Origin of the sequence: Altericroceibacterium xinjiangense (assembly GCF_003958635.1) — a bacterium.
Taxonomy (GTDB): domain Bacteria; phylum Pseudomonadota; class Alphaproteobacteria; order Sphingomonadales; family Sphingomonadaceae; genus Altericroceibacterium_A; species Altericroceibacterium_A xinjiangense.
This window is the reverse complement of the sequence record NZ_RSEK01000010.1, coordinates 1-57012: the sequence shown is the minus strand read 5'-3', so window position 1 is coordinate 57012 and position 57012 is coordinate 1. Positions and strand designations below refer to the sequence as shown.

The 57012-nt window shown below is 63.7% G+C and carries 54 protein-coding genes and 2 tRNA genes (1 of these 56 only partly in view); 32 read left to right on the top strand and 24 right to left on the bottom strand.

What is annotated here, in order from left to right:
- The 14 genes from ELY13_RS11845 to ELY13_RS11780 form a co-directional block, all read left to right on the top strand.
- Nucleotides 1-1378 carry the final stretch of a TonB-dependent receptor domain-containing protein gene (locus tag ELY13_RS11845; protein ID WP_241233684.1) on the top strand. Its footprint begins 1865 nt before the window's first position, so 1378 of the gene's 3243 nt are visible here — the last part of the coding sequence; its start codon lies beyond the left edge, outside the window; its stop codon occupies nucleotides 1376-1378.
- Nucleotides 1379-1485: 107 nt separating this feature from the next.
- On the top strand, nucleotides 1486-2046 hold the full coding sequence (locus tag ELY13_RS11840) for a hypothetical protein (RefSeq protein ID WP_126174134.1): 561 nt from the start codon (nucleotides 1486-1488) through the stop codon (nucleotides 2044-2046).
- 88 nt (nucleotides 2047-2134) lie between these two features.
- Nucleotides 2135-4081: an outer membrane protein assembly factor BamB family protein gene (locus tag ELY13_RS11835; RefSeq protein WP_164549786.1), complete on the top strand. Its 1947-nt coding sequence runs from the start codon at nucleotides 2135-2137 to the stop codon at nucleotides 4079-4081.
- Between the two features lie 120 nt (nucleotides 4082-4201).
- Nucleotides 4202-5176, top strand: a complete 975-nt coding sequence (locus tag ELY13_RS11830) for a hypothetical protein (protein ID WP_126174132.1) — start codon at nucleotides 4202-4204, stop codon at nucleotides 5174-5176.
- 308 nt (nucleotides 5177-5484) lie between these two features.
- Nucleotides 5485-6156: a TetR/AcrR family transcriptional regulator gene (locus tag ELY13_RS11825; protein ID WP_126174131.1), complete on the top strand. Its 672-nt coding sequence runs from the start codon at nucleotides 5485-5487 to the stop codon at nucleotides 6154-6156.
- 888 nt (nucleotides 6157-7044) lie between these two features.
- Nucleotides 7045-7911, top strand: a complete 867-nt coding sequence (locus ELY13_RS11820; RefSeq protein WP_164549784.1) for an SMP-30/gluconolactonase/LRE family protein — start codon at nucleotides 7045-7047, stop codon at nucleotides 7909-7911.
- Nucleotides 7904-8122: an MFS transporter gene (locus tag ELY13_RS11815; protein WP_126174129.1), complete on the top strand. Its 219-nt coding sequence runs from the start codon at nucleotides 7904-7906 to the stop codon at nucleotides 8120-8122. Before ELY13_RS11820 ends, ELY13_RS11815 begins: the two co-directional genes overlap by 8 nt.
- 187 nt (nucleotides 8123-8309) lie before the next feature.
- Nucleotides 8310-9176 carry a CmcJ/NvfI family oxidoreductase gene (locus tag ELY13_RS11810; protein ID WP_126174128.1) on the top strand — a complete coding sequence of 289 codons (867 nt, stop codon included), beginning with the start codon at nucleotides 8310-8312 and terminating at the stop codon, nucleotides 9174-9176.
- Between the two features lie 298 nt (nucleotides 9177-9474).
- Entirely contained in the window at nucleotides 9475-11463 is a 1989-nt protein-coding gene (locus tag ELY13_RS11805; protein WP_241233676.1) for a BCCT family transporter, read from the top strand.
- 9 nt (nucleotides 11464-11472) lie between these two features.
- Nucleotides 11473-11985, top strand: a complete 513-nt coding sequence (locus ELY13_RS11800) for a hypothetical protein (RefSeq protein WP_126174127.1) — start codon at nucleotides 11473-11475, stop codon at nucleotides 11983-11985.
- Nucleotides 11985-12209 carry a hypothetical protein gene (locus tag ELY13_RS11795; protein ID WP_126174126.1) on the top strand — a complete coding sequence of 75 codons (225 nt, stop codon included), beginning with the start codon at nucleotides 11985-11987 and terminating at the stop codon, nucleotides 12207-12209. The genes ELY13_RS11800 and ELY13_RS11795 overlap by 1 nt, the downstream gene beginning before the upstream one ends.
- A 328-nt stretch (nucleotides 12210-12537) precedes the next feature.
- Entirely contained in the window at nucleotides 12538-12813 is a 276-nt protein-coding gene (locus ELY13_RS11790) for a hypothetical protein (RefSeq protein WP_126174125.1), read from the top strand.
- A gap of 160 nt (nucleotides 12814-12973) precedes the next feature.
- On the top strand, nucleotides 12974-13183 hold the full coding sequence (locus tag ELY13_RS11785; RefSeq protein ID WP_126174124.1) for a hypothetical protein: 210 nt from the start codon (nucleotides 12974-12976) through the stop codon (nucleotides 13181-13183).
- 193 nt (nucleotides 13184-13376) lie between these two features.
- Nucleotides 13377-13877, top strand: coding sequence for a hemerythrin domain-containing protein (locus ELY13_RS11780; RefSeq protein ID WP_126174123.1), 501 nt, complete (start codon nucleotides 13377-13379; stop codon nucleotides 13875-13877).
- Between the two features lie 536 nt (nucleotides 13878-14413).
- Here ELY13_RS11780 and ELY13_RS11775 read toward each other — a convergent pair.
- Complete coding sequence (locus tag ELY13_RS11775) at nucleotides 14414-15280, bottom strand: LysR family transcriptional regulator (protein ID WP_126174122.1); 867 nt, start codon at nucleotides 15278-15280, stop codon at nucleotides 14414-14416.
- 143 nt (nucleotides 15281-15423) lie between these two features.
- Here ELY13_RS11775 and ELY13_RS11770 point away from each other — a divergent pair, with 143 nt between their 5' ends.
- From ELY13_RS11770 to ELY13_RS11755, 4 genes are read left to right on the top strand one after another with little or no spacing between them, the layout of a single operon-like run.
- On the top strand, nucleotides 15424-17319 hold the full coding sequence (locus tag ELY13_RS11770; RefSeq protein WP_126174121.1) for a DUF3604 domain-containing protein: 1896 nt from the start codon (nucleotides 15424-15426) through the stop codon (nucleotides 17317-17319).
- The gene (locus tag ELY13_RS11765; RefSeq protein ID WP_126174120.1) at nucleotides 17271-19196 is read left to right on the top strand and encodes a DUF3604 domain-containing protein; all 1926 of its coding nucleotides are present in this window, start codon (nucleotides 17271-17273) and stop codon (nucleotides 19194-19196) included. The genes ELY13_RS11770 and ELY13_RS11765 overlap by 49 nt, the downstream gene beginning before the upstream one ends.
- Nucleotides 19193-20056 carry a peptidyl-prolyl cis-trans isomerase gene (locus ELY13_RS11760; RefSeq protein ID WP_126174119.1) on the top strand — a complete coding sequence of 288 codons (864 nt, stop codon included), beginning with the start codon at nucleotides 19193-19195 and terminating at the stop codon, nucleotides 20054-20056. The genes ELY13_RS11765 and ELY13_RS11760 overlap by 4 nt, the downstream gene beginning before the upstream one ends.
- The gene (locus tag ELY13_RS11755; protein ID WP_241233683.1) at nucleotides 20056-21039 is read left to right on the top strand and encodes a HupE/UreJ family protein; all 984 of its coding nucleotides are present in this window, start codon (nucleotides 20056-20058) and stop codon (nucleotides 21037-21039) included. Before ELY13_RS11760 ends, ELY13_RS11755 begins: the two co-directional genes overlap by 1 nt.
- Before the next feature lie 181 nt (nucleotides 21040-21220).
- On the opposite strand, the gene ELY13_RS11750 is transcribed toward ELY13_RS11755, so the two are convergent.
- On the bottom strand, nucleotides 21221-22228 hold the full coding sequence (locus ELY13_RS11750; RefSeq protein ID WP_241233675.1) for a sensor histidine kinase: 1008 nt from the start codon (nucleotides 22226-22228) through the stop codon (nucleotides 21221-21223).
- A gap of 141 nt (nucleotides 22229-22369) precedes the next feature.
- Nucleotides 22370-23125, bottom strand: a complete 756-nt coding sequence (locus ELY13_RS11745; protein WP_241233674.1) for a Crp/Fnr family transcriptional regulator — start codon at nucleotides 23123-23125, stop codon at nucleotides 22370-22372.
- A gap of 602 nt (nucleotides 23126-23727) precedes the next feature.
- On the opposite strand from ELY13_RS11745, the gene ELY13_RS11740 reads away from it, so the two are divergent.
- Together ELY13_RS11740 and ELY13_RS11735 are read left to right on the top strand one after the other, a co-directional pair.
- Complete coding sequence (locus ELY13_RS11740; protein WP_164549783.1) at nucleotides 23728-25461, top strand: PAS domain S-box protein; 1734 nt, start codon at nucleotides 23728-23730, stop codon at nucleotides 25459-25461.
- Nucleotides 25458-25820, top strand: coding sequence for a response regulator (locus ELY13_RS11735; RefSeq protein WP_126174115.1), 363 nt, complete (start codon nucleotides 25458-25460; stop codon nucleotides 25818-25820). Before ELY13_RS11740 ends, ELY13_RS11735 begins: the two co-directional genes overlap by 4 nt.
- A gap of 24 nt (nucleotides 25821-25844) precedes the next feature.
- Here the strand turns inward: ELY13_RS11735 and asd are convergent, their stop codons facing one another.
- The 4 genes from asd to recJ form a co-directional block, all read right to left on the bottom strand.
- Nucleotides 25845-26717: an archaetidylserine decarboxylase gene (gene asd, locus ELY13_RS11730; RefSeq protein WP_126174114.1), complete on the bottom strand. Its 873-nt coding sequence runs from the start codon at nucleotides 26715-26717 to the stop codon at nucleotides 25845-25847.
- 356 nt (nucleotides 26718-27073) lie between these two features.
- Nucleotides 27074-27149: transfer RNA gene (locus tag ELY13_RS11725), tRNA-Glu, on the bottom strand.
- Between the two features lie 26 nt (nucleotides 27150-27175).
- Nucleotides 27176-27251 (bottom strand) — tRNA-Glu (locus ELY13_RS11720).
- A gap of 67 nt (nucleotides 27252-27318) precedes the next feature.
- Nucleotides 27319-29100, bottom strand: a complete 1782-nt coding sequence (gene recJ / locus ELY13_RS11715; RefSeq protein ID WP_126174113.1) for a single-stranded-DNA-specific exonuclease RecJ — start codon at nucleotides 29098-29100, stop codon at nucleotides 27319-27321.
- A 104-nt stretch (nucleotides 29101-29204) separates the two neighbouring features.
- Between recJ and ELY13_RS11710 the strand changes: the two genes are divergently transcribed.
- The gene (locus ELY13_RS11710; protein ID WP_126174112.1) at nucleotides 29205-29750 is read left to right on the top strand and encodes an MOSC domain-containing protein; all 546 of its coding nucleotides are present in this window, start codon (nucleotides 29205-29207) and stop codon (nucleotides 29748-29750) included.
- Here the strand turns inward: ELY13_RS11710 and leuA are convergent.
- From leuA to miaA, 6 genes are all read right to left on the bottom strand, one after another.
- The gene (gene leuA, locus ELY13_RS11705; RefSeq protein ID WP_126174111.1) at nucleotides 29747-31435 is read right to left on the bottom strand and encodes a 2-isopropylmalate synthase; all 1689 of its coding nucleotides are present in this window, start codon (nucleotides 31433-31435) and stop codon (nucleotides 29747-29749) included. The two genes, ELY13_RS11710 and leuA, sit on opposite strands and share 4 nt — an antisense overlap.
- Before the next feature lie 247 nt (nucleotides 31436-31682).
- Complete coding sequence (locus ELY13_RS11700; RefSeq protein ID WP_126174110.1) at nucleotides 31683-32327, bottom strand: YceI family protein; 645 nt, start codon at nucleotides 32325-32327, stop codon at nucleotides 31683-31685.
- 177 nt (nucleotides 32328-32504) lie between these two features.
- Nucleotides 32505-33524, bottom strand: coding sequence for a ketol-acid reductoisomerase (ilvC, locus tag ELY13_RS11695; protein ID WP_126174109.1), 1020 nt, complete (start codon nucleotides 33522-33524; stop codon nucleotides 32505-32507).
- 131 nt (nucleotides 33525-33655) lie between these two features.
- A complete protein-coding gene (gene ilvN / locus ELY13_RS11690) occupies nucleotides 33656-34171 on the bottom strand; it encodes an acetolactate synthase small subunit (protein WP_126174108.1) in 516 nt (171 codons plus the stop codon).
- Nucleotides 34171-35919, bottom strand: a complete 1749-nt coding sequence (ilvB, locus tag ELY13_RS11685) for a biosynthetic-type acetolactate synthase large subunit (protein WP_126174107.1) — start codon at nucleotides 35917-35919, stop codon at nucleotides 34171-34173. Before ilvB ends, ilvN begins: the two co-directional genes overlap by 1 nt.
- A 162-nt stretch (nucleotides 35920-36081) precedes the next feature.
- Nucleotides 36082-37044, bottom strand: a complete 963-nt coding sequence (miaA, locus tag ELY13_RS11680) for a tRNA (adenosine(37)-N6)-dimethylallyltransferase MiaA (RefSeq protein WP_126174106.1) — start codon at nucleotides 37042-37044, stop codon at nucleotides 36082-36084.
- On the opposite strand from miaA, the gene serB reads away from it, so the two are divergent.
- A complete protein-coding gene (gene serB, locus ELY13_RS11675; protein ID WP_126174105.1) occupies nucleotides 37037-37921 on the top strand; it encodes a phosphoserine phosphatase SerB in 885 nt (294 codons plus the stop codon). The two genes, miaA and serB, sit on opposite strands and share 8 nt — an antisense overlap.
- Before the next feature lie 45 nt (nucleotides 37922-37966).
- Here serB and purL read toward each other — a convergent pair whose 3' ends face one another.
- Nucleotides 37967-40180 (bottom strand): phosphoribosylformylglycinamidine synthase subunit PurL, encoded by a 2214-nt coding sequence (gene purL / locus ELY13_RS11670; protein ID WP_126174104.1) that lies wholly within the window; start codon nucleotides 40178-40180, stop codon nucleotides 37967-37969.
- A 76-nt stretch (nucleotides 40181-40256) separates the two neighbouring features.
- Here purL and ELY13_RS11665 point away from each other — a divergent pair, with 76 nt between their 5' ends.
- From ELY13_RS11665 to tgt, 9 genes are all read left to right on the top strand, one after another.
- Complete coding sequence (locus ELY13_RS11665) at nucleotides 40257-40505, top strand: exodeoxyribonuclease VII small subunit (RefSeq protein ID WP_126174103.1); 249 nt, start codon at nucleotides 40257-40259, stop codon at nucleotides 40503-40505.
- Nucleotides 40495-41415 (top strand): polyprenyl synthetase family protein, encoded by a 921-nt coding sequence (locus tag ELY13_RS11660; protein WP_420897425.1) that lies wholly within the window; start codon nucleotides 40495-40497, stop codon nucleotides 41413-41415. Before ELY13_RS11665 ends, ELY13_RS11660 begins: the two co-directional genes overlap by 11 nt.
- A complete protein-coding gene (gene coaD, locus ELY13_RS11655) occupies nucleotides 41416-41934 on the top strand; it encodes a pantetheine-phosphate adenylyltransferase (protein ID WP_126174102.1) in 519 nt (172 codons plus the stop codon).
- 176 nt (nucleotides 41935-42110) lie between these two features.
- The gene (locus tag ELY13_RS11650; protein WP_126174101.1) at nucleotides 42111-42809 is read left to right on the top strand and encodes a peptidylprolyl isomerase; all 699 of its coding nucleotides are present in this window, start codon (nucleotides 42111-42113) and stop codon (nucleotides 42807-42809) included.
- A 54-nt stretch (nucleotides 42810-42863) separates the two neighbouring features.
- Nucleotides 42864-43892: a tRNA preQ1(34) S-adenosylmethionine ribosyltransferase-isomerase QueA gene (queA, locus tag ELY13_RS11645; protein ID WP_126174100.1), complete on the top strand. Its 1029-nt coding sequence runs from the start codon at nucleotides 42864-42866 to the stop codon at nucleotides 43890-43892.
- 302 nt (nucleotides 43893-44194) lie between these two features.
- Nucleotides 44195-45139: an ABC transporter ATP-binding protein gene (locus tag ELY13_RS11640; protein ID WP_241233673.1), complete on the top strand. Its 945-nt coding sequence runs from the start codon at nucleotides 44195-44197 to the stop codon at nucleotides 45137-45139.
- Nucleotides 45136-45900, top strand: coding sequence for an ABC transporter permease (locus ELY13_RS11635; RefSeq protein ID WP_126174098.1), 765 nt, complete (start codon nucleotides 45136-45138; stop codon nucleotides 45898-45900). Before ELY13_RS11640 ends, ELY13_RS11635 begins: the two co-directional genes overlap by 4 nt.
- 240 nt (nucleotides 45901-46140) lie before the next feature.
- The gene (locus ELY13_RS11630) at nucleotides 46141-47073 is read left to right on the top strand and encodes a DUF481 domain-containing protein (protein WP_241233672.1); all 933 of its coding nucleotides are present in this window, start codon (nucleotides 46141-46143) and stop codon (nucleotides 47071-47073) included.
- 3 nt (nucleotides 47074-47076) lie between these two features.
- The gene (gene tgt / locus ELY13_RS11625) at nucleotides 47077-48201 is read left to right on the top strand and encodes a tRNA guanosine(34) transglycosylase Tgt (RefSeq protein ID WP_126174097.1); all 1125 of its coding nucleotides are present in this window, start codon (nucleotides 47077-47079) and stop codon (nucleotides 48199-48201) included.
- On the opposite strand, the gene ELY13_RS11620 is transcribed toward tgt, so the two are convergent.
- The 8 genes from ELY13_RS11620 to rpiB form a co-directional block, all read right to left on the bottom strand.
- Nucleotides 48186-48350, bottom strand: a complete 165-nt coding sequence (locus tag ELY13_RS11620; RefSeq protein WP_241233671.1) for a hypothetical protein — start codon at nucleotides 48348-48350, stop codon at nucleotides 48186-48188. The two genes, tgt and ELY13_RS11620, sit on opposite strands and share 16 nt — an antisense overlap.
- 133 nt (nucleotides 48351-48483) lie before the next feature.
- On the bottom strand, nucleotides 48484-49098 hold the full coding sequence (gene rpsD / locus ELY13_RS11615) for a 30S ribosomal protein S4 (protein WP_126174095.1): 615 nt from the start codon (nucleotides 49096-49098) through the stop codon (nucleotides 48484-48486).
- Between the two features lie 174 nt (nucleotides 49099-49272).
- Nucleotides 49273-49536 carry a hypothetical protein gene (locus ELY13_RS11610; protein WP_126174094.1) on the bottom strand — a complete coding sequence of 88 codons (264 nt, stop codon included), beginning with the start codon at nucleotides 49534-49536 and terminating at the stop codon, nucleotides 49273-49275.
- Nucleotides 49537-49645: 109 nt separating this feature from the next.
- Complete coding sequence (locus ELY13_RS11605) at nucleotides 49646-50374, bottom strand: RNA methyltransferase (RefSeq protein WP_126174093.1); 729 nt, start codon at nucleotides 50372-50374, stop codon at nucleotides 49646-49648.
- Entirely contained in the window at nucleotides 50358-50834 is a 477-nt protein-coding gene (gene nrdR, locus ELY13_RS11600; RefSeq protein ID WP_126174092.1) for a transcriptional regulator NrdR, read from the bottom strand. Before nrdR ends, ELY13_RS11605 begins: the two co-directional genes overlap by 17 nt.
- A gap of 3 nt (nucleotides 50835-50837) precedes the next feature.
- A complete protein-coding gene (locus ELY13_RS11595) occupies nucleotides 50838-51044 on the bottom strand; it encodes a hypothetical protein (RefSeq protein ID WP_126174091.1) in 207 nt (68 codons plus the stop codon).
- A gap of 3 nt (nucleotides 51045-51047) precedes the next feature.
- A complete protein-coding gene (gene glyA, locus ELY13_RS11590) occupies nucleotides 51048-52376 on the bottom strand; it encodes a serine hydroxymethyltransferase (RefSeq protein ID WP_277600656.1) in 1329 nt (442 codons plus the stop codon).
- The gene (gene rpiB, locus ELY13_RS11585; protein ID WP_126174090.1) at nucleotides 52377-52823 is read right to left on the bottom strand and encodes a ribose 5-phosphate isomerase B; all 447 of its coding nucleotides are present in this window, start codon (nucleotides 52821-52823) and stop codon (nucleotides 52377-52379) included.
- A 214-nt stretch (nucleotides 52824-53037) separates the two neighbouring features.
- On the opposite strand from rpiB, the gene ELY13_RS11580 reads away from it, so the two are divergent.
- Complete coding sequence (locus ELY13_RS11580; protein ID WP_126174089.1) at nucleotides 53038-53448, top strand: nuclear transport factor 2 family protein; 411 nt, start codon at nucleotides 53038-53040, stop codon at nucleotides 53446-53448.
- A 57-nt stretch (nucleotides 53449-53505) separates the two neighbouring features.
- On the opposite strand, the gene ELY13_RS11575 is transcribed toward ELY13_RS11580, so the two are convergent.
- Both ELY13_RS11575 and rpoD read right to left on the bottom strand, forming a co-directional pair.
- Nucleotides 53506-54978, bottom strand: coding sequence for a PAS domain-containing protein (locus tag ELY13_RS11575; protein WP_277600658.1), 1473 nt, complete (start codon nucleotides 54976-54978; stop codon nucleotides 53506-53508).
- 167 nt (nucleotides 54979-55145) lie between these two features.
- Nucleotides 55146-57012 (bottom strand): RNA polymerase sigma factor RpoD (gene rpoD / locus ELY13_RS11570; RefSeq protein WP_126174087.1); only part of this gene is annotated, 1867 nt, incomplete at its 5' end.

The window sequence follows — 57012 nt, the reverse complement described above, 5'->3', positions numbered from 1 at the left end:
CGAGACGATCACCACCTTTCCGCAGGCCAGCTCGCAAGGTTCCACGGCTGTGCAGGAGGCTTACGGGGAGCTGCTTATCCCGGTGCTCTCCGACCTGCCTTTCGCCCGGGTGCTGAACCTGGAACTGGGTTATCGCCTCTCGGACTACGACTCGGTCGGCACGATCGGGACCTACAAGATCAATGGCGAATGGGCGCCAACTTACTGGCTGCGGTTCCGCGGCGGCTATCAAAGCGCTAGCCGGGCACCGAACCTGGGCGAGTTGTTCACCGCGCGCACGAACTCGCTTCTGTTTGCGGGCGATGGCGACCCCTGTTCGCTTGAGAACGACACTTCGCCACTGATCTACGGCAACTACTCGGCCAATCCGGAGCTGAACCCGGAATACGCGGACGAAGTGCAGTCTCTTTGCCGACAGCTGATGGGGGCGGACGGCGCCGCCGACTATTACCGCACCGGCCGGGACGACTTCCTTCTGGACGGGCAGTTTTTTACCGGGCTTCTGGCCGGGGCGAGCGAACTGCAGGAAGAGACGGCGAAGACCTATACGATCGGGGCGGTTCTCTCAGACTTCTCGGCCCATCCATGGCTCACCCGCTTCCGTCTCTCGGTGGATTACTACAACATCAAGCTCAGCGATGGCATCTCGCAGCAAGGGATCGATTCCGTTTTCCGCCAGTGCTTTACGCCGGAATTCAACCCAAGCTTCGAACTGAACGCCGCCTGCCGCCGGATCGAACGCGATCAGGTGGACGGAACCCAGCAAGTCGTGGTGGTCAACTATGACAACCTTGGAGCCGTGGAGACGGCGGGCATTGACGTTCAGCTCGATTGGGGCCTGAACTTTCGCGATGCCGGGATCGGCATTCCGGGCACCCTGGCCATCAACGCAAACCTCAACTGGCTGGACAGGTTCGCGACCACTCCGGATCAGGTCACGATACCGCTGACCGATTATGTCGGTACGCTTGGTCCGACAGGCGCGAACGCCGTGGGCACCCAGTCCGGCTCCTACCGGTGGAAGTTGTTCACCCGGATCAACTATACCCTCGGCCCCGCGACGATCGGTCTTCAATGGCAGCACAAGCCCGCGATCGACTCCGTCTCGGCTGCTACCGATGAAACGAACAACGTTGCCGGCGCGCCGGCTTATGATCTGTTCAACCTGACAGGGCGGTATCAGATCATGGAGACGGTTTCGTTCCGGTTCGGCATCGACAATCTGCTCGACCAGGATCCGCCCTATCTCGGCTATTTTGTCGATGATGTAGTCGGAGACGGGACCCCTCGGTTCGGCCGGGCCGCGAACCCGTACGATCCCAGCCAGTACGATGTCCTGGGACGGCGGTTCTATGTCGGTGCAACGGTCAGCTTCTGACCTCCCGCAGGGCCGATACCGCGATCGGTCCTGATGGGCAGCGGCGGCGGACCTGCTCCCAAACTCACCAGGTTCGCCGCCGCTATTCCCCACGAGGAAACATTCACATGAACGCCAGCCGACCACTCGTCCTTAGCGTGCTGATCGCCGTCGGCATCGGCATGGCTCCGCCCGCGCAGGCGCAAACCGACTACGAAGCTGTCGTCAGGATCATACGGGAATGCAGGAAGATCGGTGACGTGCTTGCCCGGGCGGCCTGTTATGACAATGCAGTTGAGGCTGAACGCCTGATTTCCTCCGTTTCGCAGGAGAAGCAGCGGGTTCCAGCCGCGGCAGCCGATCCGGTTCAGGCTGCAAGCTCCGGTGCTCCTGTGCCCGCACCGGCAGCGCCCAATTTTCGCGCCGACAGATCGCCTCGGGACGCGCCGACGCCTCAACTCTCGGCCGACAAGGTCAGCGTGCGTGTGTCCGACACCCAGCGGGTGGAGCCGGGGGTCTATGTCTTGACGATGCAGGACGGGACGCGGTGGCGCTTCGTGGAGGGTGCGCCGCTATCTTACGATCCGCCGCGCGCAGGCTCGAACGTCGAACTGCGCCGCGCTGCGCTTGGAAGTGTCCAGATGCGTTACGCCGGCCAGCGGCCGATCCGGGTCACGCAACTGCAGTAGCCCGATCGAGGCGCGATTATCGAAGGTGCCGGATGAACGGGAGTCCGGCTGCTCCAGGCTTGAACACGATGGTGGGAATAGGATGCGAATGAAAAAGGCTGTTTTCCTGGGGAGCGTACTTGCGATGGCTGTTGCGGTGCCGCTGCGTGCTCAGATTGATGATGGCAGCGACTGGCCCCGTTACGCGCGCGACCTGGGCGGGACGCGGTATTCGCCCCTTGCCGATATTTCGCCTGTAAACGTGAAGGATCTCCAGAAAGCCTGGTCGTATCGATTGCGTCCCGACGGCGGTGCTTCCCTGCTTTCCGGGACGGTGCCGGTGGTGATCGACAACGTCATGTATCTGCCGCTCGGCAATGCGGTCGTCGCGCTTGAGGCGGACAGTGGCCGCGAAATCTGGCGGCACGAACCGGCGCCCGGCGGGCTGATACGGCGCGGGGTCACCTACTGGGCTGGCGATGCCGGGCACGAACCACGGATATTCTACTCCAGAGGGAGCGGCCTCGTCGCGCTGTCTGCAAAGACCGGACAACTCGATACCGCCTTCGGCACAGGAGGACAGATCGAGTTCGAAGGCACGCCATACGGGTATCCGCCTTCCGTGTTCGGGGACGTGCTTGTGGTCGGCGCGAGCAATGCCGAGATGCCGCGCGGCCCAAGCGGCAACTCGCGCGCGTTCGACGCCCGCACGGGCAAGAAGCTGTGGGAGTTCAACACTGTCCCGCAGCCGGGGGAGGTCGGGCACGAAACCTGGCTGAACGACGGGTGGCGTGACCGGTCGGGCACCAACATGTGGATCTGGTACATGACCGGCGATCCGGAAGCCGGCCTCATCTACATGACCATCGGCAGCCCTTCGCCGAATTACTACGGCGGCGACCGGCCCGGTAACAATCTTTTCGGCAACTCGATCGTGGCTGTCGATGCGAAGACCGGGGAGTACCGGTGGCACTTCCAGACGATCCATCACGACTTGTGGGACTGGGATCTTCCGGCCCCACCAGTGCTGTTCGATGTCACGGTCGACGGGCAGCGCATTCCGGCACTTGCCGAAACCGGGAAGCCGGGCCTGATGTACATCCTGAACCGCCGGACAGGTGAGCCGATCCACGGGGTCAACGAACATCTTGTCGCGTTGGCCGATGTGCCGGGGGAATACTATTCACCCACCCAGCCGATCCCCGTCCGCCCGGAGCCGCTCTCGCGCATGCACTGGAGCCCGGAAGACGTCGTGACGGCAGAGGATACCACGCCCGAACACGCGCAGGCCTGCCGCGACCTTCTCGCCTCGTACGGCGGAACGTTCTTCAATTCCGGCCCATTCACGCCGTTCTTCCTGCATGAGGAAGGCGATCCTCCGCGAGCGTCCATAAATCTGCCGCACAACGGGGGCTCCAACTGGGGCGGCAGCGCTGCGGATCCGACAAAGGGCGTCGTGTTCGTCAACACGTCGGAAAGCGGGAGCATCGGCTGGATCGAAAAGCGCGATCCCAAAGGGAACTACGGTCGCGGCACCGCGGATTCCACGCAGATGTATGATCGCGGCAGTCTGGAAGGGCCGGGGGCTTACTCCTCCTTCACGGCCAAATACACGGACAGCGAAGGCAATTCGGTAAGCCTGCCCTGCATCCGGCCGCCGTGGGGGCGGCTTCATGCGGTGGACGGCAACACGGGCGAGATACTGTGGTCCAGCAAGCTGGGCACCACGCCGCAGCTGCCGGAAGGGAAGCGCGACACGGGTTCCAGCAACACGTTTGGCGGTCCCATGGTCACCGCAGGCGGTCTGGTGTTCATCGGCGCGACGTCCGACGGCATCTTTCGCGCGTTCGATGCGGATAGCGGCGAACTGGTGTGGAGCCAGCAGCTCGACTACGCCGCCATGTCCATCCCGGTCAGTTATCGCGGGAGTGACGGGCGGCAGTATGTGGCCATCGTCGCGTCCGGTTCATCGTTCGGCGCGCCAGCGCCTCGAGGGGAAGACGGACGCCCCCTGAACGATCAATCGCTCATCGCCTTCGCGCTTCCGGATCGGTGAACCGACCAGTGATGGCCGCGACGTATCAGCAAAAAAGAACCGGGGAGAGGAACATTGAGTGCACGCAGACATCTGGGCGCGCTGATTTGGTCGGTCGGACTGGCGCTTGCCGCATTTGGAGTGGCACCTTCTCGGGCACAGAATGCGGACCTGGCGGTCCTGCCCCCGGTGCCCGACGAATATGTGCCCAAGAAGACAGAATGGGGCGATCCGGACTTGCGAGGTACCTGGCCAATCGACCACCTGAACGGTTTGCCCCTGCAGCGCACTGCAGAACAGGGCAACCGCGTGTTCCTGACGGACGAGGAATTCACCGAACGGCAGGAGCGGATCAACAAGCTCGCCAACCGCTATGAGGATGACTCGTCCAGCGACAGGCTGGGGCAGGGACACTGGGTGGAAATGGGCGAGCCGAGCCGCCGCACTTCCCTGCTCGTGCAGCCATCCAATGGGCGGCTTCCTGACATGACGGAGGAGGGTAAGCGGCTTTCGGCCCAGATGCGCTCCAGCTGGAGGCAAGGGCAGAGCTTCGACACCTGGGCCGACTTCGACAGCTGGGACCGCTGCATCACGCGCGGTCTTCCGGCTTCGATGCTGCCGATGCAGTACAACAACGGCATCCGCATCTGGCAGGCGCCCGGCCTCGTCGCCATCCAGCTGGAAATGATCCACGAAACTCGGATCATCCCGATCGGCGGCGCAAGAACCTCGACCGTCGAAGTCGACAACTGGCTCGGCCAGAGCCGAGGGTATTGGGAGGACAAGAACACCCTGGTGGTCGAAACGGACCATTTCCGTCCCGGCCCTTCCGCTACCAACATCGTGACAACCGGGTCGCCGCCCGAAAACGACACGCCCATCAGCCGGGAAGCGAAGCTGGTGGAACGCTTTACGATGACCGGGCCCGACACCATCGTCTACGAAATGACGTGGTCCGATCCGATCGTCTTCACCGAACCTTGGGGCGTCCGGCTGGATTGGCAACGAAACGATGAGTACGAGATGTTCGAATATGCCTGCCATGAAGGCAACGTGCAGCTTCGCAACTACGTCACCGCCTCCCGTGCTCAGAGAGCGGCCGAGACCAGCGACTGAAGGACAGGGCGGCTCCGTCGACCCCGCCAGATCCGCAAGAATCCTTGTCAGCAGAACTGCGCCGAATACGACTTGCTATCGTGCGGGTTGGGACAGTCTCGAGTTCGCGTTCGAATGGTTGGGAAGGGGCAGCCGGGTCAGGAAACGGCCCGCGGCGAGGGCGCTCGAACCACTCCGGCGGCGCGCGGGTGTAGCGCTCACCCGCGCGAAGCCTCCTCGACAGCGCCTCATGGTAGCGCCATGATCGAAGCCTCGGGTTCCATTCCAGTCCCGTGCACAAAAGCTCCTGTACGACATCCTGGACGATAATGCCTGAAACAAGCCAGAAGTCCGCGCGTAAAGCAGTCTCCCGAAAATCGGCGGAGACGATCCGCAAGTACATGGATGAAGCCGAGACTTTGTTCATCCGCCTGGGATACGAGGCGACATCCATCAGGGCGATATCGTCTCGTGCCAAGATGAACCTCAGCACGGTGGTCTACCATTGGGGGACCAAGGAGGCGCTTTTTCGCGAGGTCTGCCTCAGGCTTTTTTCGGGGATCGTGGCCGAGCAGTTGCGGCGACTGAAGCTGTGCGCGGCGCAAATCGAAGCGCTTTCGCCCGACGACCTTCCCGTGGTGTTGCGCGCCTTGGTCGAGCCCCCTCTCCTGATGCCGCAGGAGACCGACATGGCCGAGCGAACGAGGCTGCTGTACGGACGTGTCCTCACCGATCCTTCGCCTGTCGCCTTGCAGGTGACGACGGAGATCTTCGGCGAGGCGACCGAGTTGTTCCGCTCTCTGGTCCGCCGCTGCCTGGACCATCTGGATGAAGAGACGTTCCACTGGCGCTACGTCTGCGCGGTCGGGTCCTTCGTGATAGCCCAGTCCTTCGAACGCAAGTTCAGCTATGCCCTCGGCCTCTCGGAAGTGGAGCCCGACTGGACATCGGTTTCGAACGAGATCGTCCAGTCGATGGCGGCGACGTTGGCCCGCAAATGAGGGCGCCCTGCGAAGAGGCGCCCATCACAGCCGTCAGAATTCCTTCGTGACCGGGAGCGCCCATGGGCGCCGCTGTGTGGGCCGCGGATGGATACGGCCGGTGACAAGTGAAAATGGAGTCCGCCGACACGCGAGGTCACACTGGGCCTAATTGGCAACCTGGGCGATGGCAGCCTCACGTTTCTGCTGTGGGGCTGCCGGGGGATGACGATGGGTTGTCCAGCAAGTTGTGTCGACGAAACTGCGCAGTCACTCCCGATCCGGGCGATACCGGCGCTTTCCTCGGCGGCCTGTCCTGCGCATCCCCAGCAGCGTAAGGCGAAGCGATGATCGCCGAAGCGAGGCCCGCTCGCTTCACACGAGAGAACCTAAGTCGCTGAAGTACCAGCGTACTTCGCTCTCACTCGAGACCGGCGCCTCTTGCGAGCGGTCCACTTCATACGTCCGTATGATTCCCATTGCGCGGCGGGGTTTTGTGGATATTAGTAGGTGCACCTGATGGACGAGGGAGCCCGAACCAACGATCCATAACTCGGCACCGGAAAGCGAGTCTAAGTATAACTTCGCTAACAGAGTGGGCACCTGATGCATTTACCGCCTGCGGTACAAAGCCAAATCATGCGACGCTCAAAAGCGACGTGAAAAAGAATCGCAAAGCATGAAGTGGTTGCCGCATCCTGACTGATAGAGGGGATCTCTTCCTGCTCTTTTTCTGAGATGGGGGAGCAATGATCACAGAAGGCAGGCGCGCTGGCGGTCCCGACCGTTGCGGGGCTTGTGAGATGGCGCTGGCAGTTGTCGCACACGAGGCGGGCTACGGCCTGGCTGCGAGGATGCAGCGGCACCTGCACTGACAATGATCGAACAAGAGCGGGAAGGATGCACCACATGCGGATTACACAGCTGGAACTGCCCAAGTGCCAGGTCGGAGAAGGCCCGGTCTGGGATGTTGAGGAGCAGGCGCTCTACTACATCGACATTCTCGACAAACGGGTGATGCGCTGGGACCCCGCAAGCGGCGATCATTGCGGTTGGGACGTGCCTGACCTGATCGGTTCGATGGCGGTGCGGAAAGAGGGAGGTGCGATCGTTGCCCTCCCGGATGGTATTCACACGCTCGACTTCACCAGCGGCGCAGTCGCGCCTCTTGCGATCATGGACCCGGTCAACCCCGACACCCAGCTGGCTGACGGCAAAGTGGATCGGAGGGGCCGCTTCGTCTTCGGCGCAAGCCATCGGCAGGCAAAGGAACCGGTCGGCGGCGTGTACTCGCTGGATACGGATGGGACGATCAACCGGCTCGATCACGATGTCATCCTGGGCAACGGCCCCTGCTGGTCACCGGACAACACCACCTTCTACCACGCCGACAGCATGCGGCACATGATCTACGCCTATGACTACGATCTGGAAACCGGTGCCGCTTCCAACCGGCGGCCGTTCTTCGACACCAGCGCCTATGGCCCGATCCCCGATGGAGCCACCGTCGACACCGATGGCAACTTGTGGACCGCGATCTGCGAAGGCGGGGTTGTCTTGCAGATCTCGCCAGAGGGTGAAGTCAAACGCGAGATCGAAATGCCGACCAGGCTTCCGGCAAGCTGCATGTTTTTCGGCCCCGATCTCGATCGGCTCTTCGTGCCCAGTATTGATCCGAGCTTTCTCGGCCGCGACCCTGCCCCCGCCGACGGCGCCTGCTTCGTGATAGACGGTCTTGGGGTCCGAGGCCTGCCAGAGCCGCGCTACAATGGATAAGTGCCTTCCCCCGCTGCTGGTCGCGGTCTTCATCAATATCGCGGGGTTCAGCCTGATCCTGCCGCTCCTGCCGTTTTACGGACAGGTTTTCGAAGCGGGCTCGTTCGGCGTCGCCCTCCTCTTCGCGGCCTACTCCTTCGGGAATGTCTTTGGCGAGATTGTCTGGGGACGGCAGTCAGACGTCTGGGGACGGCGAAAGATTCGCCCATGATGCGCCATGGTACCTCGGCGCCATCATGATCGGCCTCGTGATAATCCTGGCGCTCGAGCTCGTCCGCCAATTGGATGCCGGCACGCCTGGGGTGCCAGCCCATCAGACAGCGCCTTAGAAGGCCCAACACCAGAGGAAGTGCGGACCGCACCAGGGCTGCCGGCACTTCCCTTCAGGAGAGAGCAGTATGCGTGCCTCAATGAACTTCGTGACTCCGGGGCAGGGCGGCGACGTGCGGTTCGTACTGGACAACAACTGGACCGGTACGGGGCAGCAGCCGGTCGAAGTCGAACTGAGAGATTGGCGCTCAACCGCAGGGCAGCCCAGCTTCGCTCGCGAAGGCTTCGTGATCGACCGCATCGTTAGCGGCGTGACCGACTACCGCGACGGGAAGGCGCTCATGGAACGCTGGATACCGGCGGTGAGGGAAACGGTCCTGCGTGCGACGGGAGGTAGTTGGGCGGCCCTTTTTGCCGGCCCGCTCGCTCGCTTTTCCGAAAGGAACCCTGAAGCATTCTCGTCCGCGGTATCGGCGCCGGCTCGCGCCGTTCACAGCGATCTTCACGGCAGCTTCACCTTTGACCAGTTTCCTCGGCAGCCGGCGGCCGAGGCGGCTGTGGACGAAGTCCGGTCCCGGATCGGAGACCGGGAACCCAGGCGGTGGAAAATCTTCAACATCTGGCAGGCAATCTCGCCGCCCCCACAGGATGTCGGTCTCGCTCTTTGCAGTCTCGACAGCGTTGCGCCGTCCGACTTCGTGGAGGGGAAAGGCTATTTCTTCGACCCCGCGAAGAGCGCCGAGGAAATACTCGACCAGCGCGATGCCCCGCACCAATTCGACATAACCTTCTTTCGCCCCAATCCTGCGCAGAAGTGGGGCTACTTCTCGGATATGCTACCGGGAGAGGCGCTGATCTTCTCAGCGTTGGATCCTGAGGCCGACAGTCGCAAGGCTCGGGTACCGCATGGCGCAATCACCATTCCAGGAGCTTCCGAACATGCTGTCCCCCGCAACAGCATCGAAATCCGCGCGCTCGTCGCTTTCGGGGACTGAGGGCCGGGGAACCGGTGATCCGCCGACGGCAACCAGCGCTCGGCTGGGGGGCAGGCGCCGGGGGCGTGAGGCGGAAATATCCGCAACCTGCTTCAGCGCACGTGCCCGGCAAACCTTCTCACGTGTTTCCACCCCTGTTGTGCTGCATTTTCAGTGGCGCGCCAGCTGCACACAGGCGGGCCAGCCGCGTTCATGGCGTCGCTCCTGAGCGCGAAGCGGCGCTTACCTATTTTCTGCAACCGGGAACTCTGCGCCGCGTTGCCCTTATTCACAGGAACGCAAACCGCAGGGGAATATCTTGGCCGATCCCGTCCTCAAGGAAGCTGCAGCACTCGAGGATAGCGCGAGGATCAAGGTAAACCCGCCGGTCTTCTTCGTCTCCGCCGGGCTGATCCTGGCATTTGCGGTGCTCGGCGCCACCTTCGCCGAACAGGCAGCGGTGCTGTTCGCACGGATCCAGGCGATCATCATCGAGGATTTCGGCTGGTTCTACGTGGCCGCAGTCGCAGGTTTTCTCGTGTTCGCTGTCTACCTGATGCTCAGCCGCCATGGGACCGTGAAGCTGGGGCCGGATGAGAGTGAACCCGAGTACAGTTATCTCTCCTGGTTCGCGATGCTGTTCAGCGCGGGGATGGGCATTGGCCTCGTCTTCTTTGGCGTCGCCGAGCCAATCCAGCACTACGCCGCACCGCCAGTGGGCGAAGGACGGACCATAGAGGCCGCCCGCCAGGCGATGGTGCTCACCTTTTTGCATTGGGGGCTTCACCCATGGGCGGTCTATGCCCTGGTCGGGCTGTCACTCGCCTACTTCTCGTTCCGGCGCGGCCTGCCGCTCGCTCTTCGTTCGCCGCTCTACCCGCTGATCGGGCAGAGGATCTACGGGCCGATCGGCCACACCATCGATATCTTCGCGGTGATCGGAACGATGTTCGGGGTCGCCACCTCGCTGGGGGTGGGCGTTCTTCAGGTGAATGCAGGCTTTGCCTACCTGTTCGGTCTGGAGACCTCCACAACCGTGCAGCTGGTTCTCATCGCTGCGATCACGTTTGTCGCCACGCTGTCAGTGATGATGGGCCTAGACAAGGGCGTGAAGCGCCTGTCGGAGCTCAACATCGTTGTCGCGATCCTGCTGCTGGGTTTCGTCCTGTTCGTGGGGCCGACGATATTCCTGCTCCATGCCTACCTGCAGAACATCGGCGGTTATCTCAATTCGCTGATCGACCGCACTTTCCGCCTTTACGCCTATGAGCCGAACCCCTGGCTCGGCGACTGGACGCTGTTCTACTGGGGTTGGTGGATCGCCTGGTCGCCGTTCGTGGGCATGTTCATCGCGCGCATTTCACGAGGCCGCACGATCCGCGAATTCATGTCCGGCGTCTTGCTGGTGCCGGTTCTCTTCAGTTTCTTGTGGATGACGGTGTTCGGTAACACGGCCATCGCCCTGGACCTGAGCGGGGCGGCACCGATTGCGGCCACCGCACTCGAAAACCTCCCGGTCGCCTTGTTCGTGACCCTGGACGCCCTTCCGCTGGGTACGATCACTTCGTTCCTCGCCACTTTGCTGGTCATCACCTTCTTTGTGACGTCCGCCGATTCAGGAGCGCTGGTGATCGACATGATCACGTCCAGCGGCGCCGAGAACCCGCCGGTGTGGCAACGCGTCTTCTGGGCCGTCAGCGCCGGAGGCCTTGCCGCCGTCCTGCTGCTCGCCGGCGGTCTGGAAGCGCTGCAAACCGCGGTAATCGCAAGCGCGTTGCCGTTCACTGTCGCGCTCATCTTTATCTGCTACGGCCTCTTCCGCGCACTCCAGATGGAAGCTGAGGGTTCGACGGTCGATCTTTCGGCGGCCGCGCCTGCCGCAGCCATTCCGGAACTCAGCTGGCAGCAACGCCTGGGCTCGATCATGCAGCATTTCCGTCAGGACGACATCGCTGCGTTCCTTTCAGGAACGGCCCGGCCGGCGCTGGAGGCTGTTTCAGCGGAGATGCAGGAAAGCGGATTCCCTTCCCACCTGGTCGAGAAGGACGATTGCCTCGACCTGAGGATACCGCATGGCGAACGGGGCGAGTTCTCGTACACGATCCGTTCGCGAAGCTTCCTGATGCCGAGCTTCGTCTGGCTCGAAACGCCCAAGGCGAACGAGCGGCAGCCGCGACACTACCGCGCAATGGCGCAGAGTTCGGAAGGCGACCTGCCGCACGACGTCACCGGCTTCACCCGCGAGCAGCTGATCAACGATCTGCTCAACCGCTATGCCCGCTTCCGCCATGCGCGGCGGATTGCCTGAGGTTCGAGAATGGCTTCGATTACTTCGCTTCACCTGCAGCATACCCGCGAGCTGTTCTTTGCCGAGCGGTCCCGCCGCGAAGCGATCCGGGGAAGCCTCAGCACGCCCGTTGCGGCGATTTCCTTCTCGGTGTTCGCCTTGAGCACCCTTTCCGTGGAAATCGACCTTGCCCGCTGGCAACATTTCTCGAGCGCCGTCATCATGCTCCTGGCCGTCGGCGCGGTAGCGGCGCTACTCGCTTCCGCGTACCAGGTGGTGATGTCGGAGTGGCTCTTCGTCTATCATGAGCCGCCGCGTCTGCCCGATCTGCTGGATGGCGACGCGGCCCACACCGCCGATGAAGAGGAAGCCCGCGTCAGGGGCATCCTCGCGTCCAGCTACGCCGTCGCTTACGAGCAGTACCTGAAGGGCAACGCAATCAGCGCACGCCGCCGCACGTGGGCGCTGCGGCTGATCCTGCTGGCGCTGCTGCTCGAAGCAGCGGCTTTCGTGATCCTCCCGTTCCACCGGGCGGGGTTCTGATGGCATTTCTGGACAAGTTCTTCGTCCGCCGCCAAGGATTGCCAAGGTTCTCGGCCCTCCCGCAGCGCGTGCGCCAGCGCCTGGCGCTCGCCGCTCGGGAACTGGCGGATGCCGAAGCGGAGATGGCAGACCAGCTGGGACTCTCGCAGCCGCCGCGCCTGTTGATGATTGATGAGGAAGAGGCTGTGATCCTGTCGGGCCCGGATCGCGAAGAATTGTACTGAGCCTGCCAGGATTGTTGCGCTGAATTGGTGGGAAGCCTCGTCAGCAGCGCGGGTAAGCCTTGTATCGCAGGCCTCGCCCCCCATCTTGGGTTCATCGCGCCTCTCCGTCGGGCACCGCGCGACAGAGAGATAGCAACTCCCGCTCTTGCGGAGATTGCCTGTGTCGAACTCCCCACTTGGAAAACCCGACCACCCGACACCCTTCGGGTCAGCCGCTGATGTTTCCGAGCATGAAGAGGTTCGGGCGAGCGGCCTTGGTGCGGCGTCGAGGAGTTCCGTCAGGATCATCGCGGCGGCGGGTCAGCATGCCGCGCCAAGGGGCGGAATGTTGCCGGTCGACGCGGGTTCTGCCGAGGATCGCGACAATTTCGTTGCGCCAGATGGGGCAATGTTCTGCTACCGCGTCCGCTTCTACAACGACACGCCGGATTCAACCGGGCATGGTCATCACGTCTGCCAGCTCGAGGTTGAGGTAATAACCGCCTCGGGGGCGGAACAGGCAGTCGCTGATGCAATTGCCGAATTCGAAAAGCATCAGGAAGTCACGAGTTGGCGCGCCCGCGCCGGCATGATCGAAAGCACTCTGACAGGGTTCGCTTCCTGACGCTGCCGACGGGTGGACTCCGCTCTTCTGGCGGCCACCCGAACACGAACCCTGTTCGTTCCGATAATCCCCTGCGGCCGATTGGCGCAGGGGATTATCGGGCAACCACCGCTTCCTTGCCGCTGGCCTGGAAGGACTTTGAAACCTGGAGACCTGTCCAATGTCGAGCACAACGCCGAAGCCATTTCTGATCGCAAAGGACGAACAAGGCGAGTTCCGCCTCACGGTTCGCGAAACGCGCTACAACAGCCAAGGCTTTCCGTGGGTTGTTGCGACCCCGGTCGAGCAGTGCTTCGAGACGACCGCTGCCGCCAAGGCTTACGCGGTAGACCAGTTCGGTGCGAAAGCCGGCGAGTTCGCGACCAAGTAGCCGCCGACGCGGAAGGGTGGCACGCTTCGCGCGAGGCCCCACGGTGGAACGGCGCGCTCCGGCCTCGCGCCCGGCCAGCGTAGTCCCCCGCTCGCCGGAATTCCGACTGCGGACGATCGCCTTGAGAACACCGTGCTGCAGGAACTCTTTCAAGCAACGGGCGGTTTGATCGTCAAACGGTAAGGATTCCGAGATGACCAAGAACGCAGAAGAAATGAACGCCACCCAGTTGCTGGCCAACGATCATCGGACGGTGGAAGACTTGTTCGAGAAGTACGAAAAGGCGAGCGGCCTTGAAAAAAAGAAAGACCTCGTGCGTCAGATATGCACGGAGCTGAAGATCCACACAGTGATCGAAGAAGAGATTTTCTATCCTGCGTGCCGCGGCGACGTCGAAGATGAGGATCTCGACGAAGCACTGGTTGAGCATGACAGCGCCAAGGTGCTGATCAACGAGCTGGAAAACGCCAGCCCGGACGAGGCCTTTTACGACTCGAAGGTGACGGTACTGCAGGAGCAGATCGAGCATCACGTGAAGGAAGAAGAGCGTCAGCAGGGCAACATCTTCAGCCAGGCCCGGAAAGCCGGGTTGGACCTGGACGACCTTGGCTCAAAGCTTCTGGCAAGGAAGCAGGAACTGAAGCAACAGGCCGAGCAAGGCGACCTTGGGCCGGCGAAGACGACCACAATGTGATCGCCGCAAGTCAGCTTCGCGCCCGTCTCGGCCGTTCACCGGCACCGGGCGGTGCGCGACAGCATCCTCAGGTTGTTCCCTGAGTTTCACGGTGGGCGGGCTGAGCGGCGGGAACACTCCGGACCGGTTCGCCTTCCCGACGGCGCTATCCCCGCATGCGGGAAATGTCCGCCGTGCCGCGCGCCGGGCCGGTGCCATGCACTCCCAAGTAAAATTAGCAGCGCTGCCATATTCGCTGGCCCCCGGGTCTGAATCGGAGGGCTACGCGCTCGGTCAGAACCTGGCGTACGATTGCAACCGGCGCTGGGCGATTTCCGGGCACTTCCGCTTCTGATTGCAACGGTTGCGGAAAGGGGACGGACCGCTCCACCCGCTGCGTCAGCGGCGGGGTGGAGGCTTCGGATTGATCGAAGGGCATGGGCTTTCGCCAGACCCGGCCCTTGTCGGCGATGCGGTGAGCAGCCACGGTCGGCGGGTCGTCCCCGCCGCCCGCACCGGCGATGGGCATACTCTTCTAGAGGTCCGAGAAACGTCGGCTAGATCTTGCTGAAAGCGTGGCCGACGCAGGTCAGCGTTCTCTGATCGACGGACTTGTTTGCCAGAAGAACCAGGTAGTGAGGTTCACTGACGTCGAGGAGGCGTACAAGCCTGCCTTGCGCAACCAGATCATCAACGGTCTCGTCGAAAAAGACCGCTGCTCCTTTACCTTGCAGGACGTCTTCAAGCAGAAGTTCAATGAACTGAGAGCCGGGCCTGATCGCTTCCGGACCTATCCCGGCCCGGGCAAGCAGACGAGAGGTGTAAGCTTCGAGGCCGGGCTGCTGAGCTGGCACCAGAATACCCAGCTTTTCGATGTCCGCTTCTCCGTTGATGAGTTCCGCCAGGCCTGGTGCGGCGTAAAGCGAGCCCGTCTCTGAACGGATCAGTGTGCCGACGATCCGATCGTTGGTCGGGAGGAAATCTGTTCTGAGTACACCGAGGCTCCCGTTTTCTGCCTCCACCAGTGCGGCCATGTCCTGGCTGTCGTCGACCACGGTGAAGCGCACATCCCGGGGCAGGCCGCGCTCGTGGAGCATCGGCAACTGCCTCTTTATCTGCCCGAGCAGAAACGACCGCACGAACACGACCGGGTGCTCGGTGGCATCATGCCCGTTCTTGCGCGTGAACCTATCGTGGTGCTGCAGTGTCTCTCGAGCATCGTGCAGAAGAGTGGTGCCGAGGGTCGAAAGACGCGCCTTCTCACCGCGCTTGCGGCTGAACAGTTCGCCGCCCACCGTCTTCTCGAGTGCTCGAAGCTGCCGGCTGATCGAAGGCTGGCTGATCCCGAGTGCATCCGCTGCGCGGCGCATGCTGCCAGCCTTCACCACGGTAACGAAAATTTCCAGCTGACGTGCGGTGGCCATGCACAAGTGATACCCGAAAAGGCATCACTGCGATAGCCACCTGTGCGATTGCTTGCGCTCTGTTCCCGGTGCAGTCGAAAAGTATGGATAAGCCCGAACCGGGCAATTCGGATTGAGCAGCGAACGCTGCGGCGGGAGTGGAAATGTTCGGTCACGATTGCAGCGGCTCGAGAGGGCGCGACACGAAGCGCCGGGTCACAGGTTTCCGCCATGGCACGGCTCTCTGCGTCCTGGGATCTCTGGCGCTGGCGTCCTGCTCCGGCGAAACCGACGGACGGCCTGGCCCCGTCGCGCTGGAAGACGAAGCCGTGACCCGGATCGCTGCCCCCGGTGAGCGGCAGGCGTTCTTCGGCGATCTCCATCTGCACACCAGCTTCTCCCTCGATGCTGCCGCCGCGAAGACCGAGACTACGCCCGACGATGCCTATCGCTTCGCGAAGGGGGAACCGGTCAGCTATCTCGGAAGGACGCACCGGCGCCGCACCCCGCTCGATTTCCTCGCCGTCACCGACCACGCTGAGTACCTTGGCAATGTCCGGAGGGCGATGCAGGGCGAGATCACCTTGCCGGGCGACCAGACCGAATGGCAACGCCTGTTTTCCCACAACGGCGGGGCGACCCTGTACGAATGGTTCGAATACGCCGCGGGTGGGCTGTTCGGCGAATCCCGGGCGGGCCTCAACGATCCGGCGCTCAGCCAGGATACCTGGGTGCAGACGATTGCAGCGGCACAGCGGCACAACGATCCGGGTGAGTTCACGACGTTCGTGGCTTTCGAATATTCCCCGACCTTCCGCGCCAACGGAGCCCATCTGCATCGCAACGTGATCTTCCGCGGCCCTGACTATCCCGCGATGCCGTTCTCCGCGATGGACAGCCTCGATCCCGAAACCTTGTGGGCCTATGCCGAAAACCACCGGGAGCGCGGGATCGACTCGCTGATGATCCCGCACAATACGAATCTCTCGTCCGGGCTCGCGTTTACCTTCGACCAGTTCGACGGGGAACCGATGGACGCCGAGTACGCCGCGCGTCGCAGGCGAAACGAACCGCTGGTCGAGATTACGCAGAACAAGGGGACCAGCGAGACGCGGCCCGAACTCTCCCCTGACGATGAATTCGCCGATTTCGAGCTGGTGAAATCGAGTGGCGACCTGACGGGCAGCTATGTGCGAAGCGGCATGCAGCGCGGGATGCAAATCGCGGAAACGCTGGGCATCAACCCGTTCGAGCAGGGCTTCGTGGGCGGGACAGACTTCCATTCGGGCATTTCCACGACGGAGGAAGACAATTTCCCGGGCGGCCTCGGCCTCACGGATGCGCAGGTTAACTCCGCCGCGATCCTGAGCGACGTGTCGCCGATCATCGGAAGTCCGCTTGCCAACCTGTCGGCCGCCGGCCTGACAGGCGTCTGGGCCGAAGAAAACACGCGCGAGGCGATCTTTGCCGCCTTCCGCCGCCGCGAGACCTTTGCCACGTCGGGGCCGCGGATGCGGGTGCGGCTGTTTGCCGGCTGGGGCGGAGCGGAAGGGCTAACCAACGGCGCGGACTGGGCATCCCGTGCCTACCGCTGGGGCGTGCCGATGGGCGGCAATCTCTCCAGGGCACCCGCCGGCACCAAGGGGCCAACGCTGGTGATGCAGGCCGCGAAGGATCCGGAATCCGGCAATCTCGACCGCATCCAGATCGTCAAGCTCTGGCGCGAAGACGGCAACTCCTACGAAAAGATCTACGATGTCGTCTGGTCGCCGGGCAGGCGCAGGCTTGCCAGTGGCCGGGTTGAGCCGGTCGGCAATACCGTCAATGCGGCGCGCGCCACTTACACCAACACGATCGGCACCCCCGAGCTCGTCGGCAGCTGGACGGATCCCGATTTCGACCCTGCGCAAAGGGCGCTGTATTACGCCCGCGTCATCGAAATCCCCACACCTCGCTGGGCGACATACCTGTCGGTAGCCTCTGGCATCCCGCTATCTGAAGGAACCAAGCCATGGCTGCAGGAACGCGCCTGGACCTCTCCGGTATACTACACCCCCTGAAGCGTCTCTCGGCGCCGTTCTGCGCGCTCGCGGCACTGTCTGCCTGTAGCGGCTCGGTCGATGAGGGGAGGGCGGTGCAGGACTCCTTCGTTGCCGAGACTGCCCCGGCGCCAGCGCTGAAGGACGGGGATCGGATGCTGCTGTGGGGCGACACCCACGTGCACTCGATCAACTCGGTGGACGCGTTCGGCAGCGGCCTTGCCGCCGCCGATATCGACACCGCATACCGTTTTGCGCGGGGTCTCCCGGTAATCTTTCCCAAGACCGGGCACCGCGTGCAGATCGACCGGCCGCTCGATTTCATAGTCATGGCGGACCACGCCCTCGGCCTTGCCGCATCCACGCGGCTGACCGCGCGCGATGCAGCGATGATGAAGCTGCCGATCACCAAGCGCCTGCTGGCTATCCTTACCGAACAAGGTGGAGAGGCTCTCACACGAGCACAGATGTTCGGCGCGGGCTTGAGTGAAGAAGAATGGCGGCAATACCGCGAGCAGATTTACACCACCGAGTTTCTGGCTGCCAGCTGGGAAGGGCAAGTCGCTGCGGCCGAGCGGCACAACCGGCCGGGCAGATTCACGGCTCTGATCGGGTGGGAATGGACCTCGGCTCCCAGTGCGCGGAACCTGCACCGGGTCGTGTTCACCAACTCGGACGGAAAGACGGCCCGCAAGTTCATCCCGTTTGCCAGCTACATGAGCGAAAAGCCGGAGGATCTCTGGGCCTATTTCGAACGGACGAAAGCCATGACCGGGGCCGATTTCGTCGCCCTGCCGCATAACTCGAACATGTCCGGCGGGCGCATGTTCGAACTGACGGACATGGACGGCAATCCATTCGATGCCGACTACGCGAGGGCACGCCAGAAGTGGGAGCCCGCGGTCGAGATCACGCAGTACAAGGGCACATCGGAAACCCATCCGGCGCTGTCCCCGCGTGATGAGTTCGCTGACTTCGAACTGCGCGACACGCTGCTCGATGGGAAAGTCACGGCGGCTTCGCCCGGTTCCTATGTACGCAGCGGGCTGCTGAGGGGACTTGCCGAGGAGCGGCGCATCGGCGTCAACCCGTTCAAATACGGGATCATCGGCTCCACCGACAGCCACACCGGCCTTGCCTCGGTGCGTGAGAACGACTTCTTCGGCAAAGTGGGGGAGGACTACCTGCCCCGTGAAAGGATCGGGCCAAAGCAGGCCGTTGTGCCATTTGCGGCAACGGAGATGTCTGCCTCCGGCCTCGCGGCTGTGTGGTCCGACCGGAACGACCGGCAGGCGATCTTCGATGCTTTCCGCCGGCGGGAGGTCTACGGCACCAGCGGCCCGCGCATGAAGGTGCGCCTGTTCGCCGGGCACGGGTTTTCCAGAAGCGACGTAGCGGCGAAGGACTTTGCCGCGAGCGGCTATCGCAAGGGCGTTCCGATGGGCGGGACGCTGCTGCGCGGTGCGGCCGGCGCCCCGCCGCAGCTTGCCATCCGCGCGGTAAAGGACCCCGACGCCGCGCATCTCGATCGCGTCCAGGTCGTGAAGGGCTGGGTCGACGCCCAGGGCAAGATGCACGAGAAGATCTTCAACGTGGCCTGGTCCGGCAAGCGAGCACTCCGCGCCGATGGCTCCCTGCCGCCGGTGGGCAACACCGTCGATATCGACAAGGCAGGCTACACCAACACGATCGGCGCGCCCGAACTCAGCACCCTGTGGACCGACCCTGAGTTCGATCCTGCCCAGCTCGCGTTCTACTACGTGCGCGTGCTGCAGATCCCCACGCCGCGGCAGCATGTCTTCGACGCCGTGGCGCTGCGGATCGACCCGCGGACGATCGACTTGCCGCCGACGATCCAGGAACGCGCCTGGACCTCGCCGGTCTGGTACCGCCCATGACGGTTCGCGCCTTTTTGAAGGAGCCGCTGGCCCACTTCCTCCTCGCCGGCGGGGCACTGTTTCTGCTTGCGGCGGCGTGGGGAGGGGAAGATGAAACCGGCCGCCACATCGGCATCGACCGGGAGGACCTGCTCGTCTTCATGCAGGGCCGCGCGCAAGTCTATGACGAGGAGACCTTCGCCGGTCTGCTCGATCGCATGTCGGCCGAGGAGCGGCAGCAACTGGTGCGCGACGCGGCGCTGCAGAAAGCGCTTTACCGGGAAGGGCAGGCGCTCGATCTCGCTTCGGCCGATCCGCTGGTGCGCCAGCGCGTCGTCCAGCAGATGCGCCTCCTGCTGATGGAGGAAGCCGCCGCGGACATGTCGGTGAGCGAGGAGGAAGTGCGCGAGTACTTTGCGCAAAATGGAAACCAGTATCGGTTCGATCCTTCGATGACCTTCACCCACGTCTTCTTTCAGGGCGAAGGGGCGCAGGAGAAGGCGGCGGAGACGCTCAAGACGCTGCGCGGCAGGGCTGTGCCGTTCGAGCAGGCGGGCCAGTATGGCGAACGCTTCCTGTACCAGCTCAACTATTCCGATGCCTCGCAGCCGATCGTCGCTAGCCATTTCGGCGAGGACTTCGCGCGCGCCGCGTTCGCGCTCGAAACGGGGAGCTGGCAGGGGCCAGTGCGTTCCGAATATGGCTGGCACGTGGTCCTGCCTGTGTCGGTCGACGCGCCCCGCAGCCCCGCTTTCGCCGACGTCGCCGACCGGGTCCGTGAAGATGCTCTGGCCGAAAAGCGCCAGCAGGCGGCAGACCGGGCGCTCGACACGATGCTGGCGCGCTACGAAATCGACGTAGAGGACGGGATACTGCGGTGATGCGGCTTTTCCTGCTGCTGATTGCCGCGTTCGCTCTGTGGCCGACGGTAGCACGGGCGGACGACAACCGTCCCCTGAGCGCGTCAATCGAGGCCGAAGGGGGCGACGCTTACCGCGCTACCTGGAAAATTCCCGCCAACATCGAGGCGCGCCACCTGCCAGCGCTTTCCGCCAAAGACTGCGCAGTCAGCGGGCGGCAACGCACATGGTCCGATCCGCTGGGCCACTGGCGGGAGGAGGTGTGGCGCTGCGACGGCGGGATCGCTGGCAAGCCGGTGACCATCGCGTATCCCTTCGCCAACCCCAATCTTGCGTCCATCATCCGTTACCATCCGGGCGCGGATGCAGACCCGCAGACCGTCCTGCTGCAGCCGCACGAAACGCGCTTCAGCCTGGCCCGACCGGGAGACGAACGCGGAAGCTTCCTCGATTTCCTCGTGCTCGGCGTCGAGCATATCTGGATCGGGGTGGACCACCTGCTGTTCGTCGCCGGACTGATCTTCATCGCGCGCACGCCGCGCCGGGTGCTCTCGACCATCACCGGCTTCACGATCGCGCATTCGACGACGCTGGTCGTGTCGACGCTCGATCTGGTGCGGCTGCCAATTTCGGCGGTGGAGGCGGTCATCGCGCTCAGCATTGTGTTTCTTGCGGTCGAAGTGGTGAAAGGGCCGCGCGACACGCTGACCTGGCGCAAGCCCATTCTCGTCGCGAGCGCCTTTGGCCTGCTGCACGGCTTCGGCTTTGCTGCCGTGCTGCGTGAGATCGGGCTGCCCGAACACGGCTTCGTCGCTGCCCTGCTTGCTTTCAACATCGGGATCGAGATCGGGCAGGTGATATTCGCCGCCGCGATGCTCGGCCTGCTGGCGCTGCTGCGCTTCGCGGGGGAACGCATCGCGGCACCTTTTTCCGCTGCAAAACTGGCTGGATACGCGGTGGGCACGCTCGCCAGCTTCTGGATGTTCGAACGAATGCTGGTTTAGGGATTCCTGAACCTGGGGCACTGCCTCGTGCCTATCTCCGCCGATCCCCCAAGCCGGTGCCGAGGCTCAAGTCTTCCCGGGCCATGCTGTGCCCGGGACATGAGGCCGATCACAGCAGAACCTGCCACCGTCTGTCGACCGCGCTGAGGTCCATTGCCGCACCTGAGCCCCGCTAGCCGCCTTACTCAGCCAGCAAGGCTCTCTGAAGAGCAAGCTTGGCCACCAGTCCGCTCGTTCGCCAGTCGTACGCGATTGATCCACCGAGCTGGCCAGCCTGGCTGCGTTGCATCATCCGGGTGCCAAAGCCGCGCATCTCGGGTTCTTCGGCGATCTCCGGCCCCCCGGCTTCCGCCCAGACCAGTGTGACCGTATCCTCATCCTGCATGGCCGACACGTCCAGCAACCCGGTTTCAGCCGACAAGGCCCCGTACTTCACCGAGTTCGTCGCCAATTCATGAACAACCATTGCCAGTGCAGTGGCGCTGCGCACGCCTACGCTCATCGGAGGTACGGAAATCCGGACGCGAGCGCTGGATGCGTCACGATTGTCATAGGGTGCCAACAACACATCGAGGAGATCGCCAAACGACGCGGCATTCCCTTGGCGCTGCGGCAAAGGCCGGACGAGATCGTGCGCCCGCCCGAGTGCGGACAAGCGTTTGGTCAACCCTTCCGTCATTTCCGCAAGGCTGCTGGAGGAGCGTGAGGTCAACGTGGTGAGGCTGCTTGCCATCGTCAGCAGGTTCTTGACCCGGTGGCTCATTTCGCCGGCAAGCAGTTCGTTGCCTTCCTCGGCCTGCTTGCGACCGGTCACGTCCAGAAAGATGCCGAACATGACTCGGTCCACAATGCCCGCATCGGCTCCGCGCCCGCGGGCCGAAACCCAGCGAACTTCGTCTCCGAAACAAATCCTGAAGTCGATTTCGTAAGGGCCTTCGACCGAGCGCGTGGCCGTAAATGCCTCCTGGACCCGGTCCCGGTCGGTGGGGTGAATGCGCGCCGAGAGTTCTTCGAACCGGACCGCCTCGCTCCAGGGCAGACCCCACAAGTCGAAGCCCAGTTCATCCATCGTGAACCGGTTCGTGTCGACGTTCCAGGACCAGAGCGCGATGCGTGCGGCTTCGACCGCCAGCCGAAGATGGTCGGTATCCCATTCAGCCGGAGCCGGATCGTTTCTCGTCATGCTCATCCCGTGCGGGTTGCCCCCTTGTTGGTACTCGTGCCCTTGCGAAGGGCACGGTCTCACTGCAGTTCTGCGCCGCGCCGGCCAAGCGGGATACACGCTGTTCGTGTGCCGCATTTGGCAGCGCGGAGCCGATTGAATAGGCCCTCAGGCAGCGCGCTGCTCAGGCAAGTGCTCGATCAGCAGATACTCCGGGTCGAACTCTGCCAGCACAGCCAGTCTGTCCCAATCGTCCACGTGAACCATACGCTGCTCGATGCGGAGCAGCCCGTCGGCGCGCAGCGCCTGCAAGGTGCGATTGACGTGAACCGGCGTCAGGCCAAGCGCGTCGGCCAGTTGCACCTGGGTCGCAGCGAAGGTGTAGCGCGTGCGTTCTCCCAGTCCCGCCTGCTCCATCCGGATGCCGATCTCGCAAACCAGATGGGCGGTCCGTGCCGGTGCATTTCGCCGGCCGACATTGCTGACCCACTTGCCGAGGATCGAAGCGTCGGCCGTCGTGTCGCGCCAGAAAGCCAGCGCGATTGCGGGGTAGGAAGTCGCCAGCGCCCGGAGGTCCCTGTGCGGAATGTGCAGGACCGTGCTCGTGGCGATAGCTTCGATGCCCCAGCCTGCAACCGGAGCCACTACGGAATGGAGGTCGCACATGTCGCCGGGAAGGTGAAAGGCGGTGGTCTGCCTGCGCCCGTCCGCCGCCATCTGATCGAAGCGCCCCACCAGACCATCGACGACGAGGCAGGCATGGTCGACTTTCTGGCCCGGTGACACGATGTCGCTGCGCCCCTCCGCTTGAAAGGCATGGCTGCGCAGGTTGAGGATCGCGCCCTGCTCCTCGGCGGACAGGACCGATCGCCGCAGGAGGCGGTCGAGGAAAAGTGAAAGGGCGGACATGTTCGAAGTAGCCATAGGATGTGTCCCACAATTCAGGCGGGAGCACGTCGCGACTCTCAGCCACCGGAGCCTGAAGGCATTAACCGATGATAAGGGAGCTATAGCACAGGTTAGCCCTATCGCCTAATCGGCATGCCCCGCGGCTCCGGCACGCCCGCAACGCAGTTGCGCAGAAACGTTGCTGCTCCCGCGGGCCGAACCTTGGCCTGCGGCTCGCGTCGAAGCGCCGGCCGCAGGTGAGGAGAACGTCTGGGCGAGGGAGCCGCCAAGGCTGCCGCCATAACATCCGCGCCCGATCCGTTCGCCGTCCTGCGTGTGACGCTGCCGATTGTTTCGCCTGCGGAGCCTGCGCCCGCGCTTCCAACCGTGGCGAGTTGCCCCACGCCTGACAATCCGGCGCCCCGGTCAGCATCACCGCCGCTGCGGTACTGTGGCAAAAAGGTTCTGACCCGCGGCGCGGGACCGCAATAACCCGTACCCCGTCTTCCAACTTGTCGTTCGACCCCTTATTTATGGGGGGTCGAGACGGCAGCTGCTGAGCAGGGCCTGGGGAGTGGGTTTTGATGCTGCAGGTGAACGAAGAGCTCGATCGGGCTGCTCCGCCCCCGGGAACGGGCATGCTGCGACCGATGCTCGAGGCAGCGCTGGACGCGGTCGTCGTCATGCGCGCCGACGGCACGGTGGCGGACTGGAACGGTGTTGCCGAGGCAACCTTCGGATGGCACCGGGATGAGGCAATCGGACGCCTGATGGCGGACCTGATCGTGCCGCCGCAGCATCGCAGCGCACACGCAGAAGGACTCCGGCGCTTCACCGCCACCGGGCGCGGGCCGGTAATCGGGCGCCGCATAGAGATATCGGCCCTGCACAAGAACGGGCGCGAATTCCCGGTCGAGCTGTCGATCTCGCCCATCATGATCGGTGAGGCGCAGCATTTCATCGGCTTCCTGAGGGACATCAGCGAGCGAGCGCAATCCGATCAGAGACTGCGCGACAGCGAAGCGCAGTTCCGCACGATGGCTGACAATTCACCAGGGCTGATCTGGATGGCCGATGCCGGGGGCGCCATCGTCTTCGTCAACCAGCGGTATGAAGAGGTATTCGGCTATCCGGTTGCCGATCTGCACGGAACGGGGTGGCGGCGTATCATCCACCCTGACGATGTCGATGCATTCCACCAGACGTTCTTGCGAACAGTAACGGAGCAAGCGCGGTTCAGGACGGAGATGCGAACCGTCACCCGTTCGGGCGAGGTGCTGTGGCTCCAATGCGATGGCAGGCCGCGCTTTGAGGAAGATGGCAGTTTTGCCGGTTACGTGGGTGTCAACATCGACATTACCGACACGAAGCAGGCGCAGGATTCGCTGCGCGTGACCCAGCGCCGGCTCGATGCCGTGCTGAACAACGCGTCGGTTTCCATCTTCCTGATGGATGACAAGCAGCAGTGCATCTACATGAACCGGGCTGCCGAGCAGCTGACCGGATTCCGTTTCGAGGAGACGCGGGGTCGTCCCCTCCATGATGTGATCCATCACACACGGCCGGACGGCAGCCATTTCCCCCTGCACGAATGCGCCATCGACCGGGCCTTTCCGGAAAAGAACAACACGCGGGGCGAGGAGGTTTTCGTTCACAGGGACGGGCACTTCTATCCGGTGGCATTCACCGCCAGCCCTGTGTGCGACGAGGACGCAAACACGGTCGGAACCATCATCGAAGTTCAGGACATCACGGAACGTCGCCGGGCAGAAAATCACCAGCGCCTGTTGATCGATGAACTCAATCACCGCGTAAAGAACACCCTGTCCATCATACAGGGCATTGCCCGGCAGAGCTTCAAGGGCGCCGCTGCCTGGCACGAAGCGCGCGAAGCGTTCGAGGGACGTCTGGCTGCGCTGGCGGCCACGTACAATCTGCTCACCGATCAGCACTGGGACACGGTGTCGATCAGCGCTGTCATAGAAGATACGCTGCGGCCCTTCCGCGATGGAACGCAGCGCTTTACGATCGAGGGGCCCGATCTCCAGATTGTCCCGAAAACAGCCGTCACGCTGGCCCTTGGCCTGAACGAACTGGCAACCAACGCTGCAAAGTACGGCGCTCTCAAGACCGATGAAGGTCAACTGGAGGTCGTGTGGCGGACCGTCGCGACCGATGAGGGGGAGCGCCTGCGCCTCATGTGGCGCGAGAGCGGCGGACCGCACGTGGAACAACCGTCACGTCAGGGGTTTGGTACGCGTATGGTTGAACGCGCACTTGCAATCGAACTCGGGGGACAAGTCCGGATCGACTTTCGGCCGGAGGGGGTCGTCTGTACCGTGGACGCCCCGCTACCCAGAACGGGCGCATGAACGCGCTTGCCGGGAAACGCGTGCTGATCGTCGAGGATGAGCCGATCGTCGCGATGATGCTCGAGGACATGCTGCTCGATCTCGGCTGCGAAGTCGTCGCCTCGGCCTGCCAGGTCGATGAAGCGCTGAATTTCGCGCGGACTCTCCAGTTCGATGCAGCCATCCTCGACGTGAACATTCACGGCGCGCGCAGCTATCCTGTCGCGTCGGCTCTCGAAGAGCGTGGCCTGCCCTACATTTTCGCCACCGGGTACGGTTCTGCGGGAATAGATGCACGGCTACGCAAAACGACTGTGCTGCAGAAGCCCTATCGGCAGGCGCAAATCGAAACTGCGCTGGAAGACCTGCTCGCAGCCTGAAACGGCGCGGGCTTTCCTGCGCCTTCAGCGGGTGCCGGAAGATTGGGGGGCGGGGCGGTTTCCCATTGCCTCCCCCAGTCGTACGGATCGCTCCGGCGCCCAGTTTTCGTTGAAGGCGATGGTGCCCTGACGGAACAACATCACGATCGTCGAACCAAGCAGGAAGCGCCCCATCTCCTCGCCCTTCTTCAGGACGATGTCCTGATCGGCGTATGTCCATTCGGATATCTTGCCGGTGCGCTTCGGATTGACCACGCCGTGCCACACCGTCGCCATGCTGCCGACGATGGTGGCGCCGACCAGCACCATCACGAACGGCCCGTGTTCCGGCGAATCGAACACGCACACCACGCGCTCGTTTCGCGCAAACAGGTTCGGCACACCCCGGGCGGTGGTCGGATTTACCGAAAACAGCGTGCCCGGCACGTAGATCATCCGCGTCAGCTTGCCGTCGCACGGCATGTGCAGGCGGTGATAATCCTTTGGCGACAGGTAGAGGTTGGCAAAGCTGCCGTGACGGAACTCGTCTGCCAGTGCGCTGTCCCCGCCAAGCAGCGCGGTGGTGGTGAAGCGATGGCCCTTGGCCTGCAGCATGTGATAATCGTCGATCGCGCCGAACTGGCTGATCGCGCCATCGACCGGGCATACGAAGTCCGCCGCCGCGATCGGCCGCGCCCCGGTCTTCAGCGGGCGCGTGAAGAAATCGTTGAAGCTGCGATAGCTGCCGATCTCCGCGTTCTCGGCTTCGGTCATGTCGACGCCGTACTTGCCGACGAACCAGGTGATCAGCCGGGTCGTCATCCCGCCGCCCCGCGCACTGGCAGCCCGGCCGGCGAGGGTGGTCAGCAGCTGCTTGGGCAGCAGGTGCTGAACCATGACTTTCAGACGATCCGACATGGCAGGCCCCGTAACACAGGCACGGCGCTCCTGTCATGAACCACAAGCTGGGCGGCGCCGAAAAGTTGCCGCCACCCGCTGAGGCATTGCCGGTGCTCTGAAACAGGGGTCTTCGACGCTGGCTCGATGAGGATGGCGATCAACCGTGCCTCCACCGGTCGCTGCCGACGCTGGTGGACGCGGCTTTCACACCCGTGCCGCTCACAGGCATTTACCAGACGTGGAACTTCAGCGACGCACTTCGTCAGCGCTCACCGACCGCGCCTGCTGCCGCGCGCGGACGTCTCAACGACAGACGATGGAGAGCTGATTGCCGGCACGTCGGCGCACGAACGAACAGCCCGGCGCGCGAAACCTGGTGACCCCTACGGGAATCGAACCCGTGTTTCAGCCGTGAGAGGGCCGCGTCCTGGACCGCTAGACGAAGGGGCCGATCAAGAGGCCATGATGCCACACTCTGGTGACCCCTACGGGAATCGAACCCGTGTTTCAGCCGTGAAAGGGCCGCGTCCTAGACCGCTAGACGAAGGGGCCACGTGAGTGGTGGGCGGCACTTACGGACACTCGCAGGTGCGGTCAACCCTTTCCGGTCACCTCAGTATCAATCTGCCCACGCAGCATCTTCCAGATGCAATTCCGCCTTCGGCCGACTTCCCCAATCATCAAGCTTCGCCCGCCCGGCCAGCCACAGGCGCCGCCCGGACGATCCGTGGAGCAGCGTCTGTCCAAGCTCCGTCTCGGCCGCCCGGAAAGCGATGGCCTTCAGCGATGTCCCGTCGCCCCCGCTGGCGATTACCCGCACGTGATCGCTGCCCACCATGTCCGCCTTGACGATTCGAACCGGCCCCACCGCAACGCGCGGACCCGGCCAGCCGACGCCGAACGGCCCCGCGCTTTCCAGGGTCTCGATCAAGTCCGGCGTAAGCCCTCCCGGTGCAAGTGACAGGTCCAGCAGCACGCTTTGCTGCTCCATCGCTGCGGCGACGGCGCTGCCCAGCCGCTCGTCCAGCCAGTCGCCCAGTTCGCCGATTCGCGATTCGCTCACCGTCAGGCCCGCCGCCATTGCGTGGCCGCCCCCGGCCAGCAGCAGCCCCAAATCGCGGGCGCCGAGAATCGCCGCGCCCAGATCGACTCCCGAAATCGACCGGCCCGAGCCTTTGCCTTGTCCGGTCTCTTCATCGATCGCGACAACGAGGGTGGGCTTCCCGCTCTTTTCCTTGATCCGCCCGGCCACGATGCCGATCACGCCGGGATGCCAGCCCCGGCCCGAGAGGATGAGCACGGCGCGGTTGTGCTGCGCCGCCAACTGCTGCTCCGCCGCTTCCTGCACGGCCGCCTCGATGGCGCGCCGTTCCTCGTTGAGCTGGGACAGCTGCGCGGCAATCGCGCGGGCTTCGTCCGGGTCCTCGGTCGTCAGCAGGCGCACGCCGAGCGTCGCCTCGCCCACGCGCCCGCCGGCATTGATCCGGGGGCCGAGCGCGAACCCGCAATCGCTGCACGTCGGCGCGCGCGACAAGCGGCTCGCATCGATCAGCGCGGCCATCCCGACGTTGGCGCGGCGCGCCATGACCTTCAGGCCCTGCGCGACAAAGGCGCGGTTGAGCCCGCGTATCGCCGCCACGTCCGCCACCGTGCCAAGCGCAACCAGATCGAGCAGCGCGAGAAGATCGGGCTCTGCCCTGTCCTTGAAGTACCCGCGCTGCCGCAACGTCCGCGTGACCGCGACCGCCAGCAGGAACGCAACCCCCACGGCTGCCAAATGCCCGTGCGCGGCGGCTTCCTCGCACTCGTCGAGGCGGTTGGGATTGACCAGCGCAAGGGCAGGGGGAAGATCCGGCGCGCACTTGTGGTGATCCACCACGATCACGTCCACGCCGACGTTGCGCGCCGCCTGCAGCGCCTCGTACGCCATCGCCCCGCAGTCGACCGTCACGATCAGGCTGGACCCGTCCTGCGCCAACCGGACGAGCGCTTCCCCGCTTGGCCCGTAGCCTTCCAGCAGCCGGTCGGGAATGTAGTGCCGCGCCTGCAACCCCAGCATCCGCAGCAGCCTGATCAGCAGCGCCGCGCTGGTCGCCCCGTCAACGTCGTAGTCCCCGAAGACGGTGACCGTTTCCTGCTCCAGCACCGCTTGCGCGACCCGTTCTGCGGCGATGTCCATGTCGTTGAAGCGCGACGGGTCCGGCAGGAACGCGCGCAGGGTGGGGGAGCGGTGCCGCGCAAGGTCCTCCCGCGCCACTCCGCGGGCAAGCAGAAGCTGGGTAACGATGTCTTCCTCCAGCCCCCGGGCGGAGGATTCCAGCGCCATGTTCCCGCCGCGCCAACGCCACGCCCGGCCCATGAAGGAACGTTCGACTCCCAGAACTGCTGCTTGTGTCACCATATGTTCCGGTTACCCCAGTCGCTCACCGGGGGAAAGGCGGGGAATCGGATGAGCGACCTCGCGGCCGATTGAAGCCGCCGCGCGAGTGCGGTAGCGCATGGGTCATGGATGCCCGCATCATCGCGCTCGCCACGGACGACGCGCACCGCTTCTCCAAGCCCACTCGTGCATCGGTCCGGCTGATCGCCGGGATCGGGATCGAAGGCGATGTCCATGCGGGCGTGATGGTAAAGCACCGCGCCCGCGTGAAGCAGGATCCGGACGCGCTCAACCTGCGGCAGGTCCACCTGATTCATGCCGAACTGCTTGATGAGATGCGCGAACAAGGATTCTCGGTCGGTCCGGGGGACCTGGGCGAGAACGTCACGACGCAAGGCATCGACTTGCTCGGCTTGTCCAGCGGCACCCGGCTGCGGCTGGGCGCGGAAGCCGTGGTCGAAGTGACCGGCCTCAGGAACCCGTGCCGCCTGATCAATGAGAACATCGCCAAGGGCGCGATGGCGGCCACGCTGGACCGCGCCCCCGATGGATCGCTGGTCCGCAAGGCCGGGGTGATGGCTATCGTCGTGAGCGGGGGCGAAGTTCGGGCCGGCGATCCGATATCGATCGAATCCCGGCCCGAGACCTTCGTGGCGATGGAGCCGGTCTAGCTTCCGGAGTTGCGCACCGCTCCATTCGCTGCGCTGAGGATCGCCCGCACGCTCGCGGTGGCAACGTCCTGGTCGATCCCCACACCCCAGACGATTTGCCCATCCGGCATCGCGCATTCGAGATAGGCAGCCGCCTTTGCATCGGTGCCGGTGCCGAGTGCGTGCTCGGTGTAGTCGAGCACTTCCAGCTCCAGCCCGAACGCGTCCTTCAGCGTCGCCAGCACGGACGAGATCAGTCCCTTACCGCGTCCGCTGACTTGCTGCGCCTGCCCTTCGACCTCGATCGTGCCGGTGAACAAGCGCGTCCCGTCGCTGGCGCGGGTCTCCTCGAAGTCGACCAGTCGGAAGCGGCGCTTCTCGACTTTCACGAAGTAGGTTTCGCGGAACACCTGCCAGATATCGGCAGCGTTCAGTTCCCGTCCAAGCTCATCGGCGAGGCGCTGCACCTGCCGCGAGAAGTCGGCCTGAAGCCGCTTGGGCAGTTTCAGCCCCTGGTCCTGCTCCAGCACCCAGGCGAACCCGCCCTTGCCGGATTGCGAGTTGACCCGGATGACCGCTTCGTAGCTGCGGCCAAGATCGGCGGGGTCGATCGGCAAGTACGGCACGCGCCACAATTCGTCGTTGCGCTGGTCCTGCGCGGCAAAGCCCTTCTTGATCGCGTCCTGATGGCTGCCGGAAAACGCAGTGAACACCAGTTCCCCACCATAGGGGTGGCGCTGGTGGACAGGGATCTGGTTGCAGAACTCGACCGTCTCGATCACTTTGTCGATGTCGGAAAAATCCAGTTCGGGATCAATGCCTTGCGTGTACATGTTGAGGGCAATTGTCACCAGATCGCAGTTGCCCGTCCGCTCCCCATTGCCGAACAGGCAGCCTTCGATGCGGTCCGCCCCGGCCATCAGGCCAAGCTCCGCGGCGGCGACGCCGGTGCCCCGGTCGTTGTGGGTGTGCAGGCTGATGACCGCCCGGTCGCGGCCCGGCAGGTTGCGGCAGAAATACTCGATCTGGTCGGCATAGATGTTGGGCGTCGACGCCTCGACGGTTGCCGGAAGGTTGAGGATGATCGGCCGTTCGGCGGTCGGCTGGAGCACGTCCATCACCGCTTCGCAAACTTCCAGGCTGAAATCGAGTTCGGCCGTGGAGAACGTCTCCGGCGAATACTGGAAGTGCCAGTCCGTATCCGGCCGCTTCGCCGCTTCGTCGCGCAGCCATGTCGCACCCTGGATCGCCACCTGCTTCACTTGCGCCGGGGTCATCCGGAACACGATCTCGCGCCACGCAGGCGACACCGCGTTGTACAAGTGCACGATTGCCGTCCGCGCGCCTTCCAGGCTTTCAAAGCTGGTGCGGATCAGGTCTTCGCGCGACTGGGTCAGAACCTGGACCATCACATCGTCGGGAATCTTGCCGGAGCGCACGAGAGACTGGATGAAGTCGAATTCGGTCTTGCCGGCGCTGGGGAAACCGACTTCGATTTCCTTAACGCCGATCTCCACCAGCAGATCGAAGAAGCGGTTCTTCTTCACCGCGTCCATCGGATCGATGATCGACTGGTTGCCGTCGCGCAGGTCAGTCGAAAGCCACCGGGGGGGGGCCGTGATCGTGCGGCTGGGCCACTGCCGGTCGGGCAGGGGGACTTGCGGGAAGGGCTGGTACTTTCGGACCGGATCTTTGAGCATGGCCATGAGGCATTGCCTTGTCGCTGAAGCGCGCGGGAGTGGCCGCGGGCAGGTTTCGTCTTCGATGCTGAGGCCCTTAGGCGGGCTGCCCGGGCCGATCGGCGCACGGGCGGGGTACGCGCCTAAGGGCGCGTAAGTCGAAGCAGCGAAAGAAGCTCATGCCGGTGCATAAGCCACTGCCTATGCGCAAGGACAGGGGTTTGTCCAGATGAAACCCTCCGCCGTTTCGGGCGGAGGGTTATCGTGCAGGCGCTTACCGCTTTTCGAACGCGGCGCTGATGTCCAGTTCGACTGCGTCGGACACGAACGGTGCGGCAAAGTTGATGCCGTAGTCGGTGCGGTTAATCGTGGTCGTCCCCTCGAAGCCGACCGTCGCCACCTGGCTCATCGGGTTGGCGCCGGCGCCGGTGAAGCGGGCGGCGATGGTGACGGGCTTCGTTACCCCGTTCAGCGTCAGATTGCCGGTGATGTCGGCCGTGGTCGGTCCGTTGCGCGTCACTTGTGTCGAAACGAAGCGGGCGGGCTGCGGTTCGGCGCCGAAGAAGTCCGGGGTCTTTCCGTCCGCGCCGGGGCGCAGCAAGTGATCGCGCAGTCCCTGGCTGGCCACCACCAGCGAAGAGATCGGGATCGTCACGTCCAGCTTCGCCGCTCCGGGGTTCGCCGGATCGATCGCCAGATTGCCTTCGACGTTGCCGAAGATGCCGAAGTAATCGTTGAAGCCGAAGTGATTGACTCGCCACCCCACCAGGGTGTGGCCCGGATCCACCGTGTAAGTGCCGGCCGTGACGCGGGTCGCGTCCATCGTGCCGGGCAGTTGCGGAGCAGTCTGCGCCTGCAGAGCGCCGACCGAAACCAACGCCGCGCCAGCAGCGGCAAGCGACAGGGTCCATTTACGCATGTTCAGTCTCCCATGACCTTTCAACCAGTCTGGCTCGGGAGATAGATAATGTCCACCAGCGATCAAGCAGGGGGCGAAACTGGCCGTGCCGGTCCGGAGGTGAAAGCCTGAACGTGCGGCACGAAAAAGGGGGAGCGGTTTGCGCCGCTCCCCCTTCGATCATCCAGTCCGAATGGATCAGTTCTTGTCCTTGTCCACCAGCTTGTTGGCGGTGATCCAGGGCATCATCCCGCGAAGCTGGGCACCGGTCTGTTCGATCGGGTGTTCGCCCTGCCGCTTGCGCGCGGCCTTCATTTCCGGGTTGCCGACGGCGTTGTCGAGCATGAAGCGCTGAACGAAGCGGCCGGACTGGATGTCCTCCAGCACGCGCTTCATTTCCGCCTTCGTCTCGTCGGTGATCACGCGCGGGCCGGTGTGGTAATCGCCGTATTCCGCGGTGTTGGAGATCGAATAGCGCATGTTCGCGATCCCGCCTTCGTACAGCAGGTCCACGATCAGCTTGGTTTCGTGCAGACACTCGAAGTACGCCATTTCCGGAGCGTAGCCGGCTTCCACCAGCGTTTCGAACCCGGCCATGATCAGGTGGGTGATGCCGCCGCACAGCACGGCCTGCTCACCGAACAAGTCGGTTTCGCACTCTTCCTTGAAGGTCGTCTCGATGATGCCCGAACGGCCGCCGCCGACGCCGCAGGCATAGGCGAGGGCGACATCGTGCGCGTTGCCGCTGGCGTCCTGGTGGATGGCGACCAGGCAGGGAACGCCGCCGCCGCGCTTGTATTCGCTGCGCACGGTGTGGCCCGGACCCTTCGGTGCGATCATGATTACATCGATGTCGTCGGAAGGCTCGATAAGGCCGAAGTGCACGTTGAGCCCATGCGCAAAAGCAAGCGCCGCGCCCTTCTTCATCCTGCCCTTCAGGTCGTTGTTCCAGATCGCCGCCTGATGCTCATCGGGCGCAAGCATCATCAGGATATCGGCCCACTCGGCAGCTTCGGCGTTCGACAGAACCTTGAACCCGGCGTCTTCCGCCTTCTTGGCGCTGGCCGATCCGGCGCGCAGCGCGATGGCGACGTCCTTCACGCCCGAATCCCGCAGGTTCTGCGCGTGGGCGTGGCCCTGGCTGCCATAGCCGATGATCGCGATCTTCTTGTCCGTGATCAGGTTCAGGTCGCAATCGGCGTCGTAGTAGACTTTCATTTCTCGATTCCTTGCCATTTTCCGTCATGCCGGACCGGGTCCGGCATCATGCTGCCTCTCGCACCGTCAGCGCCCGGGACAAGGTGGAACCCGGAGCGCGTCATCCGACAGCGCTGTTCGAAAATCCGGGTTCAGGCCCCTTCGGTGCCCCGCATCATGCCGACGATCCCGGTCCGCCCGACCTCGACCAGTCCAAGTTCGCGCATCAGGGCGACGAAGTTGTCGATCTTGTCCGGCGCGCCGGTCAGTTCGAAGATGAAGCTGGAGGTGGTGATGTCGACCACGCTCGCGCGGAACACTTCGGCCAGGCGCAACGCCTCGACTCGCTTCTCACCCGTTCCGGCAACCTTGACCAGCGCCAGCTCCCGCTCGACATGCGGGCCGGCTTCGGTCAGGTCCGTCACCCGGTGGACCGGCACCAGCCGTTCCAGCTGCGCCCGAATCTGGTCGATCACCGGCGGCGGGCCGTTGGTGACGATGGTGATGCGGCTGACCGCGTGGTCTTCCGAGATATCGGCCACGGTCAGGCTGTCGATGTTGTACCCGCGCGCGGTGAACAGCCCTGCGATCTTGGCAAGGATGCCGGCCTCGTTGTCGACCGTGACGGTCAGAACGTGCCGCTCGGATTCGCGATGCTGTATCTTCATCACACCAGCGCCTTCGCTTCGTCTTCCATCGTGCCCGCAACCTGATCGCCGTAAAGCAGCATTTCGGTATGCGCCGCGCCCGAGGGGATCATCGGGAAACAATTCGCGTCCTTCGACACCTGGCAATCGACCATCACCGGCCCGTCATGCGCCAGCATTGCCTCGATCCCGGCGTCGAGCTGGCTTTCGTTCTCGATCCGGATGCCCTTCCAACCATAGCTTTCTGCCAGCTTCACGAAGTCCGGCAGGCTGTCCGAATAGGAATTGGAGTAGCGGCTTTCATAGGTCAGTTCCTGCCACTGCCGGACCATGCCCATGTATTCGTTGTTGAGGATGAACACCTTCACCGGCAGGCGGTACTGGGTGGCCGTGGCCATTTCCTGGATGTTCATCTGGATTGAGGCTTCGCCCGCGATGTCGATCACCAGATCGTCCGGGTGGCCAAGCTGCGCGCCGATCGCGGCGGGCAGGCCATAACCCATCGTGCCCAGTCCGCCGGACGTCAGCCAGCGGTTGGGGGACGAAAAGCCGAAGTACTGCGCTGCCCACATCTGATGCTGGCCGACTTCGGTGCTGATGATCGGCGTGCGGGCCTTGGTCAGTTCATACAGCCGCTGAACGGCGAACTGCGGCATGATCTTCTCGCCCAATCGGGGATAGGAAAGGCTGTCGCGCGCCTTCCAGCCGGCAACCCGCGCCTTCCACTCTGTCAGGTCGGCGCCCTCGCGGTCGCCCCAGGCCTCGATCAGCTGTTCGAGCACGGTAGCGCAATCGCCGACCACCGGCAGATCGACCGGCACGACCTTGTTGATCGACGCGCGGTCGATATCGATGTGGATCTTGGTCGATTCCGGCGAAAAGGCATCGAGCCGCCCAGTCACCCGGTCATCGAACCGCGCGCCGATGTTCACCATCAGGTCGCACTGGTTCATCGCCATGTTGGCTTCGTAGGTGCCGTGCATGCCCAGCATTCCAAGCCATTCCGGGTCTTCGGCCGGGAACACGCCAAGCCCCATCAGCGTGGAGGTGACGGGTGCGCCGGTCAGGGCCTGCAGCTTGCGCAGCAGCTCCGTCGCGCGCGGGCCGGAATTGACCACGCCGCCGCCGGTGTAGAAGATCGGCCGCTCCGCCTTGGCGAGCAGTTCGATCGCCTGCTCGATTTCCTCACGCGCCGCAGCCTTGCCGGGGTTGTAGCGCTTGGTCCGCTGCGGCTTCGCGGTCGCGTCCGCCATCGTCGCGTGGGCAACCTGCACGTTCTTGGGAATGTCGATCACGACCGGGCCGGGACGGCCGGTGGTCGCGATCTCGAACGCTTCCTCGATCGTCGCGGCGAGATGTTCCGGATCGCGCACGAGGTAATTGTGCTTGGTGCAGTGACGGGTCAGGCCGATGGTGTCCGCTTCCTGGAAGGCATCGGTGCCGATCAGGTTGGTCGCGACCTGCCCGGTGATGACGATCAGCGGTATCGAATCCATGAACGCGTCGGCAATCCCGGTGATCGCGTTGGTCGCGCCGGGCCCGGAGGTAACCAGCACCACCCCGGGCTTCCCGGTCGACCGGGCATAGCCTTCCGCCGCGTGCGCCGCGCCGGCTTCGTGCCGGACAAGGATGTGGCGGATGCGTTGGTCGGAAAACAGCTCGTCATAGATCGGCAGCACGGCGCCGCCAGGATAGCCGAACACGAATTCGACTCCCTGCCGCACCAGGCTTTCGATCAGGATGCCAGCCCCGCTGCGCTCCTCGCTCACGTCACGCTCCTCTTAAAAGATGGACCCAGAGCCGGATAAAAGACCGACTCGGGACCTCGGGAAAAGATGGACCCGGCTACGAGTGACTCGCGCCGGGTCCTCCTCTCCAACTCGTCGCAGGGCACGCCCCGCCTTGACCAGCGATCTAGGCGGTCATTTATATCATGTCAACCGGCTATCTCGACATAATATTACGTTGAAGGCTTCTTCGGAGACATCATGCGTCTCCCGCCTTGGCCAATGCTGCGGCGGCTGGTTCCTGAACCACGTGTACTGCCGCTTGGCATAGTTGCGCGTCGCCTGCTGGCCTCGGAGGATCGCTTCCTCCCGCGACCACTCGCCGTGCAAAAAGCCGGCAATCTCGCGCACCCCGATGGCGCGCATCACGGGTAGGGCAGGGGCCAGATCGCGGGCAAGCAGCGCCTCCACTTCCGCGATGGCGCCGCAGTCCATCATCCGTTCGAACCGGGCGTCGCACCGCTGGTACAACGTCTCGCGGTCGGACAGCAGGATCAGGGGATGCAGGTCGATCTTTGCTGCGATCCCGCCCTCGCGCCGTTCCTGCCAGAAACCCAGCGGCTTGCCGGTAGAGCGGACGACTTCCAGCGCGCGGGCAATCCGCGTGGTGTCGGCGGGATTGAGCGCGGCGGCGCGCTCCGGATCTTCGCCCTGCAACGCGGCAAAGGCTTCAGGCGTGGGGAGGGCGCGAACCTGCTCCCGCACGGCGGGGTCAATTTCCGGCACGGGGGCAATCCCGTCCAGCAGCGTGCGCACGTACAGCCCTGTCCCGCCGACCAGCACCGGCACGGCACCTTCGGCATGGAGCGCGGCGATTTCCCCGCTGGCCGCGTGCGCCCAGTCGGCGGCGGAACACGCCTGCGCCCCGTCCCATGATCCGAACAGGCGATGCTCGATCCCGCGCATGTCGTCTGCGGAGGGGCGGGCGCTGAGCACGGCCAGATCGCGATAGACTTGCGCGCTGTCGGCATTCACCACCACTGCGCGCCGGCCTTGCGCCTCAAGCCGCAAGGCGAGGTCCACGGCCAGATCGCTCTTGCCGCTGGCGGTAGGCCCTGCGATGAGCGCCACCGTTTTTGTTGCTTCAGGAGACAGGCCCTTGCTCATCGCGCGGCTGATAGCAGAACCGAGTACCCTTGCGGCAACCCTCGATGCGGCAACCGCTGTGCTTGAGCGGGAAGGCCTGCCGCTGGCCCACGCCCAGATGAACGATCACTGCGGGGACGTGCTGGAAATGATGCTTCCCGGGGACGACGCGGAAACGCTTCGCCGGGTGCTGGACGAACACTTCAGTCCGTCGGACCTGCTGGTCGTCCGGCAACCGTTCCGTATCCCCAACTTATTCGTCTCCGACATGGATTCGACCATGATCGGGCAAGAATGCATCGACGAACTGGCGGACTTCGCGGGGCTGAAAGACCGCATTTCCGCGATTACGGAACGCGCGATGCAGGGCGAACTCGATTTCGAAAGCGCCTTGCGGGAGCGCGTCGGGCTGCTCGAAGGCCTCGGCCTCGATGCAATCGACACCTGCCTTGCCGAACGGATCGAGCCGATGCCCGGCGCGCGGACACTGGTCGCCACGCTAAAGGCAAAGGGCTGCCGCACGGTGCTGGTTACCGGCGGGTTCCATCACTTCGCCGATCCCGTGGCGGAGCAGCTTGGGTTCGAACGCGTGGTCGGCAACCGGCTCGGCGTCAGCGATGGCAAGCTGACAGGGGCGCTGGCGGGCGCGATCACCGATTCGTCGGTGAAGGAGCAAGTCCTGCGGGACGAGATGGCCCAGCTCGGCCCCGATGCGGTAAGCCTCGCCACCGGGGACGGCGCAAACGACATCCCGATGCTGCGCGCCGCCACCTACGGCATCGCCTACCGCGCCAAGCCCAAGGCGCGGGCAGCCGCCAACGGCTGGATCGACCGGGGCGATCTTACCGCGATCCTGAAACTGCTGGAAATTCCGCGTACCGACTGGGTGATGGGATAAGCGGCAAGCTTCCGCGTCCCCGACTGTCGGTGACGCGGAAGCTGTCTAAGCGTCCATCCAGTCGCGGAAGAAGCTTTCGTGCGCTTCCCGCATGTCGGCCACACCGGCCGGGCTTTCGCCCTCGACCGACCGGAAAACAAGCGCATCCCCGCCGGTTTCGCCCAGCGCCACGGCGGCTAGCCCCGCCGCCTCGGCCGCCTCGATAACCTGAGCGGCTTCGGCGGCAGTCACGACATAACGGGCCTGGTCCTCACCGAACCAGAACGCAGCGGCGGACACGCGGCCTTCGGGCAGGGCGACGTGCGCCCCGATCCCGCCTGCCAGCGCCATTTCGGCCAGGGTGACGGCAAGGCCGCCATCCGCGCAGTCGTGAACCGCAGTGGCCGTCCCGTCCGCAATCAGCGTGCGCACCAGCTCACCCGCGGCGCGCTCCAGCTCCAGCCCGACAGGCGGGGGCGGGCCATCCTTGCGGCCGTGCAGGATGCTGAGGAACAGCGACTGGCCAAGATGCCCGCTTTCCCCGCCGATCAGTACGATCGCCTGCCCTTCGGCCTTGAAGCCGATGGTCGCCATGCCGGCGTAATCGTCCATCAACCCGACGCCGCCGATTGCCGGTGTCGGCAGGATCGCCGATCCGCCGCCGGTCGCCTTGCTTTCGTTGTAGAGCGACACGTTTCCGCTCACGACCGGGAAGTCGAGCGTGCGGCACGCCTCACCCATGCCTTCAAGGCAGCCGACGAACTGGGCCATGATCTCCGGCCGCTGCGGATTGCCGAAGTTCAGGCAATTGGTGATCGCCAGCGGCCGCGCTCCGGTGGCGGACAAGTTGCGATACGCCTCGGCCACGGCCTGCTTGCCGCCCTCGATCGGATCGGCGGCGCAGTAGCGCGGAGTGCAGTCGGTCGTCATCGCCAGCGCCTTGCGCGTGCCGTGCACCCGGACCACCGCCGCATCGCCGCCCGGACCCTGGATGGTGTCCGCGCCGACCTGATTATCGTATTGCTGCCAGATCCACTTGCGCGAAGCGAGCTGCGGGCTGCCGATCATCTTCAGCAGATCCGCGGCAACGTCGTGGCTTTCGGGAATGTCGCTCAGCGGCGCCGGCGTTTCCAGCTGCGCATGCGGCCGGTCGTAGCACGGGGCGTCGTCCGCCAGCGGACCAAGCGGGATGTCGCAGACGACCTCGCCGTTCCATTCCAGCACCATGTGCCCGCCATTCGGGCCGGCTTCGGTCACTTCGCCGATCACCGCGAAGTCCAGTTCCCACTTGCGGAAGATTGCCTCGGCCTCTGCCTCGCGGCCCGGCTTCAGCACCATCAGCATGCGTTCCTGGCTTTCGGACAGCATCATCTCGTAAGGAGTCATCCCCTCCTCGCGGCAGGGGACCTTGTTCATGTCCAGCCGAATGCCCGCGCCGCCCTTGCTCGCCATTTCGACGCTGGAGGATGTCAGCCCCGCCGCGCCCATGTCCTGAATGGCAACGATCGCGTCGGTCGCCATCAGCTCGAGGCACGCTTCGATCAGCAGCTTTTCGGTGAACGGGTCCCCGACCTGCACCGTCGGGCGCTTGGCTTCCGAGTCCTCGCCGAAATCGGCGCTGGCCATCGTCGCCCCGTGGATCCCGTCGCGCCCGGTCTTTGACCCGACATAGACGATCGGATTCCCCACGCCGCTGGCGGCGGAATAGAAGATCTTGTCCGTATCGGCGACGCCCACGGTCATCGCGTTGACCAGGATGTTGCCGTCATAGGCGGGGTCGAAGTTCGTCTCCCCGCCCACGGTCGGCACGCCCACGCAATTGCCGTAGCCTCCGATTCCCGCGACCACGCCCTGCACCAGATGCTTCATCTTGGGATGATCGGGCCGCCCGAAGCGCAGCGCGTTCATGTTCGCGACCGGCCGCGCACCCATGGTGAACACGTCGCGCAGGATGCCGCCGACTCCGGTCGCCGCGCCCTGATACGGCTCGATATAGGAGGGGTGGTTGTGGCTCTCCATCTTGAAGATCGCCGCCTGTCCGTCCCCGATGTCGATCACGCCCGCGTTCTCTCCCGGGCCGCAGATCACCCACGGGGCCTCCGTCGGCAGCTTCTTCAGGTGGATGCGGGAGCTTTTGTAGGAACAATGCTCCGACCACATGACCGAGAAGATCCCAAGCTCGACCAGGTTCGGCTCACGGCCAAGGGCCTTCAGCAGCCGGTCGTATTCTTGCGGGGAGAGGCCGTGCGCCTCGACGGTTTCAGGAGTGATGGTCGCCATGCGCCGCGCCTTAGCGCCGCTCGCGCCCTCGCGCTAGGCTGTTGACCGGCGGCGGCTTCGCGGCCAAACCACGGCGATGCAGGAACAGGGCACGACAATCGCGGAAATGAGCTTCGAGGACGCACTGCGCGCGCTTGAGGACGTTGTCCGCAAACTGGAAACCGGCGAAGTCCCGCTCGAAGAATCGATCAGCCTCTATGAACGCGGGGAACGCCTGCGCAATCATTGCCAGGCGCGGCTCGACGCGGCGCAGGCGCGGATCGAAAAGATCGTCGCCGGGCCGGACGGCAAGGCGACCGGCACCGCGCCCTTCGATGCCGACTGAAGCGATGGGGCTGGTCTTGGCGGACAGCGTCCTGGCGCACGGGCTAAACCGCATCCAGCGCGAAGTGGATGAGGCGTTCGACGAATTCCTCCCGGTGCCGGAAGACAGCCGCGCCCGCTTGGTAGAGGCGATGCGCTATGCCGCGATCGGCGGCGGAAAGCGCGTGCGCCCGCTGCTGCTGGTCAGCACGGCGGAACTGTACGGAGTAGCGCGCAGCGCGGCCCTGCGCGCTGCCTGCGCGATTGAGGCGATCCACGTCTATTCGCTGATTCACGACGATCTGCCGTGCATGGACGATGACGATCTGCGCCATGGAAAGCCTACGGTGCACAAGGCGTTCGACGACGCGACGGCGGTACTGGCAGGCGATGCGCTGCATGCCTTTGCGTTCGAACTGCTTTCCGCCCCGGAAATGAGCAGCGACCCGTTCGTGCGTGGAAACCTCGTCCACACGCTCGCCGTCGCCAGCGGCCAAGGCGGCATGGCCGGCGGGCAGATGATGGACATGGCCGCGGGCAGCGAATCGTTCGACCTGCACACGATCACACGGCTGCAGCAGCTGAAGACCGGGGCTTTGCTGGGCGCGTCGGTGGAAATGGGCGCGATTCTCGGCCACGTTCCGCCGGAAGGCCGGGTTCACTTGCGCGCCTACGCCCGCGACATCGGCCTCGCGTTCCAGATCGCGGACGACTTGCTCGACCACGAAGGGGATGAGGAAAAGGCCGGCAAGGCGCTGCGCAAGGACGCCGGGCAGGGCAAGCAGACGTTCGTTTCCCTGATGGGCCCTGACGGCGCGCGCCAGCAAGCCCGCGCTCTGGTGGACCAGGCGATCGGCCACTTGTCGGTGCACGGCGATGAAGCCGACCTGCTGCGCGCGCTCGCCCGCTTTGTCGTTGAGCGGGACCGGTAGATGCCCGGAAAGGAACGAGTCGGGATCTACCCCGGCACCTTCGATCCGATCACGCTGGGGCACGCGGACATCATCCGGCGCGGGGCCAAGCTGGTCGACCGGCTGATTATCGGCGTCACCACCAACTCCTCCAAGACGCCGATGTTCACACCGGACGAACGGATCGAGATGGTACGTGCCGAGGTGGAACGGCTGGGCGTGCCGAACGCGGACGTGGTCGGCTTCAACGCGCTGCTGATGAAATTCGCCGAGCGTCAGGGGGCGAACATCATCATCCGCGGCCTGCGCGCGGTGGCTGACTTCGAATACGAATACCAGATGGCAGGCATGAACCAGCAGCTCAGCGCCAGAATCGAAACGGTGTTCCTGATGGCCGACGTGTCGCTGCAGCCGATCGCGTCGCGGCTGGTCAAGGAAATCGCGCGCTTCGGCGGCGAGATCGCCCCCTTCGTCAGTCCGCAGGTCCGCGATCTGGTGGAAGCGCGGGTGCAGCAGAACGGCCCAAAGGGCGACTACTAGGGCGCTTCCGAAGCAGCGGATATCGCCTGCGCACGCGGAAATCGCACATACGCGGCACAGGGGCGGCCGATCCGATGCAGCGGATGGAACGTCGCCCCGGCCCATATTCGTTCATTGCACCGTCAGCGCCCGGCCGGTAACGCGCGGCTGCAAAGTTCCACAGGACCGTTCTTTATATGTCGAAACGCCTGGCGCTCGCGCTGCTGCCCTTCCTGTTCGCCGTCTCGCCGAACGTCGCTTCCGCACAGGAGGCGCAGACTCCCGCGCCTGCGCAGGATGTCTCCACCCAGCCGGCCCGGATGCGGGCGGCGGTGAACTTCGATGCCACGCAGGATCTCGAGAATATCCTGTACCTCGATCTGTCGAACGGACAGCGCGTCGCGATCCGCCTGATGCCCGATTGGGCACCGGGTCATGTCGAACGGATCAAGACACTGGCCCGGCAGGGCTTCTATGACGGGATCGTGTTTCACCGCGTGATCGACGGTTTCATGGCGCAGACCGGCGATCCGACCGGCACGGGGGAGGGCGGATCGCCGCTTCCCGACCTCAAGGCCGAATTCAACCCGATGCCGCACGTGCGCGGCACGGTGTCGATGGCCCGCGCGGCGAGCGAGGACAGCGGCAACAGCCAGTTCTTCATCGTGTTCTATCCACGTTTCACGCTGGACCGGAAGTACACCAACTTCGGCCGCGTGATCGGCGGGATGAATGCAGTCGACGCGATCGAGCGGGGCGAGCCGCCCACTAACCCGACCCGCATCCTCCAGGCCTCGATTGCGTCCGACAACAAGCCGCAGGTCCTTCCCGCGCCCGCCGCTCCGCAAGCCGCGGAAGTGACGGCAGACGAACTGAGCAACTCGCTCAGCCAGTAAGGTTCGTTGAGGCCTGAGCTTGTCGAACGCGGCCCGTTGACCTAGCGGCGCATCATGCGTGTCGACCTGTTCGATTTCGATCTTCTGCCGGAAAGGATCGCCCTGCGCCCCGTGCGGCCGCGCGATGCGGCGCGCCTGCTGGTGGCCCAAGGGGACACGCCCCTCGCTGATCGCCAGGTGCGCGACCTGCCGGATCTGCTCCGTCCGCAGGACGTGCTGGTGTTCAACGATACCCGTGTGATCCCCGCTCAGCTGGAAGGGCAGCGAGGGGACGCGCGGATCGGCACGACGCTCCACAAGCGGATCGACCTGCGCCGCTGGCAGGCCTTCGTCCGCAACGCCAAGCGCCTGCGGGATGGGGACCGGATCGATTTTCCGGCTGGCGTCAGCGCACTCGCGGAAACGCGGCACCCGGACGGCAGCTGGACGCTTTGCTTCGAAGGGGATGAACCGGTCGAAGTGCTGCTGGAGCGCGCAGGACGTATGCCTTTGCCGCCCTACATCGCCCGCAAGCGCGACACGGACGATCAGGACCGGTCCGATTACCAGACGATCTTCGCGGAAAAGGATGGCGCGGTGGCAGCGCCCACGGCCGCGCTGCACTTCACACCCGATCTGCTCAACCGGCTGCAGGATGTTGGAATCGCACGCGAAACGTTGACGCTGCATGTCGGGGCAGGCACGTTCCTGCCGGTGAAGGCGGACGATACCGAAGCGCACACGATGCACGCCGAATGGGGCCGGATCGATCCCGAGACCGCCGACCGGCTGAACGCCGCCCGCCGCGCAGGTGGACGGTTGATAGCAGTCGGCACCACCGTCCTGCGCCTGCTGGAAAGCGCGGCGGATGAGCACGGCACGATCCACCCGTTCGAAGGCGACACGTCGATCTTCATCACCCCAGGATACGCTTTCCGCGCCATCGACGGGCTGATGACCAACTTCCACTTGCCCCGGTCCACCTTGTTCATGCTGGTCTCGGCCCTCATGGGGCTGGACCGGATGCAGGCCGTCTACGCCCATGCGATCGAGCATGAATACCGGTTCTACAGTTACGGGGATTCGTCTCTCCTGCTGCCGTGAGCGATGCAGCGCGGACGCTTTCCTACAGCCGCCAAAGTCTGGCCCAGTGCCAGGATGCTCGAACCTGCCGATGTGCCCCCGAACGCCTGCGCAACTTTCAGCAACCCGGACGCACGAACATTTTATTTTCTTCGCGGAACGCAAAGCGTCAACTTTGCCTCCCAAGTTCTTGATGTGGCGGGACAAACAAGGCCGACACCGGGATGTAGGACATGTCAGGTGTGTCAACCTCGACCCACCGGGCATCAAGAGCGGGGCGCAGGCCTCTTGCAATCGCGGGGCCTCCCGCCATCCTCCCGCCCGTGTCCGAACCGATTCTCGACATCCGTGGCTTGTCCAAAACCTATAAGGGCGGCCTGACCGCGCTGGAGCACATCGACCTGACGATCCGCCGGGGAGAAATCTTCGCGCTGCTCGGGCCGAACGGGGCCGGCAAGACCACGCTGATCGGCGCGGTCTGCGGACTGGTGCGGCCAAGCGGCGGGACGATCCACGCCTTCGGGCAGGACCTCAGCACCCGCTGGCGGTCCTTGCGTCGCCGGATCGGCCTCGTCCCGCAGGAACTCGCGCTGGACATGTTCGATACCGTGTCCCGCACCGTCAATTACTCGCGGGGCATGTTCGGCTGCCCGCCGGATCCGCAGCGGATCGAATCCGTGCTGCGCTCCCTGTCCCTGTGGGACAAGCGGGACGCCAAACTGCGGGAGCTTTCGGGCGGAATGAAGCGCCGCGTGCTGATCGCCAAGGCGCTGTCCCACGATCCCGACCTCCTGTTCCTGGATGAACCGAGCGCCGGGGTGGACGTGGAACTGCGGCGGGACATGTGGCAGCAGATCGGCGAACTGCGCGCCCGCGGCACCACCATCATACTCACGACCCACTACATAGAGGAAGCCGAGGAAATGGCTGACCGGGTGGGAGTGATCAACAAGGGCCGGATCCTGCTGGTGGATGAGACCCGCGCCATCATGGGCCAGCTTGGCCGGACGGAAGCGCGCTTCACGCTGGAAACCCCGCTCGCCGCTCTTCCGGCCGCGCTCCAGTCCTTCCCGCTGGCCCTGGAGGACGGCGGCGGCCTGCTGGTCTATCGCGGCGGCGATGGCAGTGGCAAGGGCAAGCGGGAAGTCGCTGACCTGACGCGCGCGCTGGTAGCCGCCGACATAGACTTCATCGCGCTGGAAACCGCGCAGTCCAGCCTGGAGGAAATCTTCGTCGGACTGGTCAAAAACCGGGAGAAGGCGGCGTGATCAACTGGCGCGGCGCCTACGCCATCTTCTGGCATGAACTGATGCGCGCGTTCCGCACCGCGTTCGGCTCAATCATCGCGCCGGTGCTGACCACCTCGCTCTACTTCATCGTGTTCGGCGCGGCGATCGGCGGACGGATCAACGAGATCGACGGCATTCCCTACGGCGCCTTCATCGTGCCCGGATTGCTGATGCTGACGCTGCTTTCCGAAAGCACCTCCAACGCCAGCTTCGGTATCTACATGCCACGCTTCACCGGTGCGATCTACGAGTTGCTGTCGGCTCCGGTCGGCGTTCCGGAAACCCTGATCGGCTTTGTCGGAGCGGCCGCGGCCAAGTCCCTGATACTGGCCGCGATCATCCTGGCGACGGCAACGCTGTTCGTCGATTACACGATAGTCCACCCTGTGCTGGCGATCGGGTATATCCTGATGGTCTCGGCGGCGTTTTCGCTCTTCGGGTTCATCCTCGGCATCTGGGCCGACGGTTTTGAGCGGCTGCAGATCGTGCCGCTGCTGATCCTCACTCCGCTGACGTTCCTTGGCGGAACGTTCTATTCGATCGACATGCTGGGCCAGCCGTGGCGGGCGATCGCGCTGGCGAACCCAATTGTCTATCTCGTCAATGGCTTGCGCTGGACTTTTAGCGGAACGTCGGATGTGAACATCTGGCTCTCGTTCGGCATGACGCTGGGGTTCCTGGCCGTCTGCGTGGGGATCATCACCTTCATCTTCCGGACCGGCTGGCGGCTCCGGGATTGAAACTGCCTTCCTTCGCAGCACTTGCTGAGAGCGAAGTGAATTGGAGGCAGTAAGGGGGTGGGCGAGGCTGGAAACTCGGTCGAGCACATGGAGTTTGCGGGCCTCGACCATTACACTGGAGGTGCGGCCGAACGCCCGAGGATGCTGCGGGAGATCGGCCGCGACCTGGGCACGCCGTTGAAGTAGCATTCCTTTTTTGCAGTGGCGATTGTGCGGCGGAGGCGCTAGCGAGAGCGGCGAATGAAGCCTGCTCTGATTGTCACCCGTTCCGGTATGGTGCTGTTTGCGCTGGCCATGCTGCCACTGCGAGCCCATGCAGAACTGCCCGACCCCGTCAGGGCGATGATCGAAGCCGCGATCGCTACAGGTGATCCCGCGAAGGTCACGACTGTGGTTGAAATCGCGGAGCAAACCAACCCCGACGGGCTAAAGGAGATTGCCGTCCTCCACCGCGGGTTTCTCGATCGACAAGCCCGTCTCGCTCGCGTCCAGGAGGAACGTGAGAAAGCCGATATCCGCCAGGCGAGCTTACTGGAGAACTGGGGAGGCAAGGGGCAGATCGGTGCTTTCCAATCCTCCGGCAACAGCCCGACGGCCGGCATCAGTGCCTCGCTCGCGCTCGCGCGGGAAGGGCTGACCTGGACTCACAAGCTGAGCGGTGCCGTGGATTACCAAAGCAGCAGCGGACAGGTCACGCGAGAACAGTATCTGTTCGCCTATGAGCCGCGCTACAAGATTAGCCCCGCGTTGTTCGTGTTTGGGCTTGGCCAGTTCGAAAGCGACCCGGTTCAGGGATTTTCCTCGCGCTACGCCCTCTCGGCGGGGATCGGTGGCCGAGTGCTGGACAGGGAAGACCTTGCGCTGTCGATCAAGACAGGTCCGACCTGGCGGCGAACGGACTTCCTTACCGGGCCCGAAGACAATCATCTCGCAGGCTTGGCCGCGCTCGACCTGGATTGGCAGGTGACTCCGCGCATCTCCTTAACGGAGGATGCCAACCTCGTGATCGAACAAGGCAACACGAGCGTCCTGTCCACGACAGGTTTGGAAACTGGCATCGGTAACGACTTGAAAGCGCGGGTCTCCTATACGTTCGATTACGACAGCGATCCGCCTGCCGGCGCGGTCACGACCGACACCTTGACTCGCTTCACTCTGGTATACGACTTCTGACCGATGACCCGTTTTGCATTCACGATCCACGCCACCGACGGCGAAGCCCGGACCGGCACGATAGCCATGGAACGCGGGGAAATCCGCACACCAGCGTTCATGCCTGTGGGCACGGCCGCTACAGTCAAGGCGATGAAGCCGGAAAGCGTGCGGGCAACAGGGGCGGACATCATCCTTGGCAACACCTATCACTTGATGCTTCGCCCTGGCGCGGAGCGAGTGGAAAGGCTGGGCGGGCTTCACCGGTTCATGAACTGGCCGCGCCCGATCCTGACGGACAGCGGCGGATATCAGGTTATGAGCCTCGCCGCCCTGCGAAAGCTGACCGAGGACGGCGTCGAATTCCGCAGCCACATAGACGGCTCGAAGCACATGCTGACCCCAGAGCGATCGATGGAGATCCAGCGGAAGCTCGGGTCTGACATTGTAATGGCGTTCGACGAATGCCCCCGCGCCGACCAGGGACGGGAGGTGATCGCATCCTCGATGGAGCTGTCGATGCGGTGGGCCCGCCGCAGCCGGGATGCGTTCGACACCGGAGTGGAGCACGCAAGCCGATCCGCGCTATTCGGGATCCAGCAAGGCGCGCTGGACGAAGAACTGAGACGGCAAAGCGCGGAGGCTCTGACCGCAATCGGCTTTGACGGATATGCGATCGGCGGGCTTGCGGTGGGTGAGGGGCAGGAGGCGATGTTCGCCACGCTCGACTTTGCCCCGAACCAGCTTCCGACGGACAAGCCGCGCTACCTGATGGGGGTGGGAAAGCCAGATGATATAGTCGGCGCGGTAGAGCGCGGTGTCGACATGTTCGATTGCGTGCTGCCGACGCGGTCAGGCCGTAACGGGCAAGCGTTCACCTGGAATGGCCCGCTTAACCTCAGAAATGCGCGCTTCGCGGAAGATGCGTCCCCGCTGGATGAGCGATGCTCCTGTCCGGCCTGCAGCAGCTATAGCCGGGCCTACCTGCACCACCTCGTCAAAGCCCACGAGATGCTCGGCGCGATGCTGATGACCGAACACAACCTGCACTTCTATCAGCAGCTGATGAAAGGATTGCGGCACGCCATCGCAGAAGGACGCCTTGCACTTTTCGCCAGCGACTTCCGGCGCAGTTACATGGCAGCCTGATCGGCCATTTCCGCGGTTTCGAGCTCAGTGCCCGGATAGGCTACGAAACGGCCGGTCCGGCTGTCCAAGAAACCTGCACCGATCGCATTGGCGAAGCGTTGCGCCTGCCGCACGTCGTCATACCATTTGCCGACCCGATGGGGGGTCACAAAACGAAATCTTTTCATGATACTTATGAAACGCCCAAGATCATCTTGGGTTTCCGCGAGTACGCAGTTGACGGTGATTAAATAAAAAGGGCGGCCACGATGGGCCGCCCTTCCAAAAACCGTGAAAAGATTATCAGCGTGAGTAGAATTCGACCACGAGGTTCGGTTCCATCGTCACCGGGTAAGGCACTTCGTCCAGCGTCGGAACGCGGGTCAGGGTTACCTTGTCGGTACCGTCCGGAGTGACGTAATCGGGGATATCACGCTCGGGTAGGCTTTGCGCTTCGATCACCAGCGCCATTTCCTTCGCCTTGTTACCGAGGCTGATCACGTCGCCCACGCTGACGCGGCGCGATGCGATGTTGCAGGTCACGCCGTTCACGCGAATATGACCATGGCTGACGATCTGACGCGCGGACCAGATGGTCGGGGCGAACTTCGCGCGATAGACCACCATGTCCAGCCGCTGTTCCAGCAGACCGATCAGGTTCTGACCGGTATCGCCCTTCATGCGCGACGCTTCCTGATAGGTGCGCTTGAACTGCTTTTCCGTCACGTCGCCGTAGTAGCCCTTCAGCTTCTGCTTGGCGCGAAGCTGGATGCCGTAGTCGCTCATTTTCCCCTTGCGGCGCTGACCGTGCTGGCCAGGGCCGTAGGAGCGGCGGTTTACGGGGCTGTTCGGGCGACCCCAGATGTTTTCACCCATCCGCCGGTCGAGTTTGTGCTTGGCGCTGTTGCGCTTCGACATGAGTCGTCTCCAATTTGCTGGCGCCGCCGTGGACAATCCAAGGCTTTGGCGCATGTAACCCGGTATCGCACCGACGAACCTGATGTTCGTCGCGGCCACCGCTTCACCGGGATGCGGAGCCAATCGCGAGCGGCGCACATGGCCGCTCAGTGTCTGAAAGTCAACTCGGAGGTTTCAGCCGCCAGTGCCGAACCGTGAACCGCTTGTCATACCCCGTTGCGAAACCTCGTCGTTGGCCCGCTTCGCCTCTTCCGCCACCGCCTTCCACTCCTCCGCCGTGCGGCAAATCCGCCTTTTTGCGAGGCGCGATCCGATAGTCTCCTCAACCTTGCAGATCTTGGCGCTCTTGTCGGCGGGCGACTTTTCTTCTGGCGGGGCTGCTACGGCTCCAGAAGCCGAGCTGACAACGAGTAATCCCGCTAACCAATAGGTCTTCATGGCCGCGATCCTTTCAGTTGAGACCAGTTCGCCATCAACACCCTCGCGGGAGGAAAAGTCAAGGTGAAGCGAGCGGTCCCGCCACGGAGGGTGGCGGGCTGCCGAACACTCAATCTTTTCTGGACGCCCTCTCAAGCGTGGAAAGCACCCCGCGCATTGTGCGGACTTCCAAGTGATTCCAGCCGGGCTTGGTCAGCATGGACCGCAACGTGCGCCGCGTCGATGCAGCTCGGGATTCTGGCAGGAAGTACCCTTTGGGCTCGAGCATCTGCTCGAAGTGGCCGATGAGGCGGTCGAGTTCTTCCTGGGGAGCAGGCGGAAGCTCTTGCTCAGCGGTCGGCTGTGCAAGCTCGCGGTGTTTCGACCATTCGTAGGCGCAGAGAATAACTGCCTGAGCGAGATTGAGGGATCCGAATTCAGGATTGATCGGAACGGTGACGATCGCCCGGGCCAGAGCCACATCATCGGTTTCCAGTCCGGAGCGTTCGGGCCCGAACAGGATGGCGGTACGCCCCTGACCGCCCGCTATCTCGCGCGCGGCTTCCTCCGGTGTGTAGACAGGCTTGGTGACGCCGCGCTTGCGCACCGTGGTTGCATAGACATGGCGGCAATCCGCGACGGCATCCGCCACGGTTTCGAACACTTGCGCCTGCTCAAGCACGGTGTCCGCCCCTGCGGCTGCCGGACCCGCTTCGGGATTGGGCCAGCCATCGCGAGGATGAACGAGGCGCAATTCGGTCAGCCCGAAGTTGAGCATCGCGCGCGCTGTCTTGCCGATGTTCTCGCCAAGTTGCGGGCGAACCAGCACAATTGCCGGGTTATCAGGCTTTGTCGGCATTCCGTCCGCCCGCTTCCTGTATTGCGCTCGCGAAATCCTCAAAATCCTTGGGTTCCGCGAAATCGCGATAGACGCTGGCAAAACGGATATACGCTACACTGTCGAGCTGGCGCAGCCCGTCCATGACCATTTCCCCGATCATCGCAGAGGATATTTCGCTTTCGCCCAATGTCTCGACTCGCCGCTGGATGCCTGAGACGAGCTGGTCCAGTCGTTCCTGCGCGATGCCGCGCTTGCGACAGGCGAGCGCGACCGACTGGTCGAGTTTTGCACGATTAAATGGATCGCGTTTCCCGCCGCTCTTGATCACGGTGACTTCGCGGAGTTGCACGCGCTCGAACGTGGTAAATCGCGCGCCGCAGCTTTCGCATTGGCGGCGACGGCGGATCGCGGCGCTGTCTTCGGTAGGCCGGGAATCCTTTACCTGGCTGTCCTCATGCGCACAAAACGGGCAGCGCATTCGTCAGCGATTGATCCGGTTGTAGAGCGCATAGCCTGCGCCTGCAACGAGACCGATGGGCCAGCTGACGATAGGCAGCAGGCCGCCTGCCAGCGCCCCAATCGCCGCGCCTGCCAGCACGGGCTTGGTCGAGGGATGCTTCATTCCGCCCTTGGCCATGCCGGTTACTTCCTGGCGGGCTTCGGTGATCAGATCAGAGCTCTTCTTCATTGCTTATCTCCCCGGGTAGACTGGAAACTCTTCACACAGTTCGGAGACGCGCCGGCGTACGCTCTGTTCCACCTGAGCATCGCCTTGCTCTCCGTTCCGGTGCAGGCCTTCTATCACTTCGGCGATCAGCTGCCCCACCTTGCGGAACTCCGCGGGGCCGAAACCCCGTGTCGTCCCGGCGGGAGTACCAAGCCGGATCCCGGACGTCTGCGCCGGCGGCAAGGCGTCGAAGGGGACCGCGTTTTTGTTGCAGGTCAGGTACGCCCGCTCGAGCGCCTTCTCTGCGGCCTTGCCAGTTACCTGGCGGGACGAAAGGTCGGCCAGCATCAAGTGGTTGTCCGTGCCGCCGGAGACGATGCCGACGCCATGTTCCTGTAAACTGGCAGCGAGAGCCTTGGCGTTCTCCACTACGGATTGCGCATAAACCTTGAACTCTGGTCGCAGCGCTTCTGCCAGAGCGACGGCCTTCGCCGCGATCACGTGCACCAGGGGGCCGCCCTGCATCCCGGGGAAAACCGCCGAATTGAACTTCTTCGCCAACGCTTCGTCGTCGGTAAGAATGATGCCGGACCGCGGTCCGCGCAGGCTCTTGTGGGTCGTGCTGGTGGCAACATGAGCATGGGGGAAGGGGGCGGGGTGCACACCGCCTGCCACCAGCCCCGAGAAATGCGACATGTCCACGAGAAGCCAGGCCCCGACTTCGTCGGCGATCTGGCGGAACGCTGCGAAGTCCCATTGGCGCGGGTACGCGGTGGCGCCGGCGATGATCAGCTTCGGTTTGTGCTCGTGCGCGAGGCGGGCGACCTGCTCCATATCGAGCAGCTGGTCTTCCCGCCGCACCCCATAGCTTACCGCGTTAAACCACTTGCCGCTCATGTTCACGGGAGACCCATGCGTAAGGTGTCCGCCGGCTGACAAATCCAAGCCCATGAAGGTGTCGCCGGGCTGCAACAGCGCCAGGAACACGGCCTGGTTCATCTGGCTGCCGGAATTCGGCTGCACGTTGGCGAAGTTGCAGCCGAACAGCTGCTTCGCTCGCTCGATCGCAAGATTTTCGACGACGTCCGCGTACTCGCAGCCGCCGTAGTAGCGGCGCCCGGGGTAACCTTCGGCGTACTTGTTGGTAAAAATCGAACCGGTCGCTTCCAGCACAGCTTTGCTGGCGATGTTCTCGCTCGCAATAAGCTCGATACGGCTGCGCTGCCGCGCCAGCTCACCGCGAACGGCTGCGAACACTTCGGGATCCGCCTGTTCCAGTCCATCGTGCCAGAAGCGGTTCGTTACGTCGCCGTGGGGCAGGGCAGTCGGCATCGTCGGGGTCGTCTCGGCCATCTAGCGGGCCTCCTGGTGAATGCGAGAGAGTTTTTCGACCCGGCGAGCATGGCGCTGGCCGCCGAAAGGGGTTTCGAGAAAAGCGGTAACGCAGGCCTTGGCCATTTCTAGGCCAATCATTCGCGCCCCGAGAGCGAGGGCGTTGGCATCATTGTGCTCACGGCAGAGCTGCGCCGAAAGCGGTTCCGACACCAAGGCGCAGCGCACGCCCGGACTGCGGTTGACGGCGATCGAAATCCCAATCCCGCTACCGCAGAGGGCAATCCCGCGCTCAGCACGTCCGGCGGTGAGGTGGTCGGCCAGCTTGTACCCGTAGTCGGGATAATCGACCGAATCTTCGCCCCCCGGGCCGAGATCGTCGACCTCGTGGCCAAGATCGGACAGCCAGCGGACAAGCTCGGCCTTCATGGTGAAGGCCGCATGATCGGAAGCAATGGCGATGCGCATGGCTGCGTCTTTTCTGCTTGGAGTTTCTCGTTCGACTGCCCTTAGGCGCATGGATGCGGCGATGCCAACCCCATCCGCGCGAAGCGGCTGCACGGCTCAACGTAACGAAATTTCCTTTCCCGTGGAGGAAAGGAAAGATCGTCCCCGCTTGCGTGACCTCGCCTGATCACCCCCGGGTATTGAACCCCGGCCAGTTCCCCCATAGGCTGGAGGGATGACTGAAGCAGACTATCACCGTTACGTCGAAGCCTTCAACGCGCGCGACTACGCGACGCTGGAAACGTTCTTCGCCGACGATTTCGCGCTGGAGAACGCCGGCTTCCGAGTGGAGGGCAAGCCAGCGTTCCGCGAGTTCTATCGCTTCTTCCACGAATATTGCAGGGAGGAAGTCCTGTTCCGGGGGTTTTATCCCGGACAAGACGGGTTCGTCGCCAACGTGGTGATCCGCTTCACCGGACTGAAGGACCTCAGCCCCGATGTTTTGGCGCAGAAGGGCTACCAGGGCATGAGCACAGTACCCAAAGGCGCTACGGTGGATGTCGAGTTCCTCATCCTGTACCTGCTGAATGAGCAGGGCCTGATCCACCACATCAAGGGCGCAGTCTGGGTTCCAGCAGCGAGTTGAATGGAGAGGGCGCTTGCCCCAATGAGCATCTCTTCGCGAGCGACGCCAACGACCGGTTTATCCTGAAAGGTCGGCGCCGGTTTCCGAGAGACTTCCATGGCCGGCGCGCGGCACCCGCGCCACAATCCGGCAATGCAGGCCTTCAGGATCGAATTCCATCACCACCTTGCTGTCCTTACCTGAACCCAGGCCCCGGTGGATCAACCTCGTCCCGAAGCCACGGCGCGTGGGCTCGGTCACCCGCGGCCCGCCACGCTCGATCCAGTCGATTGTCAGCAAGTCGCTTTCGCCCCCGCTCGCCAGTCTCCAGCTGACGACGATCCGTCCTTCCGCCCCCAACGATTGCGACTGCGACAACGCGCCATACTTGATCGCATTGGTGGCGAGTTCGTGCACGATCATGGCGAGGGACACCGCCGTCTGCGGATCGAGCGAAAAATCGGGACCAGACAAGTGGAAACGCGAAACGTCCGATCCCGCCGTTGCCTCGATCGAATTCCTGACCGTCTCGTGCAAGTAAGCGGCTTTCCAGTTGTGCGAGGTGAGCAAGCTGTGGGCTGCCGCGAGAGCGTTCAGCCGCGCATCGAAGGTCTGCCGGGCCTCATGGGAATTTTCCACGCGCCCGAACGACTGGGCCGCGAGACCCTGCACGATCGCGAGCGTGTTCTTTACCCGATGATTGAGCTCGTGGATCAGCAGCTTCTGGCGCTCGGCGGCTTCTGCTTCATCCGTTACGTCGTGCCCTAACACGAAGATTCCGGTGATCTGCCCCTCGTCGTCGGAGATCGGCTGGAAGATGAAATCGACGAACCGTTCTTCCGTCCTGTCCCGAGCTTCGTTGCGCAGCAAGATCGGCTGTCGGCGGCCCACGTAGGGAGCGCCACTGCGGTAGACGTCGTCCAGCAGTTCGATGAAACCCTGAGCTACGACTTCGGGCAGCGCCTCGGCCACCTGCTGCCCCTCGACGTCCCGTCGACCGACGAGCTGACGGTAGGCGGCGTTCGCCAGTACGAACCGGTATTCCTGACCGCTGAGGATCGCAACAAAGCCGGGCGCCTGCTCGAACAGGCTTTTTAACCGCTTGCTTTCCAGGGTGAGGTCGCGGTTACGGGCCTGGACCGCGCTGGCACGTTTCACCAAACCCATCTCATCCCGCAAGCGGCGCAAACCGTGCAGCTCGGTGACATCCACCGTGTGCTGCAGGATGTACTCGACTTGCCCTGCGGTGTCCTTCAGAGGCGAGCTGGTCGCGCTCCAGTAGCGCACATCCATACTGCCGTCCGGGTTGCGGATATCGTACCGGATCAGGGCCAGCTCCTCCGAGTTGCCGCTTACCAGAACATTGCAGAGCGAGCGCTGGAGCATCTGATAGCTTTCGGAAGCGGGGTCGCTGGGGAAAGCTTCAAATAAGGGTTGTCCGATGATTTCATGCCGCCTGCTCATCGTCGCACGAAGGTAGGCATCGTTCATCCAGACGATCGAGAAATCCCGGTCGAGAACGACGTACGGATTAGGCGAACTTGCGCACAGTGTTTTGAAATCGATCGGGATGGGCAGCTCCTGCTCGTAGGCACAGGCCGCATGTGCCCCACTTGCTGAACCGATCAGTGCCTACCAAGGTTCCGCAGGCAGAAACACCAGCCGGGGTGTTCGCCCGGCTGGGATGCCTAGAAACAGCCGCTTCGGCAGGAGCCCTGTTACTGATCCAGGAAGCTGCGCATTTTCCGCGAACGGCTCGGATGCTTCAGCTTCCGGAGCGCCTTGGCTTCGATCTGGCGGATACGTTCGCGGGTGACGGAGAACTGCTGCCCGACTTCTTCCAGCGTGTGATCGGTGTTCATGCCGATGCCAAATCGCATGCGCAGTACCCGTTCCTCTCGCGGGGTCAGGCTGGCAAGGACACGCGTGACCGTTTCCTTGAGATTGGCCTGGATCGCGGCATCGACCGGGATGATCGCGTTCTTGTCCTCGATGAAGTCGCCGAGATGCGAATCCTCTTCGTCCCCGATCGGCGTTTCGAGGCTGATCGGCTCCTTGGCGATCTTCATCACCTTGCGAACCTTCTCCAGCGGCATGGAAAGCCGCTCGGCCATTTCCTCCGGCGTCGGCTCCCGGCCTTGTTCATGAAGGAACTGGCGGCTGGTGCGGACCAGCTTGTTGATCGTCTCGATCATGTGGACCGGGATGCGGATCGTACGCGCCTGATCGGCGATCGAGCGAGTGATCGCCTGCCGGATCCACCAGGTCGCATACGTGCTGAACTTGTAGCCGCGGCGGTACTCGAACTTATCGACCGCTTTCATCAGGCCGATGTTCCCTTCCTGGATGAGGTCCAGGAACTGCAATCCGCGGTTAGTGTACTTTTTGGCGATCGAGATCACCAGGCGCAGGTTCGCCTCGACCATTTCCTTCTTGGCAATGCGCGCCTCGCGCTCCGCCTTCTGGACCATGTTCACGATCCGGCGGAACTCCGTCAGGCTCATACCCGTCGCGGCAGCGATGTCGGCGATCTCGGCCCGGATACGCTCGACCGCGTCAGCTTCATTCGCGGCGAACGCGGTCCACTTCTTGTCCTTCTTCGCCATCTGCTGGAGCCATGCTTCGTCCAGCTCATTTCCGACGTACTGCTGCAGGAAGTCCGCGCGCTTGACCTTGTGCCGCTCCGCCAAGCGCAGCAGCTGGCCGCCAAGAGCGGTCAGGCGCCGATTGAAGGCGTAGAGATTGTCGACCAGGTACTCGATCTTGGTCGCGTGGAACTGCACGCTTTCGACCTCGGCCGTCAGCTGCTCACGCAGGTCTTCGTACTTCTTTTCCTTGGCGGCAGGGAAGTCGTCGCCCCGGCCGAGAACATCCACGCGCTCCGCTTGGATCTTCTCGAACTTCTTGAACAAGTCGGTGATCCGGGCGAACTTTTCCAGCGCTTCGGGCTTCAGCGCCGCTTCCATCTGGGCAAGGCTGAGGGTGTTGTCCTCCTCGTCCTCCTCCTCGCGGCGGCGGCCATTGCCTTCGCCTTCCGCGTCTTCGGAATCGTCCTCGTCCTCGACGTCTTCGTCCTCCTTGTAGGAGGGGCCGGCGGTTTCCTCGCTGATCTCGCCGTCGTCGTCGCCGTCTTCTTCCATCTTGTCGACGGGCGGCTCTTTTGAGAGCATCGCATCGAGATCGACGATCTCGCGCAGCTGCATCTCGCCGTTGTTGAGTGCCTCGGACCACATGATGATGGCGTGGAAGGTGATCGGGCTTTCGCACAAGCCCATGATCATCGTGTCGCGACCGGCCTCGATCCGCTTGGCGATGGCGATTTCGCCCTCGCGGCTGAGCAGTTCGACCGCGCCCATTTCGCGCAAGTACATCCGGACCGGGTCATCCGTCCGGTCGGTGCTTTCCTTGCGCGGCTTTTCAGGAACGTTCTGCTTCGGTTCGCTGGCTTCCGCTTCCGAAGAGCTGATTTCCTCGACGTCCGATTCGTCGTCGTCGGAATCGTCTTCCTCCTGTGCGTCGTCATCGTTTTCGACGATGTTGACGCCCATTTCCGAGATCGCGGACATCACGTCTTCGATCTGGTCG

Bases quoted from the DNA above. Each gene is read 5' to 3' on its own strand.
- ELY13_RS11770 (WP_126174121.1), top strand. From the start codon at position 15,424: ATGTTCGGTCACGATTGCAGCGGCTCGAGAGGGCGCGACACGAAGCGC.
- glyA (WP_277600656.1), bottom strand. From the start codon at position 52,376: ATGGCCGAGACGACCCCGACGATGCCGACTGCCCTGCCCCACGGCGAC.
- ELY13_RS11815 (WP_126174129.1), top strand. From the start codon at position 7,904: ATGGATAAGTGCCTTCCCCCGCTGCTGGTCGCGGTCTTCATCAATATC.
- ELY13_RS11825 (WP_126174131.1), top strand. From the start codon at position 5,485: ATGCCTGAAACAAGCCAGAAGTCCGCGCGTAAAGCAGTCTCCCGAAAA.
- ELY13_RS11595 (WP_126174091.1), bottom strand. From the start codon at position 51,044: ATGAAGAAGAGCTCTGATCTGATCACCGAAGCCCGCCAGGAAGTAACC.
- ELY13_RS11755 (WP_241233683.1), top strand. From the start codon at position 20,056: ATGCGGCTTTTCCTGCTGCTGATTGCCGCGTTCGCTCTGTGGCCGACG.
- ilvC (WP_126174109.1), bottom strand. From the start codon at position 33,524: ATGAAAGTCTACTACGACGCCGATTGCGACCTGAACCTGATCACGGAC.
- ELY13_RS11610 (WP_126174094.1), bottom strand. From the start codon at position 49,536: ATGAAGACCTATTGGTTAGCGGGATTACTCGTTGTCAGCTCGGCTTCT.
- ELY13_RS11820 (WP_164549784.1), top strand. From the start codon at position 7,045: ATGCGGATTACACAGCTGGAACTGCCCAAGTGCCAGGTCGGAGAAGGC.
- tgt (WP_126174097.1), top strand. From the start codon at position 47,077: ATGACCCGTTTTGCATTCACGATCCACGCCACCGACGGCGAAGCCCGG.
- leuA (WP_126174111.1), bottom strand. From the start codon at position 31,435: ATGGCCATGCTCAAAGATCCGGTCCGAAAGTACCAGCCCTTCCCGCAA.
- recJ (WP_126174113.1), bottom strand. From the start codon at position 29,100: ATGGTGACACAAGCAGCAGTTCTGGGAGTCGAACGTTCCTTCATGGGC.
- ELY13_RS11750 (WP_241233675.1), bottom strand. From the start codon at position 22,228: ATGAGCATGACGAGAAACGATCCGGCTCCGGCTGAATGGGATACCGAC.
- ELY13_RS11835 (WP_164549786.1), top strand. From the start codon at position 2,135: ATGAAAAAGGCTGTTTTCCTGGGGAGCGTACTTGCGATGGCTGTTGCG.
- ELY13_RS11650 (WP_126174101.1), top strand. From the start codon at position 42,111: ATGTCGAAACGCCTGGCGCTCGCGCTGCTGCCCTTCCTGTTCGCCGTC.
- ELY13_RS11740 (WP_164549783.1), top strand. From the start codon at position 23,728: ATGCTGCGACCGATGCTCGAGGCAGCGCTGGACGCGGTCGTCGTCATG.
- ELY13_RS11800 (WP_126174127.1), top strand. From the start codon at position 11,473: ATGGCTTCGATTACTTCGCTTCACCTGCAGCATACCCGCGAGCTGTTC.
- rpsD (WP_126174095.1), bottom strand. From the start codon at position 49,098: ATGTCGAAGCGCAACAGCGCCAAGCACAAACTCGACCGGCGGATGGGT.
- ELY13_RS11775 (WP_126174122.1), bottom strand. From the start codon at position 15,280: ATGGCCACCGCACGTCAGCTGGAAATTTTCGTTACCGTGGTGAAGGCT.
- ELY13_RS11665 (WP_126174103.1), top strand. From the start codon at position 40,257: ATGCAGGAACAGGGCACGACAATCGCGGAAATGAGCTTCGAGGACGCA.
- asd (WP_126174114.1), bottom strand. From the start codon at position 26,717: ATGTCGGATCGTCTGAAAGTCATGGTTCAGCACCTGCTGCCCAAGCAG.
- miaA (WP_126174106.1), bottom strand. From the start codon at position 37,044: ATGAGCAAGGGCCTGTCTCCTGAAGCAACAAAAACGGTGGCGCTCATC.
- ELY13_RS11700 (WP_126174110.1), bottom strand. From the start codon at position 32,327: ATGCGTAAATGGACCCTGTCGCTTGCCGCTGCTGGCGCGGCGTTGGTT.
- ELY13_RS11795 (WP_126174126.1), top strand. From the start codon at position 11,985: ATGGCATTTCTGGACAAGTTCTTCGTCCGCCGCCAAGGATTGCCAAGG.
- ELY13_RS11765 (WP_126174120.1), top strand. From the start codon at position 17,271: ATGGCTGCAGGAACGCGCCTGGACCTCTCCGGTATACTACACCCCCTG.
- nrdR (WP_126174092.1), bottom strand. From the start codon at position 50,834: ATGCGCTGCCCGTTTTGTGCGCATGAGGACAGCCAGGTAAAGGATTCC.
- ilvN (WP_126174108.1), bottom strand. From the start codon at position 34,171: ATGAAGATACAGCATCGCGAATCCGAGCGGCACGTTCTGACCGTCACG.
- ELY13_RS11760 (WP_126174119.1), top strand. From the start codon at position 19,193: ATGACGGTTCGCGCCTTTTTGAAGGAGCCGCTGGCCCACTTCCTCCTC.
- ELY13_RS11785 (WP_126174124.1), top strand. From the start codon at position 12,974: ATGTCGAGCACAACGCCGAAGCCATTTCTGATCGCAAAGGACGAACAA.
- ELY13_RS11605 (WP_126174093.1), bottom strand. From the start codon at position 50,374: ATGCCGACAAAGCCTGATAACCCGGCAATTGTGCTGGTTCGCCCGCAA.
- ELY13_RS11735 (WP_126174115.1), top strand. From the start codon at position 25,458: ATGAACGCGCTTGCCGGGAAACGCGTGCTGATCGTCGAGGATGAGCCG.
- ELY13_RS11745 (WP_241233674.1), bottom strand. From the start codon at position 23,125: ATGGCTACTTCGAACATGTCCGCCCTTTCACTTTTCCTCGACCGCCTC.
- ELY13_RS11810 (WP_126174128.1), top strand. From the start codon at position 8,310: ATGCGTGCCTCAATGAACTTCGTGACTCCGGGGCAGGGCGGCGACGTG.
- purL (WP_126174104.1), bottom strand. From the start codon at position 40,180: ATGGCGACCATCACTCCTGAAACCGTCGAGGCGCACGGCCTCTCCCCG.
- ELY13_RS11780 (WP_126174123.1), top strand. From the start codon at position 13,377: ATGACCAAGAACGCAGAAGAAATGAACGCCACCCAGTTGCTGGCCAAC.
- ELY13_RS11630 (WP_241233672.1), top strand. From the start codon at position 46,141: ATGAAGCCTGCTCTGATTGTCACCCGTTCCGGTATGGTGCTGTTTGCG.
- ELY13_RS11580 (WP_126174089.1), top strand. From the start codon at position 53,038: ATGACTGAAGCAGACTATCACCGTTACGTCGAAGCCTTCAACGCGCGC.
- rpiB (WP_126174090.1), bottom strand. From the start codon at position 52,823: ATGCGCATCGCCATTGCTTCCGATCATGCGGCCTTCACCATGAAGGCC.
- coaD (WP_126174102.1), top strand. From the start codon at position 41,416: ATGCCCGGAAAGGAACGAGTCGGGATCTACCCCGGCACCTTCGATCCG.
- queA (WP_126174100.1), top strand. From the start codon at position 42,864: ATGCGTGTCGACCTGTTCGATTTCGATCTTCTGCCGGAAAGGATCGCC.
- ELY13_RS11660 (WP_420897425.1), top strand. From the start codon at position 40,495: ATGCCGACTGAAGCGATGGGGCTGGTCTTGGCGGACAGCGTCCTGGCG.
- ELY13_RS11840 (WP_126174134.1), top strand. From the start codon at position 1,486: ATGAACGCCAGCCGACCACTCGTCCTTAGCGTGCTGATCGCCGTCGGC.
- ELY13_RS11710 (WP_126174112.1), top strand. From the start codon at position 29,205: ATGGATGCCCGCATCATCGCGCTCGCCACGGACGACGCGCACCGCTTC.